At 73.6% G+C, this 54,889-nt stretch carries 55 protein-coding genes (1 of these 55 cut by a window edge); 36 read left to right on the forward strand and 19 right to left on the reverse strand.

Annotated features, from left to right (window positions below; all coding sequences use genetic code 11):
- The first annotated feature begins 153 nt into the window (after window positions 1–153).
- Together ACIRVF_RS28880 and ACIRVF_RS28885 are read left to right on the forward strand one after the other, a co-directional pair.
- Entirely contained in the window at window positions 154–1,791 is a 1,638-nt protein-coding gene (locus ACIRVF_RS28880) for a protein kinase (protein ID WP_402823967.1), read from the forward strand.
- Between the two features lie 60 nt (window positions 1,792–1,851).
- Entirely contained in the window at window positions 1,852–2,226 is a 375-nt protein-coding gene (locus ACIRVF_RS28885; protein ID WP_402823970.1) for a VOC family protein, read from the forward strand.
- A 114-nt stretch (window positions 2,227–2,340) separates the two neighbouring features.
- On the opposite strand, the gene ACIRVF_RS28890 is transcribed toward ACIRVF_RS28885, so the two are convergent.
- From ACIRVF_RS28890 to ACIRVF_RS28905, 4 genes are all read right to left on the reverse strand, one after another.
- A complete protein-coding gene (locus ACIRVF_RS28890; protein ID WP_402823973.1) occupies window positions 2,341–2,859 on the reverse strand; it encodes a potassium channel family protein in 519 nt (172 codons plus the stop codon).
- A 123-nt stretch (window positions 2,860–2,982) separates the two neighbouring features.
- The gene (gene tatA, locus ACIRVF_RS28895; protein WP_380418904.1) at window positions 2,983–3,264 is read right to left on the reverse strand and encodes a Sec-independent protein translocase subunit TatA; all 282 of its coding nucleotides are present in this window, start codon (window positions 3,262–3,264) and stop codon (window positions 2,983–2,985) included.
- Between the two features lie 198 nt (window positions 3,265–3,462).
- Window positions 3,463–4,032, reverse strand: coding sequence for a methyltransferase family protein (locus tag ACIRVF_RS28900; protein ID WP_402823976.1), 570 nt, complete (start codon window positions 4,030–4,032; stop codon window positions 3,463–3,465).
- Window positions 4,033–4,220: 188 nt separating this feature from the next.
- The gene (locus ACIRVF_RS28905) at window positions 4,221–5,783 is read right to left on the reverse strand and encodes an MFS transporter (protein WP_402823978.1); all 1,563 of its coding nucleotides are present in this window, start codon (window positions 5,781–5,783) and stop codon (window positions 4,221–4,223) included.
- Between the two features lie 135 nt (window positions 5,784–5,918).
- Here ACIRVF_RS28905 and ACIRVF_RS28910 point away from each other — a divergent pair, with 135 nt between their 5' ends.
- Window positions 5,919–6,512 carry a TetR/AcrR family transcriptional regulator gene (locus ACIRVF_RS28910; RefSeq protein WP_402823980.1) on the forward strand — a complete coding sequence of 198 codons (594 nt, stop codon included), beginning with the start codon at window positions 5,919–5,921 and terminating at the stop codon, window positions 6,510–6,512.
- Here ACIRVF_RS28910 and ACIRVF_RS28915 read toward each other — a convergent pair.
- Window positions 6,502–6,819, reverse strand: a complete 318-nt coding sequence (locus ACIRVF_RS28915; protein WP_402823983.1) for a cupin — start codon at window positions 6,817–6,819, stop codon at window positions 6,502–6,504. The genes ACIRVF_RS28910 and ACIRVF_RS28915 overlap by 11 nt on opposite strands.
- 150 nt (window positions 6,820–6,969) lie before the next feature.
- On the opposite strand from ACIRVF_RS28915, the gene ACIRVF_RS28920 reads away from it, so the two are divergent.
- On the forward strand, window positions 6,970–7,236 hold the full coding sequence (locus ACIRVF_RS28920) for a hypothetical protein (protein WP_402823986.1): 267 nt from the start codon (window positions 6,970–6,972) through the stop codon (window positions 7,234–7,236).
- 93 nt (window positions 7,237–7,329) lie between these two features.
- Here ACIRVF_RS28920 and ACIRVF_RS28925 read toward each other — a convergent pair whose 3' ends face one another.
- Window positions 7,330–8,487 (reverse strand): acyl-CoA dehydrogenase family protein, encoded by a 1,158-nt coding sequence (locus tag ACIRVF_RS28925; protein ID WP_402823989.1) that lies wholly within the window; start codon window positions 8,485–8,487, stop codon window positions 7,330–7,332.
- A gap of 209 nt (window positions 8,488–8,696) precedes the next feature.
- Here ACIRVF_RS28925 and ACIRVF_RS28930 point away from each other — a divergent pair, with 209 nt between their 5' ends.
- Entirely contained in the window at window positions 8,697–9,848 is a 1,152-nt protein-coding gene (locus tag ACIRVF_RS28930; RefSeq protein WP_402823992.1) for a TetR/AcrR family transcriptional regulator, read from the forward strand.
- Between the two features lie 75 nt (window positions 9,849–9,923).
- On the opposite strand, the gene ACIRVF_RS28935 is transcribed toward ACIRVF_RS28930, so the two are convergent.
- On the reverse strand, window positions 9,924–10,247 hold the full coding sequence (locus tag ACIRVF_RS28935; protein WP_402823995.1) for a hypothetical protein: 324 nt from the start codon (window positions 10,245–10,247) through the stop codon (window positions 9,924–9,926).
- Window positions 10,248–10,496: 249 nt separating this feature from the next.
- Here ACIRVF_RS28935 and ACIRVF_RS28940 point away from each other — a divergent pair, with 249 nt between their 5' ends.
- The 6 genes from ACIRVF_RS28940 to ACIRVF_RS28965 all read left to right on the forward strand — a co-directional run bounded on the left by ACIRVF_RS28940 (window position 10,497) and on the right by ACIRVF_RS28965 (window position 20,553).
- On the forward strand, window positions 10,497–12,419 hold the full coding sequence (locus tag ACIRVF_RS28940; protein ID WP_402823998.1) for an ATP-binding protein: 1,923 nt from the start codon (window positions 10,497–10,499) through the stop codon (window positions 12,417–12,419).
- Window positions 12,420–12,493: 74 nt separating this feature from the next.
- A complete protein-coding gene (locus ACIRVF_RS28945; RefSeq protein ID WP_402824000.1) occupies window positions 12,494–14,851 on the forward strand; it encodes a hypothetical protein in 2,358 nt (785 codons plus the stop codon).
- A 149-nt stretch (window positions 14,852–15,000) separates the two neighbouring features.
- On the forward strand, window positions 15,001–15,654 hold the full coding sequence (locus ACIRVF_RS28950) for a DedA family protein (protein WP_402824003.1): 654 nt from the start codon (window positions 15,001–15,003) through the stop codon (window positions 15,652–15,654).
- Window positions 15,655–15,938: 284 nt separating this feature from the next.
- The gene (locus ACIRVF_RS28955) at window positions 15,939–17,708 is read left to right on the forward strand and encodes a threonine/serine exporter family protein (RefSeq protein WP_402824394.1); all 1,770 of its coding nucleotides are present in this window, start codon (window positions 15,939–15,941) and stop codon (window positions 17,706–17,708) included.
- Between the two features lie 221 nt (window positions 17,709–17,929).
- Window positions 17,930–19,015, forward strand: coding sequence for a hypothetical protein (locus ACIRVF_RS28960; RefSeq protein ID WP_402824006.1), 1,086 nt, complete (start codon window positions 17,930–17,932; stop codon window positions 19,013–19,015).
- A 239-nt stretch (window positions 19,016–19,254) separates the two neighbouring features.
- Window positions 19,255–20,553 carry a C40 family peptidase gene (locus tag ACIRVF_RS28965; RefSeq protein WP_402824008.1) on the forward strand — a complete coding sequence of 433 codons (1,299 nt, stop codon included), beginning with the start codon at window positions 19,255–19,257 and terminating at the stop codon, window positions 20,551–20,553.
- 142 nt (window positions 20,554–20,695) lie between these two features.
- On the opposite strand, the gene ACIRVF_RS28970 is transcribed toward ACIRVF_RS28965, so the two are convergent.
- Complete coding sequence (locus ACIRVF_RS28970) at window positions 20,696–21,223, reverse strand: SMI1/KNR4 family protein (RefSeq protein WP_402824010.1); 528 nt, start codon at window positions 21,221–21,223, stop codon at window positions 20,696–20,698.
- 238 nt (window positions 21,224–21,461) lie between these two features.
- Here ACIRVF_RS28970 and ACIRVF_RS28975 point away from each other — a divergent pair, with 238 nt between their 5' ends.
- Complete coding sequence (locus tag ACIRVF_RS28975) at window positions 21,462–21,998, forward strand: GNAT family N-acetyltransferase (protein ID WP_402824013.1); 537 nt, start codon at window positions 21,462–21,464, stop codon at window positions 21,996–21,998.
- A gap of 40 nt (window positions 21,999–22,038) precedes the next feature.
- Window positions 22,039–23,319, forward strand: coding sequence for a GNAT family N-acetyltransferase (locus ACIRVF_RS28980; RefSeq protein ID WP_402824016.1), 1,281 nt, complete (start codon window positions 22,039–22,041; stop codon window positions 23,317–23,319).
- Window positions 23,320–23,417: 98 nt separating this feature from the next.
- Here the strand turns inward: ACIRVF_RS28980 and ACIRVF_RS28985 are convergent, their stop codons facing one another.
- Together ACIRVF_RS28985 and ACIRVF_RS28990 are read right to left on the reverse strand one after the other, a co-directional pair.
- Window positions 23,418–24,131, reverse strand: a complete 714-nt coding sequence (locus ACIRVF_RS28985) for a TetR family transcriptional regulator (protein WP_402824397.1) — start codon at window positions 24,129–24,131, stop codon at window positions 23,418–23,420.
- 96 nt (window positions 24,132–24,227) lie between these two features.
- Window positions 24,228–24,377 carry a hypothetical protein gene (locus tag ACIRVF_RS28990; protein WP_402824019.1) on the reverse strand — a complete coding sequence of 50 codons (150 nt, stop codon included), beginning with the start codon at window positions 24,375–24,377 and terminating at the stop codon, window positions 24,228–24,230.
- Window positions 24,378–24,409: 32 nt separating this feature from the next.
- Between ACIRVF_RS28990 and ACIRVF_RS28995 the strand changes: the two genes are divergently transcribed.
- Window positions 24,410–25,006: a GNAT family N-acetyltransferase gene (locus ACIRVF_RS28995; protein ID WP_402824022.1), complete on the forward strand. Its 597-nt coding sequence runs from the start codon at window positions 24,410–24,412 to the stop codon at window positions 25,004–25,006.
- A 50-nt stretch (window positions 25,007–25,056) separates the two neighbouring features.
- Here the strand turns inward: ACIRVF_RS28995 and ACIRVF_RS29000 are convergent, their stop codons facing one another.
- Together ACIRVF_RS29000 and ACIRVF_RS29005 are read right to left on the reverse strand one after the other, a co-directional pair.
- The gene (locus tag ACIRVF_RS29000) at window positions 25,057–25,536 is read right to left on the reverse strand and encodes a macro domain-containing protein (protein WP_402824025.1); all 480 of its coding nucleotides are present in this window, start codon (window positions 25,534–25,536) and stop codon (window positions 25,057–25,059) included.
- 9 nt (window positions 25,537–25,545) lie between these two features.
- A complete protein-coding gene (locus ACIRVF_RS29005; protein WP_402824028.1) occupies window positions 25,546–26,856 on the reverse strand; it encodes an MFS transporter in 1,311 nt (436 codons plus the stop codon).
- Between the two features lie 117 nt (window positions 26,857–26,973).
- Here ACIRVF_RS29005 and ACIRVF_RS29010 point away from each other — a divergent pair, with 117 nt between their 5' ends.
- Window positions 26,974–27,984: a LysR family transcriptional regulator gene (locus ACIRVF_RS29010; protein WP_402824031.1), complete on the forward strand. Its 1,011-nt coding sequence runs from the start codon at window positions 26,974–26,976 to the stop codon at window positions 27,982–27,984.
- 44 nt (window positions 27,985–28,028) lie between these two features.
- Here the strand turns inward: ACIRVF_RS29010 and ACIRVF_RS29015 are convergent, their stop codons facing one another.
- On the reverse strand, window positions 28,029–28,634 hold the full coding sequence (locus tag ACIRVF_RS29015; protein ID WP_402824034.1) for a YceI family protein: 606 nt from the start codon (window positions 28,632–28,634) through the stop codon (window positions 28,029–28,031).
- Between the two features lie 201 nt (window positions 28,635–28,835).
- Between ACIRVF_RS29015 and ACIRVF_RS29020 the strand changes: the two genes are divergently transcribed.
- From ACIRVF_RS29020 to ACIRVF_RS29050, 7 genes are all read left to right on the forward strand, one after another.
- A complete protein-coding gene (locus ACIRVF_RS29020) occupies window positions 28,836–31,994 on the forward strand; it encodes a DEAD/DEAH box helicase (protein WP_402824037.1) in 3,159 nt (1,052 codons plus the stop codon).
- Entirely contained in the window at window positions 31,991–32,179 is a 189-nt protein-coding gene (locus ACIRVF_RS29025; protein WP_402824040.1) for a hypothetical protein, read from the forward strand. The genes ACIRVF_RS29020 and ACIRVF_RS29025 overlap by 4 nt, the downstream gene beginning before the upstream one ends.
- Before the next feature lie 33 nt (window positions 32,180–32,212).
- Window positions 32,213–33,103 carry an RNA polymerase sigma-70 factor gene (locus tag ACIRVF_RS29030; RefSeq protein ID WP_402824043.1) on the forward strand — a complete coding sequence of 297 codons (891 nt, stop codon included), beginning with the start codon at window positions 32,213–32,215 and terminating at the stop codon, window positions 33,101–33,103.
- 34 nt (window positions 33,104–33,137) lie between these two features.
- Entirely contained in the window at window positions 33,138–34,232 is a 1,095-nt protein-coding gene (locus tag ACIRVF_RS29035) for a MerR family transcriptional regulator (protein WP_402824046.1), read from the forward strand.
- Window positions 34,233–34,385: 153 nt separating this feature from the next.
- The gene (locus ACIRVF_RS29040) at window positions 34,386–34,793 is read left to right on the forward strand and encodes a helix-turn-helix domain-containing protein (protein ID WP_402824049.1); all 408 of its coding nucleotides are present in this window, start codon (window positions 34,386–34,388) and stop codon (window positions 34,791–34,793) included.
- A 2-nt stretch (window positions 34,794–34,795) separates the two neighbouring features.
- Entirely contained in the window at window positions 34,796–35,362 is a 567-nt protein-coding gene (locus ACIRVF_RS29045; RefSeq protein WP_402824052.1) for a hypothetical protein, read from the forward strand.
- A gap of 121 nt (window positions 35,363–35,483) precedes the next feature.
- Window positions 35,484–35,834 (forward strand): DUF2516 family protein, encoded by a 351-nt coding sequence (locus ACIRVF_RS29050; protein ID WP_046387329.1) that lies wholly within the window; start codon window positions 35,484–35,486, stop codon window positions 35,832–35,834.
- Window positions 35,835–35,908: 74 nt separating this feature from the next.
- Here ACIRVF_RS29050 and ACIRVF_RS29055 read toward each other — a convergent pair whose 3' ends face one another.
- Window positions 35,909–37,420, reverse strand: coding sequence for a SpoIIE family protein phosphatase (locus ACIRVF_RS29055; RefSeq protein WP_402824055.1), 1,512 nt, complete (start codon window positions 37,418–37,420; stop codon window positions 35,909–35,911).
- Between the two features lie 239 nt (window positions 37,421–37,659).
- On the opposite strand from ACIRVF_RS29055, the gene ACIRVF_RS29060 reads away from it, so the two are divergent.
- Window positions 37,660–38,220: an O-acetyl-ADP-ribose deacetylase gene (locus tag ACIRVF_RS29060; protein WP_402824399.1), complete on the forward strand. Its 561-nt coding sequence runs from the start codon at window positions 37,660–37,662 to the stop codon at window positions 38,218–38,220.
- Window positions 38,221–38,442: 222 nt separating this feature from the next.
- On the opposite strand, the gene ACIRVF_RS29065 is transcribed toward ACIRVF_RS29060, so the two are convergent.
- Complete coding sequence (locus ACIRVF_RS29065) at window positions 38,443–39,276, reverse strand: class I SAM-dependent methyltransferase (RefSeq protein ID WP_402824058.1); 834 nt, start codon at window positions 39,274–39,276, stop codon at window positions 38,443–38,445.
- Window positions 39,277–39,505: 229 nt separating this feature from the next.
- Here ACIRVF_RS29065 and mshA point away from each other — a divergent pair, with 229 nt between their 5' ends.
- Together mshA and ACIRVF_RS29075 are read left to right on the forward strand one after the other, a co-directional pair.
- The gene (mshA, locus tag ACIRVF_RS29070) at window positions 39,506–40,870 is read left to right on the forward strand and encodes a D-inositol-3-phosphate glycosyltransferase (protein ID WP_402824402.1); all 1,365 of its coding nucleotides are present in this window, start codon (window positions 39,506–39,508) and stop codon (window positions 40,868–40,870) included.
- A gap of 63 nt (window positions 40,871–40,933) precedes the next feature.
- Window positions 40,934–41,488, forward strand: a complete 555-nt coding sequence (locus tag ACIRVF_RS29075; RefSeq protein WP_402824061.1) for a YbjN domain-containing protein — start codon at window positions 40,934–40,936, stop codon at window positions 41,486–41,488.
- A gap of 15 nt (window positions 41,489–41,503) precedes the next feature.
- Here ACIRVF_RS29075 and ACIRVF_RS29080 read toward each other — a convergent pair whose 3' ends face one another.
- On the reverse strand, window positions 41,504–42,805 hold the full coding sequence (locus ACIRVF_RS29080; protein ID WP_402824064.1) for an MDR family MFS transporter: 1,302 nt from the start codon (window positions 42,803–42,805) through the stop codon (window positions 41,504–41,506).
- 150 nt (window positions 42,806–42,955) lie between these two features.
- Here ACIRVF_RS29080 and ACIRVF_RS29085 point away from each other — a divergent pair, with 150 nt between their 5' ends.
- Both ACIRVF_RS29085 and ACIRVF_RS29090 read left to right on the forward strand, forming a co-directional pair.
- A complete protein-coding gene (locus ACIRVF_RS29085; RefSeq protein WP_396244075.1) occupies window positions 42,956–43,714 on the forward strand; it encodes a phosphoglyceromutase in 759 nt (252 codons plus the stop codon).
- A gap of 282 nt (window positions 43,715–43,996) precedes the next feature.
- Window positions 43,997–44,593 carry a lytic polysaccharide monooxygenase gene (locus ACIRVF_RS29090; protein ID WP_402824067.1) on the forward strand — a complete coding sequence of 199 codons (597 nt, stop codon included), beginning with the start codon at window positions 43,997–43,999 and terminating at the stop codon, window positions 44,591–44,593.
- Between the two features lie 81 nt (window positions 44,594–44,674).
- Here the strand turns inward: ACIRVF_RS29090 and ACIRVF_RS29095 are convergent, their stop codons facing one another.
- Both ACIRVF_RS29095 and phoU read right to left on the reverse strand, forming a co-directional pair.
- Complete coding sequence (locus tag ACIRVF_RS29095) at window positions 44,675–44,854, reverse strand: hypothetical protein (RefSeq protein ID WP_402824070.1); 180 nt, start codon at window positions 44,852–44,854, stop codon at window positions 44,675–44,677.
- A gap of 215 nt (window positions 44,855–45,069) precedes the next feature.
- A complete protein-coding gene (gene phoU / locus ACIRVF_RS29100) occupies window positions 45,070–45,759 on the reverse strand; it encodes a phosphate signaling complex protein PhoU (protein ID WP_402824073.1) in 690 nt (229 codons plus the stop codon).
- A 305-nt stretch (window positions 45,760–46,064) separates the two neighbouring features.
- Here phoU and ACIRVF_RS29105 point away from each other — a divergent pair, with 305 nt between their 5' ends.
- Together ACIRVF_RS29105 and ACIRVF_RS29110 are read left to right on the forward strand one after the other, a co-directional pair.
- Entirely contained in the window at window positions 46,065–47,537 is a 1,473-nt protein-coding gene (locus tag ACIRVF_RS29105) for a sensor histidine kinase (RefSeq protein WP_402824075.1), read from the forward strand.
- Between the two features lie 2 nt (window positions 47,538–47,539).
- The gene (locus ACIRVF_RS29110) at window positions 47,540–48,235 is read left to right on the forward strand and encodes a response regulator transcription factor (protein WP_033347005.1); all 696 of its coding nucleotides are present in this window, start codon (window positions 47,540–47,542) and stop codon (window positions 48,233–48,235) included.
- A 77-nt stretch (window positions 48,236–48,312) separates the two neighbouring features.
- Here the strand turns inward: ACIRVF_RS29110 and ACIRVF_RS29115 are convergent, their stop codons facing one another.
- Entirely contained in the window at window positions 48,313–49,020 is a 708-nt protein-coding gene (locus tag ACIRVF_RS29115) for a DUF461 domain-containing protein (RefSeq protein WP_402824078.1), read from the reverse strand.
- A gap of 427 nt (window positions 49,021–49,447) precedes the next feature.
- Between ACIRVF_RS29115 and ACIRVF_RS29120 the strand changes: the two genes are divergently transcribed.
- From ACIRVF_RS29120 to ACIRVF_RS29150, 7 genes are all read left to right on the forward strand, one after another.
- The gene (locus ACIRVF_RS29120) at window positions 49,448–49,930 is read left to right on the forward strand and encodes a CarD family transcriptional regulator (protein WP_030244332.1); all 483 of its coding nucleotides are present in this window, start codon (window positions 49,448–49,450) and stop codon (window positions 49,928–49,930) included.
- A gap of 259 nt (window positions 49,931–50,189) precedes the next feature.
- Window positions 50,190–50,945: a 2-C-methyl-D-erythritol 4-phosphate cytidylyltransferase gene (ispD, locus tag ACIRVF_RS29125; protein WP_402824405.1), complete on the forward strand. Its 756-nt coding sequence runs from the start codon at window positions 50,190–50,192 to the stop codon at window positions 50,943–50,945.
- Window positions 50,935–51,426, forward strand: a complete 492-nt coding sequence (ispF, locus tag ACIRVF_RS29130) for a 2-C-methyl-D-erythritol 2,4-cyclodiphosphate synthase (RefSeq protein WP_402824081.1) — start codon at window positions 50,935–50,937, stop codon at window positions 51,424–51,426. Before ispD ends, ispF begins: the two co-directional genes overlap by 11 nt.
- Window positions 51,427–51,578: 152 nt before the next feature.
- Entirely contained in the window at window positions 51,579–51,974 is a 396-nt protein-coding gene (locus tag ACIRVF_RS29135) for a PPOX class F420-dependent oxidoreductase (protein ID WP_380412527.1), read from the forward strand.
- A 115-nt stretch (window positions 51,975–52,089) separates the two neighbouring features.
- On the forward strand, window positions 52,090–53,484 hold the full coding sequence (cysS, locus tag ACIRVF_RS29140) for a cysteine--tRNA ligase (protein ID WP_402824085.1): 1,395 nt from the start codon (window positions 52,090–52,092) through the stop codon (window positions 53,482–53,484).
- Window positions 53,485–53,620: 136 nt separating this feature from the next.
- Window positions 53,621–54,613, forward strand: a complete 993-nt coding sequence (gene rlmB, locus ACIRVF_RS29145; protein WP_402824088.1) for a 23S rRNA (guanosine(2251)-2'-O)-methyltransferase RlmB — start codon at window positions 53,621–53,623, stop codon at window positions 54,611–54,613.
- Window positions 54,614–54,787: 174 nt separating this feature from the next.
- Window positions 54,788–54,889, forward strand: the start of a protein-coding gene (locus ACIRVF_RS29150) for a DoxX family membrane protein (RefSeq protein WP_402824091.1). The gene runs 1,575 nt beyond the window's last position; only the first 102 of its 1,677 coding nucleotides appear in the window; its start codon is at window positions 54,788–54,790; the stop codon falls past the right edge of the window.

Raw genomic sequence — 54,889 nt, forward strand, 5'->3', positions numbered from 1 at the left:
ACCACACCCCCCTCCCCCCACACCCACCCACCCCCGGAACCGCCCCCGGCGTCACCCACCCTCCCGAAAGCCCCACCCCCAACAGCAACCCCCCAACAGCAACCCCCCACAGCCCCCAACCGTCCCCCAACCCAAGGCGGCTATCGTGCACGAGTGCACAAGGCATTCCCCGGAACCCCGGGCGCCGCACGTGAGGGGAGTTCCCAGGTGATCGGACGGGCGCTGAACGGGCGTTACGAACTCGTCGAGATGCTCGGCGTCGGCGGCATGGCCACCGTCTGGCGCGGCATCGACCGCGTGTTGGGCCGTCAGGTGGCCGTCAAGGTCCTCAACGGCGGCCTCGCCGACGACCCCCGCTTCGCCGAGCGCTTCAGCCGCGAGGCACAGCACGCCGCCATGCTGGTGCACCCGAGGATCGTCATGGTCTTCGACTCGGGCGTGGACCAGGGCACCCCGTTCATCGTCATGGAACTGGTCCAGGGCCGTTCACTGGCCGCCCTCCTGGTCCAGCAGCCGAACCTGCCGGTGGAGCGCGCGGTCGGCATCGCGGCGGCGGTGTGCGAGGCGCTGGCGGTCGCGCACGGGGCCGGGCTGGTGCACCGGGACATCAAGCCCGGGAACATCATGATCACCGACGACGGCGGCGTGAAGGTGGTGGACTTCGGCATCGCCCGGGCCGGTTCCTCCAGCAATCTGACCCAGACCGCGAGCGTGCTCGGTACGGCCGCCTACCTCTCGCCCGAGCAGGCCACCGCCTCCGCCCTGGACGGCCGCACCGACCTCTACGCCGTCGGCTGCGTGCTGACCGAGATGCTCACCGGCGAGACCCCGTTCACGGCCGAGTCCCCGGTGGCGATCGCCTTCAAGCACGTCAGCGAGCAGCCGCTGCCGCCGTCCGCCCGGCGCCCCGGCCTGCCGCCGGCCCTGGACGCCGTGGTGCTGCGGCTGCTGGCCAAGGACCCGGCCCACCGCCCGGCCGACGCCACCGCGGCGCGGGCCGAGCTGCTCGCCACCGTCCCGGGACTGGCGGTCGGCGATCCGACCGCCGAACTGCTCGCCACCACCTCGGCGGCCACCCAGCTGCTGCCGCCGGTGGCCCCGGTCGACCCGGACCAGCAGCACACCACCCTGCTCCCGCCGCAGGCGCCGCAGCACCCGGTGCCGGCCGCGACCTCCGTGATGGCGCCGGTCCGGGCCGTGCCGCCCGCCGTGCGGCCCAGCGCCGTCGCCCTCCCCACGCCGGCCCGGAACCGCCGCAACAAGCCCCTCGTCCTCGGCGCCCTGGGCATAGCCGGTCTCGCCGGGATCATCGCCCTGGTCGTGACCGCCTTCGACGAGCCGGCCGGCAACGCCGCCGCCACCAAGGCATCCCCGGCCGCCACCACCCCCACCACCCCGCCCGCGGCCCCGACGACGGGCGCCCCCGCCCCGGCCGCCACCTCGGCCGCCGCCGGCTCCCCGACGGCGCCTCCCGCCCCCACCCAGGCCGTCCCGCGCAACCAGCCCGCCGAGGTCCAGCTGCAGTCGTTCCGTCAGGCCGTGGCCCAGGCGCAGATCACCAAGGAGCGCGACCGTCAGGCGGAGCTGCTGCGGATCCTCGACGACACCGCCGCCCGGCTCAACGAGGGCAACCCGGACGACGCCGCCCAGCAGCTCCGGAGCGCCCAGAAGACCATCAAGGACCTGGGGAAGAAGCACGCCATCGACGTCCCCACCTACGCCAACTGGAACGCCCGCCTGTCCGCGCTGTACGCCACCCTCCACACCGCCGCCAACTTCCAGGACGACTGAGGCCGCTTCACCTCTGGCGCCGCGGTCGGCCCGACGCTGACGCCGTACCAGAATGGCGCCATGCTGACGATCGGTTCCCTCGTTCTCGGAGTCTCCGACCTGCCGCGCGCGGTGGCCTTCTGGACGGCCGCCCTCGACTACGTCCCGCGCGGCGGGCTGGTCGGGGCGGACTGGGTGGTCCTGGTGCCCGCCGACGGCGGGCGCGGCGTGCAACTGGCCCTCGGGCTCAGCGAGTCGCCGGTCCAGGAGCGTCCGCGGGTGCACCTCGACCTCTACGCCGTGGACGCCGCTGACCAGGCGGCCCAGGTCGAGCGGCTGCTCGCCCTCGGCGCCGAGCGGGTCGACTGGGACAGCTATCCGGAGGACCCGGACTTCGTGGTGCTCGCCGATCCCGAGGGCAATCGTTTCTGCGTGATCGACACCAGCCACCCCTGAGCCCGACCCGCTGCCCCCCGAGCCCCGAGCCGCTGCCCCCGAGCCCCCTGGGTCCACCCCTCCATCCACAGCCTGTGGACAGTCGCGAGGGAACCGGAACACCCGGAGGGCTCCTCACGACCGCCGGTGCGCCCGGCTCTCGACGTTCGCCCGGAGCGTCCGCGACATCGTCCCGGCCGCCGAGGCGAGGAACACGAAGTTGTAGCCGATCTGCAGGATCACCAGCAGCCGCGGCGCCTGCCCGGCCGGGGTGATGTCCCCGTAGCCGACGGTGGCCAGCGTGACGACGGTGAAGTAGAGCGCGTCGAGCCGGGTGTGCAGTCCGTTGAAGTCGCCGGGCCGGGCGGCGATGACGTAGTAGGCGGCCGCGAAGACCGTCATCGCGAGGAAGATCAGGAAGGCCAGCCAGGCGGCCGGTCGGCGCGCCCGACCGGCCAGCACCGCCATGGTCTTCGCCAGCAGCAGCGCGCTCAGGCCGACCAGCGCGGCCACGAACACCAGCCAGCTGAGCACCGGGTGGTGGTAGCCGAGGGCGCGCAGCGGCAGCGTGAAGTACGCCAGCATCAGCGCGGTGCAGGCGACCAGCAGCGAGACGGGGGCCACCAGGTCGAGGCGCGACGGGTTCCGGGACATGTTCCGACCAGCCTGACCCGACGGATCGTCGGCCGCCCGTCGGCGACCCCCGTACGAGGGGCCGGAACGGCGTCGAGCCCCCGGCGGAAGATCCACCAGGGGCTCGACGGAGGTCCGGACGACTCAGGCGCTCGTCTCGGTGTGCTTGGTCTCGGCAGCCTTGGTCACGTTGGTGGGCGTGACGGCCGGGCGGTCGGCGCCCTGCTGGGGGGCGGCCGTGCTCTGCGCGGTGCCGGCGTCCGCCGGGGTGTCCTCCTCGCGCATCGCCTTGGTCTCCGCCTTCAGGATGCGCATCGACTTGCCCAGGCCGCGCGCCATCTCCGGCAGCTTCTTCGATCCGAACAGCAGGACTACGACCGCCAGCACCACCAAGATGTGCCAGGGCTCAAGACCGTTCCGCAGCATCCCTGGCCACCGGTCCCTTCTTGTCTAGAGTCACGGGTGGGCGCGAGCGCCCATGCTCGCCAGTATGCCTGGACCTGACGGCGAACGGATACACCGGCCGGGAAACGCTGGCCGAAAAGCAGGTGCCGTCCGAACGGATCGTGAGCGGTCCGGCCCCGACGGGAGGCCCGAGCGCACCCTCCGTCACGGCCGTTCCGATCAGTAGACGAACGGCACCAGGCGCTTGGACTCCTTCCGGTACTCCGCGTACGCCGGGCCGAAGGACGCCAGCAGCAGCCGCTCCTCGGCGGCGATCCGCCAGCCGTACGCGCCGAGCAGCAGCGCGGCGACCACCAGGGCCGCGGCCCAGCCGCCGGAGCCGAGCGCGTAGCCGATCCAGACCAGCAGGCTGCCGGTGTAGCCGGGGTGGCGGATCAGCCGGTACGGGCCGGAGCGGACCACCTCCTGGGTGTCCACGGTGCGCAGGGTGCGGGTGTAGTAGCGGCCCAGGGTCCGCATGCCCCAGGCCCGCAGGGCCAGTCCGGCGACCACCACCGCGACCCCGAACCAGCGGGCCCAGGTCGGCGGTTCGCCGATCGAGGCACGGTCGAACAGCACCACGGCCAGCACGGACGCCACGTAGCAGGAGAGCAGCAGCCGGGTCGAGCCGCGGTCGCGGTCGTCCGCGTGCCAGGTGCCGGCCGCGCTGTCCTCGCGGCGGCGCAGCAACAGCTCGTAGGCGATCCAGCAGAGGATCCCGAGCAGGGAGAGGAGGGACGGCAGGGACATCGACTGGCTCCTGACGGTCGTGATTGCCCCTCCACGCTCCTCCGCCCGGGCCGCCGCGACACGCACCCGGGGGTGGACGCTCCGCCGTCCACCCCCGGGTGGACGGCGGAGAGCCCCCTCCCGGATGGGCGGGGGCTCTCGATGACTCGCGTGGATCGGGGCCGTGGACGGGACCGCTCCTGTGGATGTCAGGCGGCGACGGTCTCCTGCTCCGGGGCCGCGGCCGGGGCCGGGGCGGCGGCGGGGAGGTGGCGCAGGAGGCGGTGGGCCAGCAGGGCGGCGCCGAGGGCGAGGACCAGGCCGACCACGGCGGCGGCGTGCAGGCCGTCGGTGAAGGCGCCGCGGGCGGTCTCCAGCAGGTCCGGGCCGAGCCGGCCGGGCAGGTGGGCGGCGACGGAGACCGCGCCGCCGAGGGTGTCCCGGGCGGTGCCGGCGGCCGCGCCGTCGACGCCTCCCGGGAGGGCGCCGTCCAGCTGGTGGCGGTAGACCGCGGCGCCCGCCGCGCCCAGCAGGGCGATGCCCAGGGAGCTGCCGAGTTCGACGGCGGTCTCGGAGGTGGCGGACGCGGCGCCGGCCTGCTCGGCCGGGGCGGCGGTGACGACCATCTCGGCGGTCATCGTCATGGTGCCGACGGTGCCCGCGGCCAGCACGCCCGCCGCGGTGAGGATGAGCGCCAGCGGTGAGTGGGGGCCCACCTGGGTCATCATCGCGAAGCCGGCCGCGCCGACCACGAAGCCGCCACCCATCAGGGCCGCCGGGCGGACCTTGCCGGCCAGCGCCGAGCTGATCCCGACCGCGGCGCCGACACCGAGGCTCGGTACCAGTGACCAGAGCGAGGCGGTGAACGGGCTCATGCCCTTGACCAGCTGCAGGTACTGCGAGGTGAAGAGGGCGAAGCCCATCATCGCGAACATCGCGAGGGTGTTGACGCTGATCGCCCCGCTGAAGGTGCGGATCCGGAACAGGCTCAGGTCGATCAGCGGGTTCGCCGCGGTGCGCTGGCGCCGCACGAAGGCGCCGGCCAGCAAAAGTCCGGCCGCGGCGGCGAGGGCGGGCAGCGGGCGCCAGCCGTCCACGGCGAGCGTCTTGACCCCGTAGACCAGTGGCAGGACCGCGGCGAGCGAGAGTGCGGCGCCGGGCAGGTCGAAGCGGCCGGTAGGGGCGGCGGCGCGGTACTCGGGGAGCAGGACGGGCGCGGTCAGCAGCACCAGGACCATCACCGGCACGGCCACCAGGAAGGCCGAGCCCCACCAGTAGTGGTCGAGCAGCAGCCCGCCCGCGACCGGGCCGAGGGTGGCCCCGGCGGTGAGCATGCCGCCCCAGGCGCCGAGCGCGATCTGGCGCTGCTTGGCGTCGTGGAAGGTGTTGCGGATCAGCGCGAGGGTCGAGGGCATCACGGTGGCCCCGGCGGCGCCGAGCAGGGCGCGGGCGGCGATCAGCTGTTCGGCGCTGCCGGACCAGGCGGCCAGCAGGGAAGCGCCGGCGAAGCCCGCGGCGCCGACCATCAGCAGTCGGCGGCGGCCGATCCGGTCGCCGAGCGCGCCCATCGTGATGAGCAGTCCGGCCAGCAGGAACGAGTACATGTCCATGATCCACAGCTGCTGGGTGCCGCTGGGGGCCAGCTCGGTGGAGATGTAGGGGACGGCGAAGAACAGCACGCCCATGTCCATGGACAGGACGAGCGTCGGGAGCAGGAGGACGGCCAGGCCGATCCATTCGCGACGGCCTGCGCGGCCGGTGGTTGCGGTCATGGAGAAGACGGTACGGATGTGTCAGACGCTTGTCTAGTACAAACGTGTAAAACGATCGTGCAATACGACCGTTCAAGACCGACGTGCAAGACGCACGTGCAAGACATCTGTGCAGCACCTCCGTAGGATCGGAGCATGGGAAACCGCGAAGACCTGATGGCCGGCGCCAAGCGCTGCCTGTACGAGAAGGGCTACGGACGCACCACGGCCCGCGACATCGCGACCGCCTCGGGCGTCAGCCTGGCCGCGATCGGCTACCACTTCGGCTCGAAGGACGCGCTGCTCAACGCCGCGATGATCGAGGCGATCGGCGAGATGGGCGAGGCCCTGGCAGTGGTGGTGTACGGCGCCAACCAGGTGTCGGACGATCCGGAGATGCGCTTCGCGGCCGTCTGGAACGGCCTCCGGGACGTCTTCGTCGAGCACCGCGGGCTCTGGGCGGCCCAGTTCGAAGCCCTTGCCCAGGCCGGGCACAACCCGGAGCTGGCGCAGGCCTTCGAGGAGGCGCAGAAGGAGGGCCGGCTCGGCCTCGCCGCGGTGTTCCAGGGACTGACCGAGGTGCCGGACACCGAGGAGGAGCTCGCCCGCGGCACCTTCTACCAGATCCTGCTGGCCGGCTACGTCGCCCAGTGGCTGGCCGCGCCCGAACTGGCCCCGAACGGGTACGAGTTCCTGCGCGGGCTCCGGCTGGTCAGCGGCAGCGTGCTGGGAGCCGGCACTACGCGGTGACCGCCGTCAGCAGCACCACCGAGTCGACGTGGGCCAGCAGCCCGTGCCGCTCCTGCGGGACGGGCTCCAGCTCGCCGACGGACAGTTCCAGCCGGCGCCCGGCGATGGTCAGCGAGACCCGGCCGCGCAGCACCTGGACGCTCCCGGCGGTGGGCGGGGTGTGCTCGTCCAGCGCGGTGCCTGCGGTCAGCGCGATCACGGTCTGCCGCAGCATCCCGTCGTGCAGCACCAGGTGGGCGCTGCGCCCGTGCGGACTCTCGGCCGCGCGGGCGGCGTGCTCCACGGCGAGCCGTTCGAGATCGGGCATCGCGCCGCCTCCTCCTTCGGGCCGGGTGCTCAAGCCGGGCGCCCGGGCCGTGTGCCCAGGCTGGCGGACGCACCGGCGACGCGCACCCGGAGAGCCCCGGAGCGGGCCACCCGAGGTGCGGTCCCCGCCGATTGCCCGCATCGTGGAGGCATGGCGACCAACAAGAGGATCTTCAACGGGTTCCAGGTCAACCGCTCGCTGCTGGTCGGCGGCGTGGCACTGACCGGCATCGGCTCGGTGCTCGGCGCGGCCGGGGCGGCGCTGGTGTGCGCGGCGCTGTTCACGGCGGGCCGCAGCTGGGTGCGCGGCCTGGAGACCGCGCCGGCCACGTTCGCCCAGCGGGCGCTGCGCGAGGCGAAGGTGGCGTCCGCGGCCGGCTGGGAGGCCTGGCGGGCCGAGCACGGCTCGCCCAACTGAGCCGACCGGGCGCGCCCCCGCGGATGCTGGCGTGGGCCGCCGCGCCGGTGCCCCCGCAGCGGCCCGCCGCGGGCCGCCGCGGCGGCTACGTGCTCACAGCCCCAGTGACTTGGCGATGATGCTGCGCATGACCTCGCTGGTGCCGCCGTAGATCCGGAACACCCGGTTGTCGGTGTAGAGCCGGGCAATCGGGTACTCCAGGATGTAGCCGTAACCGCCGTGCAGCTGCAGGCACTTGTCGATGACGGTGGAAGCCGACTCGGTGCAGAACAGCTTCGCGGCGGCCGCGTCCGCGACGGTCAGCTCACCGTCCTGGTAGAGCTCCAGTGCGCGGTCCACCATCGACTGCTGCGCCAGCACCTGGGCCTGGCAGTCGGCCAGGGTGAACTTGGTGTTCTGGAACTCGGCCACGGCCTTGCCGAACACCTTGCGGTCCTTGACGTACTGCACCGCGAACCGCACCGCCGCCGCGGCCGCCGCGTACGCGCCGACGGCGATCGCCAGCCGCTCCTGCACCAGGTTGTGGGTCAGGTAGGAGAAGGCCCGGCCCTCCTCGCCGAGCAGGTTCTCCACCGGCACCTTGACGTCGCTGAACGCCAACTCCGCGGTGTCCGAGGTGCGCAGGCCGATCTTCTGCAGCTTGCGGCCGACCGAGTAGCCCGGCGAGGTGGTGTCCACGCACAGGATCGACAGCCCGGCCCGGCGGTTCTCCGGGTCGTACGGCGCGGTGCGGCAGACCACCAGGACCAGGTCGGCCAGCACGCCGCCGGTGATGAAGGTCTTGGCGCCGTTCAGGACGTAGTGGGTGCCGTCCTCGGAGAGCCGGGCGGTGGTGGAGATGCCCGCGAGGTCGGAGCCGGCGCCCGGCTCGGTCATCGCGATCGCGGTCATGATGTCGCCGGAGACGAAGCCGGGCAGCCAGCGCCGCTTCTGCTCCTCGTTGGCGTACTCCAGCAGGTACGGCAGCACCAGCCCGGTGTGCACCCCGGAGGAGCCGAAGCTCACGCCCGCCCGGGCGGTCTCCTCGGCGATCACCGCCTGGTACTTGAAACCGCTCTCGCCCGCGCCGCCGTACTCCTCCGGCACCTCGATGCCGTAGACGCCGAGTTCACCGAGCTGGCGGTAGAAGTCGCGGGGCGGGTGGCCCTCGGCCTCCCAGCTCTCGTAGACCGGGACGACCTCGTTGGTGATGAAGTCCCGGATGGTCTCCCGGAAGGCCTCGTGGTCCTCGTTGAACACGGTGCGGCGCACGGCGGCGCTCCCTTCGACGGTGCCGGCCGGCGGGCCGGCGGAGGCGGAACGTGCCAGGTGGTGGCCCGACAAGTTAATCCCCGGTAGCCTCGACTGTCCAGCATTGCGACCCCCGGGAACCGGCGTGGAGGAGCTGCTCCGCGCGGCGGTCAAGTGAATCCTTGCTAGCCTGCGGGCGGGACCGGGGACGAACACGAGGGAGGCCCGCCATGGTGGTCCGACGGCCGCCCGGCCGACGCGCCCAGATCCTCGCCGTGGCCGCCGACCGCTTCCACCGCAGCGGCTACCACCAGGTCTCGATGACCGAGGTCGCCGCCGGGGTGGGCATCACCGCACCCGCCCTCTACCGGCACTTCCGCGGCAAGCCCGAACTGCTGGACCGTGCCGTCCGGTTGGGCCTGGACGCACTCGCCGACGGCCTGCGCGCGGCCGGCACCACCGCCGAACTCGGCGCCGCGCTGGCCGCGGTGGCGGTCGGCCACCGCCCGCTCGGGACGCTGGTGCAGCGCGACGCCCGGCTGCTGCCGCCCGCCCGCCGGGCCGAGCTGCGCCGCGAACTCCGTACGGACGTCGCCCTGATGGCCGCGGTGCTGCGCGCCGAACGCCCCGAACTCGTGCCCGGGGACGCCGAGTTGCTCTGCTGGTCGGCGCTCTCCTGCTGTGCCGGTCTGTCCTACCAGTCGGCCGCGCCGCAACCGCGCCGGGCGGAGGCGCTGTTGCGCGAACTGGTCGCGGCCGTCCTCGCGGTGCCCCTGGACGGCACGGCCGTCGGGCCGGAGCCCGTACCGGTGCCACCGTCGAGGCCGCAGGCGCGTCGGGAGGAACTGCTCGCGGCGGCCGTCCGACTGTTCCACCAGCGCGGCTTCGACAACGTCAGCACCGACCAACTCGGCGCCGCCGTCGGCATCTCCGGCCCCAGCGTGTACCGGCACTTCGACAGCAAGGCCCACCTGCTCGCCGCCTCCCTGGTGCGCAGCCGGGAGCGGCTCTGGCACCAGGTGGACGGCGCGATCGCGAGCGCCGCCGGGCCGCGGGCGGCGCTGGCGGCCGGGCTCGACGCCTACGTCGACTTCGCGCTGCGCAACGGCGACTACCTGGGCGCGATGCTCAGCGAGACCGAGCGGCTGGCCCCGCCGGACCGCCGGGCCGCGGTGGACTTCCGGCGCGACTTCCTGCGCACCTGGGTCGACCTGCTGCGGCAGGTGCGCCCGGAGGAGGACGCGGTGGCCGCCCGGATCCGGGTGCACGCGCTGTTCTCGCTGGTCAACGACGGCGTGCGGAACCGTCCGCACAGCGCCAGGCCGGACCTCGGCGACTGTCTGAGGCGGCTGGGCCGGGCGGTGCTGGCGCTGCCGGAGTAACGCGCGGGCCGGGCGCCCGCCCCCGTCGACGCGGAGGCGGGGCACCCGGCCCGGAACGGGAGTGCCGCCGGAGCCCTAGCGGAGGACGTGCCGGTAGAGGGCCCGGGCGTCGAAGTTCCCGTTGCCCTGAAGGGCGCCGATGGTGCCGCCGTTGCCCGTCACGGCGAGGCCGTTGTTCTGGTTGCTCGCCCCCGAACCGATGGCGGTCTGCTGGGTGTTGACCACGTTTCCGGTGACCGGGCCGATGACGTTGCCGGAACCGGCGTTGCTCACGACGCTCCCGTTGGAGTGGTCGTTCGCGCCGGCGCCGTTGGCGGCGTGCGCGGTGGCGGCGCCGACGCCGACGAGGAGGAAGGCCCCGAGGGCGGTGACGGCGGCGGCTGCGCGAATACGGGACACGCTGGTCTCCCTGGACTGGAAGTGCGAATGTGGCGCGACCGGAGTGGCCGCTCCGGAGCGCCGGTGCCTGACGTCGCGCGCTCAGCATTCACCAGCGCCGTGGACGACCTCCACCAAACGGGTGGCATTTCCCTCGATCGTGGGGGATCGGCCCATTCGGCGTTGACCAGAATCCGTCATTCCGGCAGGGCCGGCTGATGCACAGAAAGAAATGGTCGGCAGATTGTCGCACTGGCACACTGGGGACCCATGTCTGAAGGTGCCACGACCGAGCCCACCCCCGCCGAGGACCTGCGCACCACCGAGGTCGACCTCGGCGGCCTGGTGAACGTCCTCGCCACCCACCTCTACTCGACCCCCCTGGTCGCCCTGCGCGAACTCGTCCAGAACGCCCACGACTCGCACACCCGCCGGCTCCTGGAGGACCCGGACGGCGAGCACCGGCCGCTGATCCGGGTGCGCGCCGACGCCGCGCGGCGGACCGTCGCCATCGAGGACACCGGGGCCGGCCTCACCGAACCGGAGATCCACTCCTACCTCGCCACCGTCGGCACCGGCTACACCCGGATGCTGCGCGAACTCACCGGCAACCAGGAGCTGATCGGCGCCTTCGGCCTGGGCTTCCTCTCCGCCTTCTCGGTCGCCGACGAGGTGACCGTCACCACCACCTCGCACCGCGAACCGCGGCTCGGCCACCGCTACCGCAGCCGCGGCGGCGAGCACTACCAGGTCGAGCCGGTGCCCGCCCGTCCGCAGCCCGGCACCGTGGTCGAGCTGGCGCTCAAGGCCGAGCACGCCCACCTCGCCGACGAGCAGGCGCTGCGCGAAGTCCTCGGCCGGTACTGCGTACTGCTGCCCATCCCGGTCTTCGTCGGCGAGGACGAGCAGCCGGTCAACGCCGTCCAGGTGCCCTGGCGCCAGGAAGTGGCGGGGGACCGGTACGCCGCCCGGATGCGCTTCGCCACCGCCTTCGGCCGCCGTTTCGAACCGCTCGCCGCCTTCCCCGTGCTGCCCGTCCAGGGGGAAGGGGCCGTCGAGGGCGCCACCGACGCCGTCGGCCTGCTCTGGGTCCAGGACGGCGGCACCTACGGCAGCAGCGACAACCGCGATCTCGCCGTCTACCTGCGCGGCATGCTGCTCGCCGAGGACGCCCGCGACCTACTGCCCAGCTGGGCCGGGTTCATCGGCGGGGTGATCGAGTCCAACCGGCTCACCCCCACCGCCAGCCGCGAGGACCTCCAGCGCGACGAGCACTACCGCGCGCTCCAGCGGGCCCTCACCGACGCCGTCGTGGACGGCCTCTACGAGACGGCCCGGCTGCGGCCCGCCGCCTGGCGCCGGATCCTCACCCGGCACGGCCAGGACCTGCTCGGCGCCGCGCTCTGCGACGAGCGGCTGTTCACCCTGCTCGCCGACGACGTACCGGTGCCCACCTCGCAGGGCGACCTCACCGCGGGCGGGCTGCGGGCGGCCGGCGGCGGAGCCGTGCACGTCGCGCTGGGCAGTGGGGGCGGTTTCGAGGAGATGCTGTACCGGGCGATGCGGGTGCCGATCGCCCGCGGCGACCGCTACGCCGTCCTGCCGTTCCTGCGCCGCTACGCCCAGCTGCGCGGCTGCCGGCTGGTCGAGCTGGGCAGCGAGCAGGGCAACCGCGAACTCTTCCGCGACCCGGAGCGCCCGCTGCCGCCCGAGGAGTCGGCCTGGCTGTCCGGCGCCCTCGCCGACCCGGGCGAGCAGCTCGTCCCCGCCCGCTTCGACCCGCCCGGCCTGCCGCTGGTCCTGGTGCCGGACCGCGAGGCCGAACTGAAGGCCCGGATCGAGGACGACCAGGCCGACGCCCGGATCCCGTCCGCCGCCCTGCGGCTGGCCCGGGCGTTCACCGCCCGCACCGACGGCGAGGTCAGGGCCCGGCTCTACCTCAACCTGGCCTGTCCGGCCGTCCAGGACCTGCTCGCCGCCTACCGCGCCGGGCACACCGGCAGCGCCACCGCGGCCGGGCTGCTCCGCTCGCTCAAGGTGATCATGGCGGCGGCCTCGACCGGCCCCGCCGAGGGCGACCTCGGCGCCGCACTGGCCGGCGTCGGCACCGCCGTGTCCGCCCTGACCGCCGCCGTCCCGGCCGGCCTGCCGGACGTCCCGGACAGCCCCGGCGACCTCCGGAAACAGGCGTGACGGTCCGCCCGGCGGACGCCACTGTCAGTGGCTCGCGGTAGACAACTCATCAGCACGACGCAGGGGGAACGGACATGACCACCGACATCTGGGCCTGGGTGCGCGACACCCACCAGCAGCTGCACGCGGCCGGCCACCGCCGGCTGGCCGACGCCATCTACGAGCTGCCCGAGCACGCCACCGAGGGGCGCAACGAGCAGCTCGACGCGGTCTACCCGGAGGCCGTCGCCTCCGCCCGGGCCCTCGGCCTTCCCTGGGTCGAGGTCTACCTGCGGCACTGGCGGATGCAGAACCTGCTGAACAAGCGCCAGCAGGGCGAGTCCGTTCTGCCCGAGGTGGTCGACCTGCTGGACTTCGCCCACCGGGAGGAGACGGCCGGCTGCCCGCAGTCCGTCTGCGTGGTGCAGGACTTCGCGATCTGCCACGCCCGGGTCGACGGCCCCGGGTACGTGCGGGAGCGCCTCGACGTGGTCGGCGAGACGCTGGACCGGATCGAGCCCGGCCGAGCCTGCTTCGACTGCCTCTCCCGCGAGTACTCCGACGCCCTGGAGGACGACGGCCGTCCCGCCGAGGCCCTCGCCCATCTGGACACCGCCGCCGCCCGGATGCGGACGGCGGGCCAGCGGGTCTCGCTCCGCTTCCACCGGGCCCGGGCCGGCACCCTGCACCTGCTGGGCCGGCACGAGGAGGTGCTCGCCCTGCTGGACACCGCCGACCAGGAGGCCAGGGCCCGGGGCGAGGAACTCGACGAGAGCGACCGGCGCTCGGGCGCCCTGCAGCGGGCCCGCGCGCTCGCCTCGCTCGGGCGCACCGAGGAGGCACTCGCCCTGCTGCCCGAGCGGGCCGAGGCCGAGCGGCACGCCGACCTGCGCCAGAGCTGGACGGAGACGGTCGAGCTGCTGGTCGCGGCCGGCGCCTGGGAGAACGACGCCGAGCTGGGCGCGGTGCTGGCCGGCTGGGTCGGCTACCTGGACGGCACCGGCTCGCACCGCCCGTGCGTGGACCTGCTGCTGGCGGCCGGTCGGCTGGCGCTCGCCCGCGGAGCCCGTACGGTGGCGCTCACGCTCGCGGCCACCGGGGAGCGTAAGCTCACCCAGTTGCGTCGCACCGCGGGCGTGGCCGAGCAGGTCACAGCCCTGCGCGCGGCCGCCGAGGCACTGCCGGTGCCCGAGCTGCCCGTCCCGCCGGGCGAACTGACGGCACACCTGGCCGAAGCCGGGGTGCCCTTCGAGACCGGCGCCGACCTGCTCTCCGTCGCCCTGGACCGGTACCGGGGTGAGCAGGCCGGCGCCACCGAACTGGCCGTGCTGCTGGCCGACGTGCTCGGCGGCCTCGGCCACGCCCGGGCCGCCGCCGACCTGCTCTGGCAGCGGCTGGACGCCGACCCGGACAGCAAGGAGCTGACCGGCACGCTCGGCCAGGCCCTGATCGAGGCCCGGGACGCCGAGGGCGTGCGCCGCCTCGCCGACCGGCTGGCCGCGACCAGCCCGGCCGACGGGCGCTGGATACGCGCCCGCTGGGCCGCTGCCGAGGAGCGCTGGGCCGAGGTGCTGGAGCACTGCGAGGCGATCCTGGCGCTGGAGGCGGGCCGGATCAACCCCCGGCGGCTGGCCGCGGCCGCCGCCACCGAGCTGGGCGACCACGCCACCGCGCAGCGGCTCTACCAGGAACTGCTGGAGCACGCCCTGCCCGCCGAGGAGGCGGGGGAGGACGAGCTCCACCGCACGGTCCAGGAGCGCGACCTCTGGCACCTGATCACCGCGGCCAGCGCCAACCGGGACTGGGCCGTGGTCCGCTCCACCGGCGCGCGGATCGGCATCGAGTTCGACGAGCCCGAGGGCCCGGTGGACGAGGAGTGGCAGCTGATCAGCGTCCGCGCCACCCGCGCCAACGGCACCAGGGCCGACCTGCCCGCCGTCCGGACGGGCCCGGCCACCGCCCGGATCCTGCCGGTGCTGGGCGCGGACGTGGCGCTCAACCACGGCGACGTGGTGGTCTTCGCCCCGGCCCTGCTGGAGCACCCGCCGGCCGAGGACGCCACCGAGGAGGAGCGGGAGAGCTGGCGGCCCACCTTCGCGCTGCTGACCCTGCTCGACCCGGCCGGCTACACCACCTACTGGATCGACGGCGTCCGGCCCGGGGACGAGGCCTGGGCCGGGTTCCGGGACGAGCTGCGGGCGGCCGGCTACGCGGTCTGGGTGTACAGCGGGGAGCAGTACCGGCTCCCGGACCCGGAGCGGGAGGACGGCGACCTGCCCGGCGTCTACGCCGCCCTCGGCCTCCCGCCGACCGCCTCGGCCGAGCGCGCCGACTCGCTGCTGCACGAGCTCACGGCCGGCTGGGAGCACCCGGTGACCTGGCTCGACCTGGCCCAGGCGGCGGGGGCGGACCTGCGGCGGCACACGGAGATCATCGAGCGCTACGAAATCTGAGCCGGAGGGCCTTCGGTTCCCCGGCTCGGCCCGGGCTCGATCGACCGGGCTCTCGCAGGGGGCTGGGGAACCATTCGGCATCCGGGCGAGTCTTTGTCAATGCTTTACCTTTGCATTGCCAAGACCCGACTCCCGGGAGTGCCTGCACCGTGACCAGCCTCGCCCTCGGCCCGTCCTGGCTCGAACCGGCCACCCTGATCTCCAGCTTCGGCCTGATCGGCATCCTGGCCGTGGTCTTCGCCGAGTCGGGCCTGCTGATCGGTTTCTTCCTCCCGGGCGACTCCCTGTTGTTCACCACCGGTCTGCTGGTGGCCGACGGCACCTACCTGCACCAGCCGCTCTGGCTGGTCTGCGCGCTGATCGTCTCGGCCGCCGTCGCCGGTGACCAGGTCGGCTACCTGTTCGGGCGGAAGGTCGGGCCGAGTCTTTTCCGCCGCCCCGACTCCAGGGTGTTCAAGCAGGAGAACGTCGAGAAGGCCGCCGCCTTCTTCGACCGGCACGGCCCCAAGGCGATCGTGCTGGCCCGTTTCGTGCCGATCGTGCGCACCTTCACCCCGGTCGTCGCCGGGGTGAGCAGGATGAACTACCGCGGCTTCGTGCTGTTCAACGTGGTCGGCGGGGTGGTGTGGGGTGCCGGGGTCACCGTGCTCGGCCACTTCCTCGGACAGATCCCCTTCGTCCGGGACAACGTCGAGGCCATCCTGGTCGGCATCGTGCTGGTCTCGGTGATCCCGGTGGCGGTCGAACTGCTGCGGGCCCGCCGCTCCGGAGCGGAGCCCGCCGCCCGCCACCGCGCCGGGTAGGCGCTCGGGCCCGCCGCCGCGGGACGTCGCGTACATGTGCGTCCAGCTGTTCGATCAGGCAAGGTATAACCCGAGATCGAACGGTGGCCGGCGGCGGCCACCAGGGGTGGCGAGGAGCGGAAGTGCCTAAGCGGGGCCGACCGGGTGCGGGCAAGCGGGCGAGGGGAGGCCGGACGGTTCGCCAGCTGGGGCAGACCCCGCCCCGGCCGGTGCACCCCGCCGAGGCGCCGCCCACCGAGGGCCTGCTCGGCCACCCCGCTCCGCCCGTCGAGCCCACCATCGAGGTGCCGCTGGCCCCGCCCGTCCCGGAGACCAGGGGCCTGTTGGCCCCCGAGCCGGAGCCCGCGCCGCACGCCGAGCCGGCGCCCGAGCCGGAGCCCGGGCACCGGGCCGAACCGCAGCCCGGGTCGACACCGGAGCCGCCGCTGGAGCCGCACCCCGAGCTGACCATAGACCTGCGCCCGCGCGACGCGGCCCCCGAGCGCCCGGCCCCCGAGCGCCCGGCCCCCGAGCGCCCGGCCCGTCGTCGTTCGGTCGCCGAGGACACCCTCACTCCCGAGGAGTGGCGCGCGGCCGGCTACACCCCGCCCACCGGGATCCCGATCCCCGAGCTGACCGCCGGCGCCCCCGGCGAGGTGCCCTGGCCGGACCGGATGCGCACCCTGCTGCGCACCCCGATGTCCGAGCGCCCCGCCTTCGAGCGCACCGCCCGCGAGATGCACCCCTCCGCGGGCACCGCCCGCAACGTCCCGCGCATCCTCGACCTGACGCTGCGCATCGGCGAACTGCTGCTGGCCAGCGGCGAGGCCGCCGAGGACGTCGAGGCGGCGATGCTCGGCATCGCGCACGCCTACCGGCTGGACCGCTGCGAGCCGCAGGTGACCTTCACCCTGATCGGCATCTCGTACCAGCCCTCGCTGGTCGAGCCGCCGGTGACCGCCGACCGCGTGGTGCGCCGCCGTACCTCCGACTACACCCGGCTGAACGCGGTCTACGGACTGGTGGCCGACATCACCGCGGAGAAGGTGACGGTCAACGACGCCTACCGCCGCCTGGCCCTGATCCGCCGCAACCGGCACCCGTACCCGGCCTGGCTGCTGGCCCTGACCACCGGTCTGCTGGCCGGCGCGGCGACCTTCCTGGTCGGCGGACAGCTCGACGACAAGGCCTGGCTGGTCTTCGGCAGCGCCTTCGTCGCGGCCGTCCTCGGCGACCGGCTGGCCTCCGCGCTGGCCCGGCGCCGGCTGCCGGAGTTCTACCAGTTCGTGGCGGCCGCGATGCCAGCCGCCGCCTCGGGCATCGTCCTGTCCTTCAACGACTGGGGTCTGCGCGGCTCGGTGGTGATCACCGGTGGTCTGTTCGCCCTGCTGCCCGGACGCGCCCTGGTGGCCGCCGTCCAGGACGGCCTGACCGGCTTCTACATCACCGCCGCGGCCCGGTTGCTGGAAGTGGTCTACCTGGTCGCGGGCATCGTGATCGGTGTGATCATGATCCTCTACCTGGGCGTCGGCTTCGAGGCGAGGCTCAAACCGGACGAGAGCCTGGTGGGCATCAGCTACCCGCCGGTCCAGATGGTCGCCGCGATGGTGCTGACCCTGGCCTTCGCGATGCTGCTGCAGACCGACCGCCGCACCCTCGCGCTGGTCACCCTCAACAGCGGCATCGGCTGGGCCAGCTACGGCGCGCTGGTGTACAACGCGCACGTCAACCCGATCGCCGCGACCGGGGTGGCGGCGGGACTGGTCGGTCTGTTCGGCCAGCTGATGGCGCGCTACCGCAACGGCTCGGCGCTGCCGTACGTGACCGCCGCGATCGGTCCGCTGATGCCGGGTTCGGCGCTCTACCTCGGGATGCTCGCCTTCGCCCAGGGCCACTCCAGCACCGGTCTGGTGTCGGTCTTCCGAGCGGCGGCGATCGCGATGGCGCTGGCGATCGGGGTGAATCTCGGTGGCGAGATCGCCCGGCTGTTCCTGAAACTGCCGGTGGGCGCCGAGCTGCCCTCGCTCTATCCGGCGGTGCCGCGCCGGGCGGCCAAGCGCACCAGGGGATTCTGACCGGGAGTCGGGCCCGGCCCCGGTGACGAGAACGCCGGGATCCGGGTTGGGCCGGTACCGGCGCGGTGGGCCGGCATGCGGGCCGGGACCGGACCGACGGGTCGGCATTCGGGCCTGGACCGGGCCGACGGGTCGGCATGCGGGCCGGGACCGGACCGGTATCGGCTTCCGGGCCATGTCGCGGCAGGCAGGACGCAGCACCAGGAACGAAGGTAAGACCCATGTCGACACTGCTGGACAACTACCGCGAGCACATCGTCAACGCGCAAAAGCAACCGCTGTTCCTGCTGCTGATCGGCTTCATCACCTCCTTCGTCTTCATCCGGTTCAGCGTGCGGATGATCCGCGCCCAGGTGCGCTGGTGGCCCGGCAACGTCACCCCCGGCGGCCTGCACATCCACCACATGGTGTTCGGCCTGGGCTTCCTGCTGGTCGGCGGCATGGGGGTGTTCGCCTCCTACGGCACGCCCCCGTGGATCGACTGGTTCGGGCTGGTCTTCGGCATCGGCTGCGGCCTGGTGCTGGACGAGTTCGCGCTGATCCTGCACCTGGACGACGTGTACTGGAGCGAACAGGGCCGCAAGTCGGTGGACGCGGTGATCTTCGGCATCCTGTTCACGGCCCTGCTGCTGATCGGGTACGTGCCGTTCGGCGCGCTGCCCGGCGAGGACACCCGCTGGGGCCTGATCACCGTGATCTCGGTGAACGCGCTGGCCTCGGTGATCACCCTGCTCAAGGGCAAGGTGTGGACCGGCCTGCTCGGGATCATGGTCCCCGGCCTGTCCTGGATCGGTGCGATCCGGTTGGCCCGCCCGAGCAGCCCGTGGGCCCGTTGGCGGTACACCACGCGCTCCCGCCGCCGGGCGCGTGCGCTCCGGCGCGAACGCCTTCTGCACCGCCGTGCGGACCGCGCCCGCACCTGGCTCTTCGACCTGATCGCCGGCGCACCCGACAAGGTGCCCGCCAACCACCCGGCCGCCCACCGGGTCGCCGAGCGGATGGCCGCCCGGGCCTCCGCCCACCTCGACGCGCACGCCGCCCGGGCGCTGGCCCGGCGGCAGGCGCGACTGGCCGACCGCCGCTCCGCGGCCGTGGCCGGGGCGGCGGGGCACCAGCCGGTGGCGCACCCGCAGCCGGGGGAAGGGGCGGCCGGGAGCGTCCCGAGCCGCTCGGCAGGGGCGCAGCAGCGCCGCCGCATCGTGCGCGCCGGGCGCAACCGGACGTACGGGATCGGCCCGGCCGGGGCGGAGCGCCGGCCCGAGCGGCACTCCCACCTGCGGACGAGGACCCCTCGGATCCATCGGTAGTTCGCACACCCTCTGCGGTCGACCGTAGTTGCGGCTGGTCCGACCATCTGATGGTCACCCGGCCGGCGGAGCGCGTTCGAGGCCTGAACGGCACGGGAGTTGAGATCATGAGCGACCAGTGACCGTTCTGTCACGTGATGGGACGATTCGTCGGTCCTTCCGCCGCCCGGCCGCCAGCCCGCGCGCCGCTCGGCAGCCGTCGGCGCCGTCCCCTCCGGACCCGTGAGAAGGGATGTCTCGTGGCGCGCAGGATCCTGCCGACCCTCCTGTTGTCCCTCACCGCCCTGCTCGGGCTGCTCCCCGCCGCCCAGGCTGCCCCGGCGGACCCCGGCCCCCCGTCGGAGCAGGGCCCGGCGGGCCGGGACCCCGTGGGCCGGGACCCGGTGGCCCAGGGCCCGTACCCGTCGGCCGGGGAGATCGACCGCTCCCGCGCCGAGGCCGACGCGAAGGCCGCCTCCGTCGCCGCACTGGAGACCGCGCTCACCGCCGCCCGGGCCGAACTCGACCGGGCCGGCCGCAGCGCCGAACAGGCCGTCGAGGCCTACAACGGCGCCCAGCTCGCCCTCACCCGGGCCCGCGCCGAGGAGACCGCCGCCAACCGGCGCGCGGCCGCCGCCGAGGCCGAGCGCTCCGGGGCCGCCGAGGACGCCGCCCGGCTCGCCGCCGAAACGTACCGCCAGGGCGCGGGCGCCGAACTGTCCGCGCTCAACGCCCTGCTCGGCGCCCACGGCCCGCGCGAGGCGGGCGACCGCGCCGCCGCGGTCGGCGTGGCCAGCGAGCGCACCCGGCAGATCCTGGACGCCGCCACCTCCACGGCCGCCGCCGCCCGCAGCGCCTCCGCCGCCGCCCGCACCGCCACCGAGGCGGCCGAGCGGGCCGCCGCCGAGGTCGGCGCGGCGAGGACCAGGGCGCAGCAGCGGCTCGCGGCCCAGCAGGGCGAGGTCGCGGCCGCCCACCGGCGCCGGGAGCAGTTGCTCGCCGAGCTGGCCGCCGCCCGGAACACCACCGTCGCGCTGGAGCGCGAGCGTCGCGAGGCGCTGGAGGCGATCGCCGCCCGGGAGGCGGAGGCGGCCGCCCGCGCCGCCGCCGAGCAGGCCGCCCGGGATGCCGAAGCGGCAGCGGCAGCCGCCGCCAGGGTGCAGCCGGTGCCGCCCGCCGCCGGCTCCTGGTCGGCCGAGGGCGCGTCCGCCGCCGTGGCCTTCGCCAAGTCCAAGATCGGGCTGCCCTACATCTGGGGCGGCGAGGGGCCCGAGGGCTACGACTGCTCCGGGCTGACCATGATGGCCTGGCGTGAGGGCGGCAAGCAGCTCAACCACTTCGCGGCCGACCAGTACGCCCAGTCCACCCCCGTCAGCTACCGCCAACTGCGCCCCGGCGACCTGGTCTTCTGGACCGACACCGGCCGCTCCGCCGACATCCACCACGTCGGCCTCTACATCGGCGACGACCAGATGATCGAGGCCCCGCGGGTCGGCATGCCGGTCAAGCAGGCCAGCCTCTGGATCATGGGTACCCCGGACTACTACGCCAGGCCCTGATATGTCGGTGCTTTTTGTAGGTTCTCTCGCCACTTTTCGGTTTCTCACCGACTTTTCGTCTCCGTTGCGTGTGACGAAAAGTCAGTGGGACGGCGAGCGGGGCGTTCTGTCGCTTCCTGCACCGGCCGAGTACGTGTCGAGGTCAGCGGCACAGCTCCATGACGGTGTCGTCGAAGTCGGGGAACTCCTGGGTTGCCCGGCCGATGATGGCGGTAGCCGACTGCTGCCGACCGGGAGCGAATCGGCTCGCGACGGCCTCCATTGGCAGGTTGGGACGTGGAGCCCGGTCGGGCTCATGCGTGGTGGCCGCTTCCCAGGGGCCGAAGCCGTCGGCGAGCAGCCACAGGAAGTCGCCCAGGTCGCTCGCCAGTACGCCGGTCTCGCCTTCGGAGCCGAGGAAAACGACGGGCTGGTCTGCGAGTGGCCGGCCTGGGCGGATCAGCCAGAACGCTGCGTATCCACCCGTGCCGTCCTGGCCGAACACCCGAAAGTCGTCACCGTTCAACTCAGTGTTGCCGGTCCAGGCCCGGAACCAGTCGGTGGTGTCCTCGGCGGACAGGAAATCCGGGAAGGGCTCGAAGTCGATCCCTTTGCCGTCGTCGTAGTCGAACGGGACCGCCAGTGCGGCGGCGAGGGCCACAGGGAACCGTCGATCACTGGTATGAGTCACGCGGCGAGGCTAGCGACTACCACTGTCATCAGCGTCGGCGCGCGCCGGACGAAGGAGATGCGCCACCACGAGACCGGCCGCCTGCGAGTCCCGCCCACCCCCTCGCGAGGGAACGCAAGGCCCCGCCTGCGGGCGCAGGCTCACCCAGCCCTGGCCGGGAGGTTCCCCGAGGGCACGAACGCGCCGGTGTCGGTGGTCCGCGCTAGCGTGGCGGCCCGATCACTTCTGAGGAGGCGCCGTGCACCTGCGGAACGTCGAACCGGGCGACGCCGAGGCGTACGTCCGGATGCGCTGCGACGAGGGGATGATGGCCGAGCTGGGCGGCCCGCTGCCGCGGGAGGCGGTGGAGGCGCGGCTGCGCAAGGACCTCGCCCTGGTGGCGGCGGACAGCGCCTGGATCAAGGTGATCGTGCCGGACGGCGAGGCCGGGCCCGGCGGGGCGGCCGGTCTGGTCACGCTCTGGCAGGACGAGGAGGACGGCGTGACCGTCTCCGAGATCGGCTGGATGGTGCTGCCCGAGTTCCAGGGCCGGGGCTTCGCCAAGGCGGCGGTGCGGGAGGTGCTGGACGCGGCCGCGGCGGACGGCCGGTGGGGCGAGGTGCACGCCAATCCGGGGGTGACCAACGGCCCGTCCAACGGGATCTGCCGTTCGCTCGGCTTCCGGCTGCTCGGCGAGCGGGACGTCGACTTCGCGGACCGGATCCTGCGCACCAACCACTGGGTCGTGACGCCCGGGCGGCACGAAGGATCGCGGGCCGGTTCGGGTACCGAATAATTCGGATGCCGCCCCGGGGCGTGCGCCGTACGGTGGCGCGATGGGCAAGAACATCGATGACGCGGCCGTCGACACCGTGAACGGGGTCCAGGTCAGGGCCGTCTCCGTGGACGAGGTGGAGGAGTGGAACCGGGCGCTCAACTTCGGCTTCCTGCGCCCGCACGCGGGCGTCGCGCCGGACCTGCGCCGTCGGCAGTGGCAGCCGGGCCGGATGGTGGCCGGCTTCGACGGCGACCGCCAGATCGCCACCTTCCGCAGCTTCGACGTCGAACTGACCGTCCCCGGCGGGGCCGTGGTCCAGGCCGACGCGATCACCAACGTCACGGTCAGCTCCACCCACCGCCGCCGGGGCGTGCTCAGCACGATGATGCGCCGTGACCTCGCCTCCGCCGCCGAGCGCGGCTGCGCGGTCGCCATCCTGGCCGCCGCCGAGTACAACATCTACGGCCGCTTCGGCTTCGGTCCCGCCACCTGGGGCTGCGGTTGGCGCATCGACCTGGGGCGCACCCGCGGTCTGCGCGAGGGTCTGCCCGGGGTGCCCGGCGGCCGGATCGACTTCGTGACCCTGACCGAGCAGCGCGAGCTGGGCGCCGAGTTGTACGACCGCTGGCGGCTCACCCAGCCGGGCGCGATCGCCCGTGACGAGATCTGGTGGGAGCGCAACACCAATGTGATCCAGGTGCCGGGCGACAGCTTCAAGGAGCCGTTCGCCGCCGTCCACCGGAACGCCGACGGTGAGGTCACCGGCCTGGTGGTCTACCGGATCGAGAACAAGTGGGACGGCGCGCTCCCCGACAGCACGCTCACCGTGGACGACTTCATCGCCCTCGACCTGCCGACCGCCGTCGAGCTGTGGCGCCTGGTGCTGTCCGTGGACTGGGTGCGCAAGGTCGTCGTCGGGGGCGTCTCCCCGGACGACCCGCTGCCGCTGCTGCTCCAGGACCCGCGCGCGGCCGTCCCGGACGCGGCGAACGGCGACCTCATGTGGCTGCGGCTGCTGGACGTCGAGGCCGCCTTCGGCGCCCGGACGTACGGTGCCGCGGGCCGGGTGGTGCTGGAGGTCGAGGACCGGCTCGGCTACGCCTCCGGCCGCTTCGCGATCGAGGTCGCCGAGGACGGCACCGGGCGCTGCAGCCGTACCACCGACGACGCCGATCTCGCCCTGGACGCAGCCGGGTTGGGCTCGCTCTACCTGGGTTCCGAGACGGCTCCGAGGCTGGCCGCGGCGGGACTGCTCACCGAGCTGCGCCCGGGCGCGGCGGCCGCCGCCGACCTGCTGCTGCGCACCCCGCTGCGGGCCTGGACGCCGACCGAGTTCTGAGCGGCCGGGAGCGACGCCGGAGGCCGTCCCACGGATCGCGGGCCGGCCTCCGCCGATCACCAATCACCTCGCGGCCTACAACTGCCGGGAGCAGCGGCCTACTTGACCGCAGTCTTCCCGATCGTCGGAAGGATGAAGTCCTGGATCAGCCCCTTGGCGTCCCGCACGATGGGTCGGAACACCCGGTAGCGCGACAGGTTGATCAACCGGGCGGCCATCGGCGTCGAGCGCCGGACGAACTCCCTGGTCCGCTCGGTGTCCTCGGTCCGGTCGAAGACCCAGTAGAGCACCACGACCATCAGGTTCAGCCAGAGCACGTCGGGCAGCAGCTCGACCAGTTCGGCGTCCAGCTTCGGCGCCAGGTCGGAGCCCTGGAGGACGTCGCGGAACAGTTCGACGGCCGTCGCCCGGGCGGGGTGGGACTCGTTGGAGAACGGGCTCAGCGAACTGGTCGGGTCGGCCGCCGTGCGGAAGAACTGGGCGGCGAACTCGTGGTACGGCGCGGCCGTGTCGAGCCAGGAGGTGAGCGCGATCTGCAGCCGCTCGGAGAAGTCCCGGGTGTGGGCCATGCGGCGCCTGGCGTCGGCCGCGTGGTCGTGGGTCATCCGGTCGTAGAACCCCTGGATCAGGAATTCCTTCGCGGAGAAGTAGTAGTAGGCGTTGCCGACCGACACGCCCGCCTCGGTGGCGATGGCGCGCATCGTGGTCTTCTCGTAGCCCCGTTCCTGGAACAGCCGCATGGCCGTCTCCAGGATCAGCGCCCGGGTCGCCTCGCTCTTGTCGGTCTTGGGCTGGGCCCGGGCGCCGGGCATGGGCCCGCTGTCCGTGCCGGGTGCGGCCGAGGCGTCGGCCGCACCCTTCTCGCCGTCCGTTCGGTTCGTCGCTGCCAGGTCGTCCACGGGCAGAGCCTAGCCGGAGACGACGTTCCACCCGGTGTCGGTGCTGTCGGTGCTCGTGGCACCGGATGCCCCCTCCGCATCCGGTACCACGCCCACCGCCCCCCCGATTTCGAACGCGTTCAAAAGCTTGGCAGAACTGTAGACGTTGCGGTTGAACATGTTCAACTCCATCTCTGTGGGAGGCTCGTCACATGACCGGATCAGGGCGGATCACCATTCGGCACGGCGAAGAGCGGGACGCCGTGCGCATCGCGGACCTGCACACCGAGAGCTGGTGCAGCAGTTACCGCGGGATCGTCCCCGACGAAGCGCTCGGGGACGGACTGGCCGTCCAGCGGCGCGAGTTGTGGCAACTGCGCCTGACGGTGGACTACGGGACGCCGGAGAACACGCCCGTGTTGCTGATCGCCGAACGGGCCGGAGAGCCGGCCGGGTTCGTGTACCTGGTGCCGCAGCCCGACGGCGGGGTGCTGGTGGACAACCTGCACGTCCGCCCGGGCCTCACCGGCGGTGGGATCGGCCGGGAGCTGCTGGCGGCAGCCCGCGCCGAGGTCGCCGCGCGGCACCCCGGTGCCGAGCTGTACCTGGAGGTGCTGAGCGCCAACACCCGCGCGATCGCCTTCTACGAGCGCGAGGGCGGTGTGCGGATCAGGGCGCAGGAAGGCGTGTTCCCGGGCGGGTACCGGCTGCCCGAGTACGTGTACGCCTGGCCGGCCGGGCCCGGGTCAGCGCCGGGCGCGGCCGCGGTCGACTCGACTCGTCCGGATCAACCGGTCCGGCAGGATTGACCGACCCGACCGACCCGACCGACCCGACGGACCCGACCGGTTCGGCCGGCTCAGTCGACGTCGTAGACGGTCACCGGCACGCCGCGCGCCGTCAGTCGCTCCGCCACCAGCGGTTCGACCTTCGGCCAGCGCCCGCCCGCCAGTCCGCAGCCGATCCGCGGCATGTGGACGGAGGCGCCGAGTTCGAGCGCGTGCTCGGCGAGGGTGGCCAGCCCGGTGTCGATGGCCTCGTACCGCACCGGCACTCCGGTGGAGCGGCCGGTCCGGATGCCGCGCTGGCCGACCAGGTTGGCCACCCAGACGTAGGGCTCGACCTGCACCATTTGCAGGGCGCCGAGACCGAAGTCGTTCTTCGCCCGCTCCCGGTGCCAGCGTCGGAACGCGGCCTCGGGCTCGGGCCAGCGTCTGGAGAGAGCGAGCACGAAGCCCTTTCCCCAGCCGCCCAGATCGTTGCAGACGTGCGCGATCACCTTCACGCCCTTGCCACGGGGCGTGGTGGCATCGCCTCGGACGTAGGTGATTTCCGCCATGCCTAGAAGTTAGACGGAGGCACTGACAACCCGCTCGGCATTTTCCCGCGCCCCGGCCGCCCCGGCCGCGTTGCCCGCCCCGGCCGCGTTGCCCGCCCCGACCGCGTCACGCGCCGGGCGCAGGTGGCGCCGCCCGGCCAGGGCGATCAGCAGGGCGAGCGCGGCGGCGCCGGCGGGCAGGGCGTAGCCGGTGCCGGGCGCGGCGTGCTCGGCGACCGTTCCGGCGATCGCCGCCCCGGCCGAGATGCCGACCACGATGCCGGACACCGCCACCGCCATCCCCTCGTTGAACTGCCGCTGCGGCAGCAGCTCCTGGACCAGCGTCATGCCGGTCACCATGGTCGGCGCGGTGGCCGTGCCGGCCGCGAACAGCACCGCGCCGAGCACCGCGAGCCCGGCCCCGCCGAGTCCGGCGGCGAGCGGCAGCAGCAGGACCCCGGCCATCGCGGCGGCCCCTACGAGGAAGCGCACCCCCGGCGCCCGACGCGGCGTCAGCAGCCCGAACAACAGCCCGGCCACGCAGGATCCGGCCGCGACCAGGCCCAGCAGCCCGCCGGCCGCCGCCTTGTGGCCGAGCGAGTCGGCGTAGGCGACGGTGGTGATCTCGGTCGCGCCGAAGACCATGCCGGTGGCGAGGAAGGTCAGCACCAGTACCCGCAGCCCGGGCACCCGCAGCGGGGAGCCGTGCCGCCGGCCGTCCGGCACCCGGACGGGCAGCGGTGGTTCGGTGCGCCGCTGGGCGGCGAACAGCAGGGCGCCGGTGGTGCCGAGGACGCCGGAGGCGAGCAGCCCGGTCTCCGGGGCGAGCGTGGTGCAGAGCAGCATCGCGAGCACCGGCCCGGCCATGAAGCAGAGTTCGTCCAGCGCCTGTTCGAAGGAGTTGGCCAGGTGCCGGGCGGCCTGGTCGTCCCGGTGGAGGTGCGCCCAGCGGGCCCGGGCCATGCCGCCGAGGTTCGGCGCGGCCGCGCAGGCGGCCCAGCAGGCGTACAGCGTCCAGTCCGGTGCTCCGAGCCGGACGCAGAGCAGCAGGGCGAGGAGGGGCAGGGCGTTGTACAGCGCGGCCGGTACCGCGACGCGCGACTGCCCGTACCGGTCCACCAGGCGCCCGAGCAGCGGCATTCCGATCGCGCCGGTGACCAGCCCGGCCGCCGAGACCGTCCCGGCCAGCGCGTAGGAGCCGCGCCGTTCCGCGAGCAGCACCACCAGGGAGACGCCGTTCATCGACAGTGCGAGCCGGCCGAGCAGCCCGGCCAGGGTGAAGGCGGTGGCGCCGGGCGCCGCGAGCCGGCGGTAGGAGGCGAGGAGGGCGCGCGGGGGCAATCGGGCTCCTGGGACGCAGGGCGGAAGGGGGATGTGCCAAGCCTCCGCGCGCCGCAGGGCGGGCGTCCAACACCTGTTTCGCCACACTCACAACAGCTTGTTGTTAATCTCTCGTCCATGCCCCGTGACCTGCACCCCCGTCTGCTCCGCGGCTTCGTCGCGACCGCCGAGACCCTGCACTTCGGCCGGGCCGCCGAGCGGCTGTACGTCGCCCAGCAGGCGCTCAGCCGGGACGTCCGCACGCTGGAGGGGCTGCTCGGCGACGCACTGTTCACCCGGACCACCCGCAGTGTCGAACTCACCCCGGCCGGGCGGAGGTTGCTGCCCAGGGCGCGCGGGCTGCTCGCGCTCCACGACGAGATCCTCGCCGAGGCCGGAGCGGGCGCGAGGGCCGCCCGGCCGCTGCTGCTCGACCTCAACAGCGACGTCACCGGCCCGGACCTCACCGCCGACCGGGTGCTCCAACGGGCCCGTGCCGCCTGGCCGGAGGGAGAGCTGCTGGCCCGCTTCCACGGCGGTCTGGCCGCGGCCGCCGCCGAGCTGCTGGCGCACCGGCTGGACGCCTCGTTCGGCCGCTTCGCCGGTCTGCCCGTCCCGGTGCGCGGCCAACTCGACCAGCTGCCGGTGCGGTTGGAGCGGATCTCGGTGATGATGGCGGACAGCCACCCGCTGGCCGACCGCCCGGTGCTGCGGCCGGCCGAACTGGCCGGTCACCCCGTCGACATCTGCGCGGGCAACCCGGCGACCACCGAGTGGGCCGACCTCGGCGCCCGGCTGCTGCGCGAGCACGGCCTGGCCGCGGCCGAGCCGTACGTCCCGCCGGTGGGCCTGGACGAGACCGCCCGCTACCTGGCCCGGCACGGCGACCCGATGCTGACCACGGTCGGCGGGCCGAAGATCCCGGGATCGGTGAACGTGCCGCTGGTGGAGCCGGTGCCGCTGTGCCTGGTGAGCCTGGTGCACCGGCCCGGCGAGCGCCATCCGGGGCTGACTGCGCTGGCCGCCGCGGCGCGCGAACTCGGCGCGGCCGAGGGCTGGTTGATCCGCCCGGCGGGCAGCTGGCTGCCCGCGGCGGACGCGGAACTGGTTGCCGCCGCGCAAGGCACCGCCCCTGCCTCGGGGGGATAGGCAGGGGCGGTGGGTTCGGTGGACGCGGCCGGCGGACGGCCGGGTCAGGCCGCCTTGACGGCGGAGATGTCGAAGCTGAGCTTGACCTTCTCGCCGATCAGCACGCCGCCGGTCTCCAGGGCCGCGTTGTAGGTCAGGCCGAAGTCCGTGCGGTCCACGACCGCCTTGCCCTCGAAGCCGACCCGCTCGGCGCCGTAGGCGTCGGTGGCGCTGCCGGTGTACTCCAGGTCCAGGACGACCGGGCGGGTGGTGTCCTTGATGGTGAGCTCACCGGTCATCCGGTAGGAGTCCTCGCCGACCGCCTCGGTGGAGGTGCTGCGGAAGCGGATCTCCGGGTAGGTCTCGGCGGCGAAGAAGTCGCCGGTGCGCAGGTGCTCGTCGCGCTGGGCCTGGTTGGTGTCGATGCTGGCGACCTTGATCACCAGGTCGGCCGAGGAGTTGCCGGGCGTGGCGCCGTCCAGGTGCAGCTTGCCGTCGTACTCGGTGAAGCGGCCCTTGACGTTGGTGACCATCGCGTGGCGGACCGAGAAGCCGATCTCGCTGTGCATGGCGTCGACGGTCCAGTCGCCGGTCAGGTGCGACAGGTCGGGGCCGGCCGAGGGCCGGACGGCGGTGGCGGTGGTGGTCTTGGTGCGGTTGAACAGGCCCATGGCTCCTCCTCGGGTTCGAAGCCAGTTGTTTAGGCTTCAACTTCTCGGCTCCAGCGTACGACGCTTTCGTTCAAGTTTCAACCACATCTCCCCGGCACTTCTCCTGGACCGCCCGAACGGCCCCGCGCCCGGCCCGACGGTCACTGTCGGACCACCCGGCTAGGCTGCGAGGAACAGTCCGACCAGCCCCGGAAGGCCCCCATGTTCGTCCTGCACGCGCTCTGGCGGTCGGACGGACGGCTGGCCCTGTGGGCCGAGGACGCCCGCGCACACGGCTCCGCCGAACCCCACCCGGACCGGCCCGCCCCGCGCGCCCACCCCTTCGCCTGCCCGGCCGGGAGCCTGGCCGCCGTTCTCGGCGGCATCGGCCCCGGCCTCGGCTGGCTCGCCGGACGGGCCCCCGAACGCTGGGCCACCCTGCTGCTGCCCACCGTGGGTGCCCTGCCCGCCCCCTCACCCGATCTGCCGGTCACCCCGCCGCGCGGCGGCGCCGTCCTCACCCCCTGGCGGGTGCCCGCACTCCTCTTCGACGCCGGGGCCGCCGCCCAACTGCTCGGCGAGGTCCACGACCCGCACTGGGCCGTCACCGACACCGACCTGCCGGGCACCGGCCGGGTCGAGGTGGTCTACGGCCCCTCCCTGCGCTGGCTCACCGGGGTGCACGACCTCGCCTGGCGCACGGTCGGCCGGGGCCGGGTGCTGCCGCTGCCCGTCCTGGCCGACGGCCGCCCCCGGGCCCGCTGGCGGCCCGACCCCACCCCGACCGGGCGCCGGGAGGCCGCCGCACTCGCGGCGGGCTGCCCGCCCGTCCTGCTCGGCGAACGGCCCGCCGGCGCGCCGACCGGCGAGGCGCTGCTCGAAGCCGCCCTGGGCGCACTGGTGGACGCCGAGGCCCGCGCCGCCCTGGCCGACACGCCCTTCCCGGACACCGGCGGCACGGCCGCCGACCGCTGGCTGCACGCCCTCACCACCCCCACCGGCGAGGTCGACGCCCCACCCGGTGACATCGCCGAGCTGCGCCGCCGGATCACCGACTGGTACGCCACCGCCGAGCCCGCCGACCCCGCGCTGCGGCTCTGCCTCCGCCTGGTCGAACCGCTCGGCCCCGACGACGACGACCCCGAGGGCCGCCCCTCCGACGACGCCTGGCAGCTGGAGTTCCTGCTCCAGGCCGTCGACGAGCCCTCCCTGCTGGTCCGCGCCGCCGACCTCCACGAGGGCGGCGCGGCGTACGCCGCCCTCGCCCGCAGAACCACCCGGCGCCCGCAGGCCCCGGCGGACGGGCCCGCCGACCCGGCCGAGGTCCTGGCCGCCGAACTCGCCCGCGCCGCCCACCGCTGGCCCGCCCTGGACGGGCTTCGCCACCGCTCCCGCCCGTCCGCCCTGCCGCTCGACCGGACCGGCGCCCTCGACTTCCTGCGCACCGCCGCGCCCGCCCTGGCCGCGGCCGGTTTCGGCGTGCTGCTGCCCGCCTGGTGGCGCCGCCGCCCCCGGCTCGGGCTCGCCCTGCGCGCCACCACCCCGCCCGCACCCGGCACCCTGTCCGTCACCAGCCAGGTCGACCGGGACGCCGTGGTCGCCTTCCGCTGGCAGGCCGCGATCGGCCCGGACGGCATCCCGCTCACCGAACAGGAACTCGCCGAACTCGCCGCCGCCAAACAGGGACTGGTGCGCGTCCGGGGCACCTGGCTGGAGGCCGACCCCGCCCAGATCGCCGCCGCCCTCGCCTTCCTCACCCAACAGCGCGACGGCCTGCTGGCCGCCGCCGACCTGCTGCGACTCGCCCTCGACCCCGAGGCGACGGTCGCCGGGCTGCCGGTCACCGGGGTCCGGGTCGACGGCGCGCTCGGCGAGCTGCTCGCCGGCGGCGCCGGTAACGCACCCGTGGAGACGGCGCTCCCACCGGACTTCCGCGCCGAACTGCGCCCCTACCAGCGGCGCGGACTCGCCTGGCTCAGGACCATGTCCGGACTCGGCCTCGGCGCCGTCCTGGCCGACGACATGGGCCTCGGCAAGACCGTCCAGACCCTCGCCCTGCTCGCCGCCGAGAAGCACGACGGCGCGACCGGACCCACCCTCCTCGTCTGCCCGATGTCCCTGGTCTGCAACTGGCAACGCGAGACCGAGCGCTTCGCCCCCGCCCTGCGCCGCCACGTCCACCACGGCACCGGGCGCCTCGGCGCCGGGCAACTCGCCGACGCCGTCAGGGGCGTGGACCTGGTCATCACGACCTACGGACTGGTCCAGCGCGACCTCGCCGCACTGCGCGCCATCCGCTGGCGCCGGGTGGTCGCCGACGAGGCGCAGCACATCAAGAACAGCGGCACCGCCCAGTCCCGGGCGATCCGCGCGCTGCCCGTCACCCGGCACCGGATCGCCCTCACCGGTACCCCGGTGGAGAACCGGCTCGCCGAACTCCACGCCGTCCTGGACTTCGCCAACCCCGGCCTGCTCGGCCCGGCCGAGCGCTTCAAGGAGCGCTACGCGATCCCGGTCGAAGTCCACCGCAACCCCGAGCGGACCGCCGAACTTCGGCGCCGCACCGCCCCGTTCGTGCTGCGCCGGCTCAAGTCGGACCCGGCGGTGGCGGCCGAGCTGCCCGCCAAGCAGGAGATGACCGTCTGGTGCAACCTCACCGCCGAACAGGCCGGCCTCTACCAGGCGGTGGTCGCCGACCTGCTCCAGCGGGTCGAGGGCATCCGGGGCGTGGAGCGGCGCGGCACGGTGCTGGCGGCGATCGGCAAGCTCAAGCAGGTCTGCAACCACCCCGCCCAACTGCTGCACGACGGCTCGCCGTTGGGCGAGCGCTCGGGCAAGGTCGCCCGGCTCGCCGAACTGCTGGAGGAGGCGCTGGCCGAGGGTGACCGCACCCTGGTCTTCACCCAGTACGCCGAGTTCGGCACGATGCTCCGCCCGTACCTGGAGCGCCGGCTCGGCGAAGAGGTGCTGTACCTCCACGGCGGCGTCCCGCGCGCCCGCCGCGAGGAGCTCGTCCAGCGCTTCCAGTCCCCGGACGGGCCGCGGGTGTTCCTGCTCTCGCTGCGGGCCGGCGGGACCGGCCTCAACCTGACCGCCGCCAACCAGGTGATCCACCTGGACCGTTGGTGGAACCCGGCGGTCGAGGAGCAGGCCACCGACCGCGCCTTCCGGATCGGCCAGCGCCGCGACGTCCAGGTCCGCCGCCTGGTCTGCGTCGGCACCGTCGAGGAGCGGATCGACGAACTCCTCACCGCCAAACGCTCGTTGGCCGAAACCGTGGTGGGCGAGGGGGAGCACTGGCTCACCGACCTGCCGGTCGAGGCACTGCGCGAACTGGTCGCCCTCACCCGCGAGGACGCCGTGGCCGAGGAGGACGCGTGACCGAACGACCGAGGCCCGAGACGGTCAACGTCGCCGCCTACTGGCGCGGCGACTTCACCCTGAAGACCCCCGACGAGGAACCGGCCGAACCCTCACTGAACCGCCTCGGCCGCTCCGGCATCACCGTCCACGGCCGCGACCTCGCCGCCCTCCTGGCCCCCGCCTACGACACCTTCCGTTCCTAGAACAGCCCCCTGCCGTGCGGTAGCGTCCCGACCGTGACCGACACCGCCGACACCTCCGACACCCGGCTCGCCGACTTCGAACAACACCGTCGGACGGTCTTCGGCATCGCCTACCGGATGCTCGGCAGCGTCGCCGACGCCGAGGACCTCGTCCAGGACACCTGGCTGCGCTGGAGCCAGGTCACCGGCCCGGTCGCCAGCCCCGGCGGCTACCTGGCCCGTACGGTCACCAACCTCGCCCTCAACCGCCTCGACTCCGCCGCCCACCGCCGCGAGTCCTACGTCGGCCCCTGGCTGCCCGAACCCCTGGTCACCGAGCCGGACGCGACCGACGGCGTGGAGCGCGCCGAAACCGTCTCGCTGGCACTGCTGGTGGTGCTGGAGAGCCTCTCCCCGCTGGAACGGGCGGTGTTCGTCCTCAAGGAGGCCTTCGGCTTCTCCTACCAGGAGATCGCCGAGGTGCTGGACCGCACCGAGGCCGCCTGCCGTCAGGTCGGCAGCCGGGCCAGGGCGCATGTGCGCGCCCGCCGGCCCCGCTTCGACGCCCCGCCCGAGCTGCGCCGCCGGGCCACCGACGAGTTCCTGGCGGCCTGCGTCGGCGGCGACCTCAACCGGGTGCTCGCCCTGCTCGCGCCCGACGTCACCACCTGGAGCGACGGCGGCGGCGTGATCACCGCCGCGGTGCGGCCGGTCACCGGCGCAGACAACGTCGCCCGCTTCCTGCTCGGCCTGCTCCGCAAGCTGGGCGAGGGCGTGGGCGCCCGTCCGGTCCTGGTCAACGGCCAACCCGGCCTGCTGATCACCGTCGACGGCGCTCTCGACTCCGTCTCCGTGCTCGAATTCACCGAGGGACCGGACGGCACCCCGCTGGTCTCCGAGATCCGGGCCGTCCGCAACCCGCACAAGCTCGCCCACCTGGCTTGACCCTCGACCAGGTCGAGCCCCGAGAGTCACCGGCATGGAGAGCGAGCTGCACAGCATCGGCGAACTGGCCCGTGCCAGCGGCCTGGGCGTCGGCACCCTGCGCTACTACGACGGCGCCGAGGTGCTCACCCCCGCCCGGGTCGACCCGCGGACCGGCTACCGCTGGTACCGGCCCGGCCAACTCGCCGACGCCCGCCTACTGGCCCGGCTGCGCCGGGTCGGCCTGCCGCTGACGGCGATCCGCACCGTCCTCGCCGCCGCCCCCGGCAGCGGCGAGGCCCAGCGCGTCCTCGACGCCCACCTGCGCCGGCTGGAGGACGGCCTGTCCGACGCCCGCCGCGAACTCTCCCTGATCCGCACGATGATCGAACAGAGGGAGCACCCGATGACCACGACCCCCGCCGACCTGCGCCTCACCGTCCGCGCCGACGGCCTGGCCGCCGCCCTGGACGCGGTCCGCTTCGCGGTCTGCGAAGACCCGGAACTGCCCTCCCTCGCCGGGGTGCTGTTCGAACCGGACGGCCCGGTGCTGCGCCTGGTCGCCACCGACCGCTACCGGATGGCCCTCGCCGAGCTGCCCGCCCTCGGTGCGCCCCAGCAGCCGACCGCCGGCACGACCGTCCCGACCGCCCTGGTCGACGCCCTGCGCGCACTCCTGCCCGCCGACCCGACCGAGGTCACCCTCACCCTGGGTGCCGGCACCTTCCGCGCCGGGACTCCCGACCACCGCATCGAGGGCACGGCGGTAGACCTCGACTACCCCGACCACCGCACCCTGACCCGGCTCGACCCCCAGCACCGGATCACCCTGCCCGCCGCCGAACTGCGCGCCGCCGTCGAGTCCGGCGCCACCCGCACCCTTCCCTCCGGCCCTCTGGGCACCGACTGCCAGGTCACCGTGCTGACCCTCACCGAGGACGGCCGCCTCGCCGTCGCCGACGACCTCAACCCCGAGGACTACCAGGTGGCCGTCAACCGCGACTTCCTCCTCGACGCCCTGCGCGCCGGCCACCCCGGACAACTCCTGCTCGAACTCGGCGGCCCGATCACCCCGCTCGCCATCCGCACCCCCGGCCGAACGGGCACCTTCTCCGTCCTGATGCCCATCCGCCTCCCCGAAGCAGCGTGACGACCACCGCACGGGCCTCGTCGTCGTCCCCGTGCCGTCCCGGTGGTCTCTGCGACTCGCCCGAGCAGGTCACCCGGTCCGGCCCGCCGCGCCGGGTTTGCACTCGCTAGCACCCTGCTTGCAATTGCAAGCAGGGTGTTGCAGGCTGTCCGCATGGCCTCACTCAACGTCGGCTCGCTGGGCGAGTACATCCGGGAGCAGCGTCGCAACGCGCAGTACTCGCTGCGGCAGCTGGCGGAGGCCGCAGGTGTGTCCAACCCGTACCTCAGCCAGATCGAGCGCGGGCTGCGCAAGCCGAGCGCGGAGATCCTGCAGCAGATCGCCAAGGCGCTGCGGATCTCGGCGGAGACGCTGTACGTCCAGGCCGGGATCCTGGAGGAGCGGCGGGGTGAGGGCCTGGAGCTGCGGGCCTCGATCCTGGCCGATCCGCTGATCAACGAGCAGCAGAAGCAGGCGCTGCTCGCGGTCTACGACGCCTTCCTCAAGGAGAACGCCGCCTCGGCCGCCATCCCCATGACCGACGGCGAGGCCACCCAGAACACCCCCCGGGAGGACCGGTAACCATGCCGATCACCGACGACATCAAGAAGACCCTCACCGACCCCACCCCGCTCTACGCCCTGGCCGGCGCGGGGGACCTCGCGTACGAGAAGCTGCGCGAGGTCCCGGGCCGGGTCGAGGCGCTGGCAGCGGACCGCCAGGGCGCACAGGAGAAGGCGACCGCCAGGCTGCAGGAGGCGCAGGAGCTGCTGGCCGGGGCGCCGGCCAAGGTCACCGAGGCCGTCACCGCCCTCCCCACGGACCTCAAGGTCCTGCAGGAGCGGGCCCAGGGCTTCGCCCTGCAGCAGGTGGCCCGTGCGCTGGAGCTGGCCGTCCGGGCCAAGGAGACGTACGACGAGCTGGCCGAGCGCGGCAAGGTCGTGGTGGACAAGGCCCGCCCCCAGCAAGTCCCGGCCACCGAGGCCGTGGCCCCCACCGGCGGGCCCGTCCGGGCCGGGCTGCTGGACGACGCCGGGCTGCTGGACGACGCCGAGCTGGTGGACGACGCCGAGCTGGTGGACGACGCCGAGGCCCCCGCGCCGAAGAAGTCCGCCAAGGCCCGGAAGGGCGGCGTCAACGGCTCCGAGTGACTGGTCCCGCCGGACCGGGGCACATCCGGTGACGGCGGGACGTTCACACCGTGCGAGCGGCCGCCGTGCCAGGATGGGCGGCGGCCGGGGCGCAGCAAGCCGAGAGACGTAGGAGACCGCGATGACCGGAGTGTTCCAGATCCTGGCCTTTTCCTACCTGAACCCCTTCTGGTGGATGGCCGTCGCGATCCTGGGCTACAAGTTCTTCGCGCTGGTCGACGCGGCCACCCGCCGGGAGGACGCCTACCGGGCGGCCGACAAGAAGACCAAGGGCTTCTGGCTGGCCGTCCTCGGGATCAGCTTCGGCTGGGACCTGCTGTTCGGGGCGAACTTCCTCGGCAGCATCGGCACCCTGGCCGGCCTGGTCGCCTCGATCGTCTACGTGGTGGACGTCCGCCCCGCGATCCGGGCCCTGACCGGCGGCAGCGGCCGGGGCGGCCGGAGCAACACCGGCCCGTACGGCCCCTGGTAGGGCACCCGGACGGACGAAGGCCGCGGCCCGGGCGGGAGTTCACCCGCCGGGCCGCGGCCTTTCTGCTCCCCGGCTCAGCCGAGGAGCAGTTGTACGGGGTTGCGCTCCAGCAGCAGCACCGCGACGTCGTCGGTCAGCGCGCCACCGTTCAGCTCCTCGACCTCGGCGATCGCGCTGTCGACCAGCCGTCCCCGGGTGAGCCCGGCGGACTGGTGGTCGGCGATCAGGTCGGCCAGCCCGTCCTGTCCGAGGCGGCGCGACCCGGCGCCGACCCGGCCCTCGATCAGCCCGTCGGTGTAGAGCAACAGCCGCCAGCCGGGCTGGAGTTCGACCTCGTGGGCGGGCCAGGCGGCCTGGCCGTCGTGGCACGGCAGCAGGCCGAGCGCGGGCCCCGCGAACTCGGAGGGCAGGGTGACCGGGGCGTGGTCGCGCCCGAGGAGCAGCGGCGCCGGGTGCCCGGCGAGGTACAGCCGGGCGCGCTCGGCGGTGCCGCGCGGGCCGAGGTCGGTGTCGGTGCCGGGTTCGATGACGACCATGCAGAGCGTCGCGAAGATCTCGTCGCTGCGCCGTTCGTGCTCCAGCACGTGCTGGAGGGTGGTGAGCAGGGTTTCGCCGGTGAGGCCGGCGAAGACCAGGGTGCGCCACGCTATCCGGAGTGCGACGCCGAGCGCGGCCTCGTCCGGGCCGTGGCCGCAGACGTCGCCGATCACGACGTGGACGGTGCCGTCGTCGGTGCGCACGGCGTCGTAGAAGTCGCCGCCGAGCAGGGCGCGGCGGCGGCCGGGGCGGTAGCGGCGGGTGAAGGAGAGCCCGGCGCCGTCCAGCAGCGGGGTGGGCAGCAGGTGGCGCTGCAGTCGGGCGTTCTCCTGGCCGCGCAACTCGGCCTCGACCAGGCGGCGCTGGGACTCGTCGGCGCGCTTGCGTTCGACGGCGTAGCGCAGTGCGCGGGCCAGCAGCGGTCCGTCCGTCTCGTGCTTGAGCAGGAAGTCCTGGGCGCCGGCGGCGACGGCGGCGGCGCCGAGTTCGGCCCCGGCGGCGTCGGTGAGCACCACCACGGGGATGTGCGGGGCGCGGCGGAGCAGTTCGTGCAGGCCTTCCAGGCCGTCCGAGGGGTCGGAGGGGTGCGGCAGGTCGGCCGGGGAGGCCAGGTCGAGCAGCACGCAGCCGAACTCGTTGCCGCGGGAGCGCCCTCGCCGGGTGGCGGGGGAGGCCTGGGCGAGCAGTTGGGTGGCCTGTTCGAGGCCGCGGGCCCAGTGGATCTCGATCGAGGTGCCGCTGTCGGCGACTGCCGCCTTGATCAGCTGGGCGTCCGAGGCGTCGTCCTCGATGACCAGCAGTCGCAGCGGCGCGCTGCCGTCGGCGGGGCCGTCACCGGCTGCCGGAAGGCTTCCCGCCTCGGCGAGGTGCGCGGGGTGGCGGGTGCCGTGCGCGGTCCGGACCGGCTGTGAGCGGGGGTGGGGTATCGGGGCAGTGGCCGTGGCCGGGCCGGTCGTCGGGCGGTTGCGGGCATGGCCGACGGGGGCGCCGTCATGGGCGCCCGGCAGGTCCGCGGCACCAGGTGCCCGCCCGTCTCCCGTTGCGGGCATCGGTGGTTCCTCCCTTTCCCCGACTGCGTAACGGCCGGCGTCCGTCCGCAGTGCCCGCCTGGCACCGTGCGTCGGGGAACTTCTCGCGACCATAACGTGATCTCCGGGGATTTCTCTGGCCGACCGGCGCCGTTGTGGTTATTGCCACGCCGGTGGCGGTGCGGTGATCGGATTCGGACGACGGCTCGGATCCAGGCCCGGCGGCTGCCGGGCGGGTCCGGGGAAGGGGCTGGGAGATGGTGACGCGGATCACCCTCGTCGAGGGTGACATCACGGAACAGCGGGTGGACGCGGTGGTGAACGCCGCCAATTCGTCCCTGCTGGGCGGGGGCGGGGTGGACGGCGCGATCCACCGCAGGGGCGGGCCGGAGATCCTGGCGGAGTGCCGCCGGCTGCGGGCCTCGCACTGGGGCAAGGGGCTGCCCGTCGGGCGGGCGGTGGCGACGACGGCCGGGCGGCTGCCGGCCCGGTGGGTGGTGCACACCGTGGGGCCGGTCTACCTGGCGGAGGAGTACGAGGAGCGGGCTGGGCTGCTGGCCTCCTGCTATCGGGAGTCGCTGCGTGCGGCGGCCGAGTTGGGCGCGCGCACGGTGGCCTTCCCGGCCGTGTCGGCCGGGATCTTCGGCTGGCCGCCGGCGGACGCGGCCCGGATCGCGCTGGGCACCGTCGCCGGGGTGCTGGACGGCGGTGACGCGCGCGCGGGCGCGGAGCTGGCGGAGGCGCGGTTCGTGCTGTTCGGGGCGGAGATGTACCGGGTGTTCGAACGGGCCCGGGAGGAGCTGCTCGGGCCGGAGGGCTGAGGACGGACTGCTGCGGGGTGCTGCGGGGTGCTGCCGGTGCTGCCCGTGGCTGGGCACGGCGGCACCGAGCGGCGTGTGGTGTCGCCGCTCGGCGGCTTCCATCGTGGCGTGACGAGGCGTCAACACGCCAGAGATATTCGATAACTCGTTCGAGTGAATGCATCGTGTCGCACCAGCGCGCGGGTGGACGACCGCCCCGGCGCGCCCCCGGAGGCGGGCCCGCTACGGCGCGAGCGCCGTCCAGGGCAGTGTGACCTCGCCCTGTCGCCACCGCCCCCGCGCGTCCACCAGCGGCCAGCTGCCCGCCAGCGCCGTGCACGCCGCCACCCAGCGCTGCCGCGCCCCGAACGCCCCGTACGGCGCGGCCGCCGCCCAGGCCCGGTCGAAGTCGGTCAGGAAGGCGTGCACCGGCCGCCCCGGCACGTTGTGGTGGATCAGCGCCTTCGGCAGCCGTTCGGCCAAATCGGAGGGCTGGCCGAGACCGCCCAGCCGGGCCGCGAAGGTCACCGTCCGGGGCCCCTCGGGCCCGAGCGCGACCCAGACGTGCCGCCGCCCGATCTCGTCGCAGGTGCCCTCGACCAGCAGCCCGTCCGGGGCGAGCCGGGAGCACAGCCGCTCCCACACCCCGGCCACCGCCGACTCGTCGTACTGCCGCAGCACGTTGGCCGCCCGGATCAGCTGGGCCGGCCCGCCGCCGTCCAGCGGCACCTCGAAGCCACCGCGCCGGAAGGTGAGCAGCGGCGGCTCGGCGTACGGCAGGGCGGCCGCGACCCGCTCCGGCTCGATCTCGATCCCGACCACCCGGACGTCCGGCCGCACCGTGCGCAGCCGTCCGGCCAGCTCCACGGCCGTCCACGGCGCCGCGCCGTAGCCCAGGTCGACCGCGACCGGCGGCCGTTCGGCGGCGCGCAGCGCCCGGCCCAGGGTGTGGGCGATCCAGCGGTCCATCCGGCGCAGCCGGTTGGTGTTGGTGGTGCCCCGGGTGACCGTCCCCACCGGCCGTCCGGTCCGTCCGCGGGCGGGCGCGGCGGTCGCGGGGTCGAAGGAGGCAGCCATGCCCAGAAGGGTAGTCGGCGGCTGCGGACCCGGCCGGACCGCGCTCCGACCTGGGCGGATGCCCGGCCGGCCGGCCGATCGCCCGGACCGGGAATGCCGGGCCACCGCCGAGTGGTTGGCACACTGGTGGTGATGTGTGCCCGGGACGGGGCAGCGCACACCGGACATGTGGTGGCGTTCACGCGGACCCGCCGAGACGGGCCGCACACGAGGAGGCTTCAGCCAGGTGATCCAGCACCCCGTCCGTTCGGTACGCCGTGCCCAGTCCGCCGCCCCCGCGCGCGGCCGGCTCCAGGCGCTCGTCCCGGGCCGCCGCCGCCCGCGCCGAATAGCCATGCTCAGCGTGCACACCTCGCCGCTGCACCAGCCCGGCACCGGGGACGCGGGCGGGATGAACGTCTACATCGTCGAGCTGGCCAAGCGCCTGGCCGAACTCAACATCGAGGTCGAGGTGTTCACCCGGGCGATCTGCTCGGACGACGCGCCGACGGTCGAGCTGGCGCCGGGCGTACTGGTCCGGCACGTCACCGCCGGGCCGTACGAGGGCCTGGTCAAGGAGGACCTGCCGGCCCAGCTGTGCGCCTTCACCCACGGGGTGCTGCGGACCGAGGCGGGCCACCGCCCCGGCCACTACGACCTGGTGCACTCGCACTACTGGCTCTCCGGACAGGTCGGCTGGCTGGCCGCCCAGCGTTGGGGGGTGCCGCTGGTGCACACCATGCACACCATGGCGAAGGTCAAGAACGCCGCGCTGGCCGAGGGCGACACGCCCGAGCCCGCGGCCCGGGTGATCGGCGAGACCCAGGTGGTCGAGGCGGCGGACCGGCTGATCGCCAACACCACCGAGGAGGCCGCCGAGCTGGCACTGCACTACGCCGCCCGGCCGGACCAGCTGGCCGTCGTCCACCCCGGCGTGAACCTGGACGTCTTCCGTCCCGGCGGCCCCGGGTCCTCGGCCGAGGCCCGGGACCGCCTCGGCCTGCCGCAGGACGCCGCGGTGCTGCTGTTCGCCGGGCGGATCCAGCCGTTGAAGGCGCCGGACGTGCTGCTGCGGGCGGTCGCCGCTCTGCTGGAGCGCCGTCCGGAGCTGCGCGAGCGCCTGGTGGTGCCGGTGGTCGGCGGGCCGTCCGGCACCGGGCTGGCCCGGCCGGAGAGCCTGCACAAGCTCGCCGCCCAGCTGGGCATCGGCGACGTGGTGCGCTTCCACCCGCCGGTCGGCCAGACCCGGCTGGCGGACTGGTACCGCGCGGCGACGGCCCTGGTGATGCCCTCGTACAGCGAGTCCTTCGGGCTGGTGGCGCTGGAGGCCCAGGCCTGCGGCACCCCGGTGGTGGCGGCCTCGGTCGGCGGCCTGCCGGTCGCGGTGCGGGACGGCGAGTCCGGCACCCTGGTGCACGGCCACGACCCGCTGGACTGGTCGCACGCGCTGGAGCCGTACGTCACCGACCCGGCCCTGGTGGCCCGTCGCGGTGCGGCGGCGGCCCGGCACGCGGCCGCCTTCGGCTGGGACACGGCCGCGGCGACCACCGCCGAGGTGTACGCCGGCAGCCTGGCCCGTCCGGCCGGCCGACTGGCCGGGGCACTGCGCCGCTGATCCCCGCGGCCGGTGGGAGACGCCGGCTGCGCTCACCGGGTACTGCCGAGTAACGTCACCCCCATGGCAATCCGCACCAAGGACGAGGCCCTGACCCTGCTGCGCACCGCCCTGGACGACGCCGGGGTGGCCTGGGAGCCGGCCGCCGCCGACCCGTACACGCTGGTGGCGACCCTCCCGGGCACCCGCAAGCTGAACACCGCCTGCGCCCTGCGGGTCGGCGACCACACCCTGTCGGTGAACGCCTTCGTGATCCGCCGCCCGGACGAGAACCACGAGGCCGTCTACCGCTGGCTGCTGGAGCGCAACACCCGCCTCTACGGCGTCGCGTACGCGATCGACGCGCTCGGCGACGTCTACCTGGCCGGCCGTCTGCCGCTGGAGGCGCTCACCCCGGACGCCGTCGACCGACTGCTCGGGACGGTCCTGGAGAACGCCGACGAGCCCTTCAACACCCTGCTGGAGCTGGGCTTCGCCTCGGCGATCCGGCGCGAGTGGGAGTGGCGTACCAAGCGCGGGGAGTCCACCCGCAACCTGGCCGCCTTCGCCCACCTGTCCGCGCCGGCCGCCGACGGACCGGCCCCGGCCGCTCCGGACGGGCTCCCGGCCGCCGACTGACCCGGCCGGGCGCGCTCAGGCGCCCGACGGGGCCCTTTCGGCTTCCTGCGCAGGTGCTGCCACCTCGATCACCGCCGCCGGACGGCGCCCCGTCGCACCCGTGCGACGGGCCAGCACCACGTAGCCGAGCGCGGCGGCCGTCCCGATCACGCCGCAGACCGACCACAGCACCGCCGGCCCGGAGTACTGCAGCAGCAGCCCGCCGCCCGCCGGGCCGAGCAGCGAGGCGAGCGACCAGGACAGCGAGTAGACGCCCTGGTAGCGGCCTCGCCCGTGGGTCGGCGCCAGCTCGCTGACCAGGCCCATCATCACCGGGGTGTGGAGGATCTCGCCGACCGTCCAGACCGCCACCGACAGCGCGAACAGCCAGGCCGAGGACCCGGCCAGCGCGGCCAGCCCGAAGCCCCAGCCGGTGAGCAGGCAGCTGGCGATCAGCATCGCGGTCCGCGAGCGGCCCTCCAGCCACCGGGTCAGCGGGATCTGCAGCACCACGATCAGCAGCCCGTTCAGGCCGATGACCAGCCCGTACCCGGTGGACGTGACACCGGAGGCGCCCATGTCCACGGCCAGGGTGGTGCTGCCCTGCTGGAAGACCAGGGCGACCAGCAGGGTCAGCCCGACCAGCGCCATGAAGGGGCCGTCCCGGAGCACGGTGACCAGGCTGGTCCCCTCCTCGGTCCCCTCCGCGTCCTGGCCGGGCGCGGCCTGCGGCCTGGTCTCCGGGATCCGGACGAAGATCACCACCGCGCAGACCAGGGTGGTGAGGGCGTCCAGCAGGAAGAGCGTGAGGTAGCCGTGGGTGGCGATCAGACCGGCCGCGGCGGCGGAGAGCCCGAAGCCGATGTTGATCGCCCAGTAGTTCAGCGAGTACGCCCGGACCCGGTCCTCGGCCGGGACGAGGTCGGCGATGATCGCCGAGGTGGGCGGCCGGGTGGCGTTGTTGCACAGGCCGACCAGGAAGGCCACCACGGCGATCGCCAGCCGGCCGTCCACGAAGCCGAGCACGGCGGTGGACGCCGCGGTGCCGAGCTGGGCGGCGACCAGCGTCGGGCGGCGCCCGATCCGGTCGGTCAGCACCCCGGCGCCGACCGCCGAGACCGCCGAACCGGCGCCGAACAGCGAGGCCACCAGGCCCGCGTAGGACGCCGAGTACCCCCGCTCGGCGGTCAGGTAGAGGGCCAGGAAGGTGACGACGAAGGACCCGAGCCGGTTCACCAGGGTGCTCACCCAGAGCCACCAGAACTGCGGCGGCAACCCGCCCACGGTCTCGCGCACCAGTTTTCGGATCCGGGGGTTGGCGGCCGGGGCGACGAGCATGTGGGGGCTCCCGAGGGCAGGCGTCCGCTGAGCGGCGCGGGCAGGCCCGGTCAGCCGACGTGGGTAAGAGGCAGATAGCCGCCGCACAGGTTACCCAGCCGTCCAAGGTCCCCACCAGGGGTTTTCCGGCCCTCCACTAAGCTGGGGGCCATGGCTGACACGACGTACCGACTCATCCTGCTCCGCCACGGCGAGAGCCAGTGGAACCAGAAGAACCTGTTCACCGGTTGGGTCGACGTCGACCTCAACGAGAAGGGCGAGAAGGAGGCCGCCCGCGGTGGCGAGCTCCTGGCCGCCGAGGGCCTGTTCCCCGACGTGGTGCACACCTCGCTGCTGCGCCGCGCCATCCGCACCTCGCAGATCGCCCTGGACAAGGCCGACCGCCACTGGATCCCGGTCAGCCGCAGCTGGCGCCTGAACGAGCGGCACTACGGCGCGCTGCAGGGCAAGGACAAGGCCCAGACCCTGGCCGAGTTCGGCGAGGAGCAGTTCCAGCTGTGGCGCCGCTCCTACGACACCCCGCCGCCGGTGCTGGCCGACGACGCCGAGTACTCGCAGGCCGGTGACGCCCGCTACGCGGAGATCCCGAGCGAGCTGCGTCCGCGCACCGAGTGCCTGAAGGACGTCGTCGAGCGGATGCTCCCGTACTGGTACGACGCCATCGTCCCGGACCTCGCCGCCGGCAAGACCGTCCTGGTCACCGCCCACGGCAACAGCCTGCGCGCGCTGGTCAAGCACCTCGACGGCATCTCCGACGCGGACATCGCCGGCCTGAACATCCCGACCGGCATCCCGCTCGTCTACGAGCTCGACGCCGACTTCAAGCCGGTCGCCAAGGGCGGCCGCTACCTCGACGCCGACGCCGCCGCCGCGGCCATCGAGGCGGTCAAGAACCAGGGCAAGAAGTAACCCCCGAGGTCTCAGGGCCCCGCACCCGGTTCGCCGGGGGCGGGGCCTTCGGCGTTCAACCCGACTGCAGGGAGGAGGAGTTGGGGTCCTGCGGGTGGGCGGGCCCAGGCGGAGTCCAGAATGGTTCAGACCATTGACGGGTGGTGGCGCCGGCTCCTACCGTGAGGGCACCGGGCCGACGCAGGCATGCCAAGGGATCCCCCGTGCCCCGGGCCGCCGCACCCCCACGCGCGCGCGTCTGTGCCCCGGCGCACTCTCCATCCACCCCCACGGAGGAGCACCATGCGCACACGTCATCTGGTCGGCGCGGCCGTCGCCGCGCTCGCGATCCCGCTCACCCTGGCCGTCCCGGCCCAGTCCCACGGCTACATCACCACGCCGCCCAGTCGGGCCGCGCTCTGCGACGCGGACGCGAGCGCCGTCCCGTGGGACTGCGGCGACATCCAGTGGGAGCCACAGAGCGTCGAGGGCCCGAAGGGCTTCCCCTCCGGCGGGCCGTCCGACGGCACCATCTGCGCCGGCGGCAACTCCCGTTTCGCCGAGCTGGACGACCCGCACGGTGGAGCCTGGCCGACCACCTCGGTGACGGCGGGCCAGCAGCTCACCTTCACCTGGAGGTTCACCGCGAGGCACGCGACCACCGACTTCAGGTACTACCTGACCAAGCCGGGTTACGACGCCTCCCAGCCGATCACCCGGGCCAACCTCGACCTGACGCCCTTCCTGGTCGTCCCGTACGGCGGGGCACAGGTGCCCAGCACGCTCAGCCACACCGCGACCGTCCCCGGCGGGCGAACCGGGCACCAGGTGGTCGTCGCGGTCTGGACGATCGCCGACACCGGGAACGCCTTCTACTCCTGCACCGACGTGCGGTTCTGATCCGCCGACCGCACGGGCGGCCCGGGGGTGCACAGCCGTGCACCCCCGGGCCGCCCGGTGGTTCGGTGGCGGTGGGCTTCCTCAGTGACCGCCGCAGCAGCCGCCGTCCATGCCGCCGCACTGGCAGGGCGCGCCGGACTGGCAGCCGCAGCCGCAGCCCGGGCCGCAGCCGCAGCCGGCCGCGAGGACGGGCAACAGCTTCGGGGCGGGCGGCTCGACGGTGTCGTGGGCGGTTGCCGGTCGGGTCGGGTTGGCCTTCATCGAGCTGTTCCCTCCTAGTGACGGGCACACCGCAGTGCCCCACCCTTGAGTGAAGCCGCCGTTCGGCGGGAGCGTCAACGGGCGCGCAGGGGTGGAACGTACGGAGAACCGTGCGTCCGCACCACCCTCGCCACAGGTTTACTCACTCCCGGGGATGAGCGACGGTCACTCCACCCCGGCCGTCGCCCCACCCCGGCCGCCGCTCCGCCCGGCCGTCACTCCGCCGCGGAGGCCTCCGCCGCCTCGGTGGCGGCCACGAACTCGGCCACGTGCTCGCCCGTCACCAGGTACACCACGCGCTTGGCGACCGACACCGCGTGGTCCGCGAAACGCTCGTAGTAGCGCCCGACCAGGGTGATGTCGACGGCGGTCTCGATGCCGTGGTGCCACCGCTCGTCGATCAGGTGCGACAGCAACTCGCGGTGCAGGGCGTCGATCCGGTCGTCGTCCTGCTCCATCTCCAGGGCCTTGTCGACGTCCTTGGTGGCGATCACCAGGCCCGCCTTGGCCACCAGGCGCTGGGCGAGCTGGCCCATCTCCAGGACGGTGGACTGCAGGTCGGCGGGCACGGCCGACTCGGGGTAGCGCATCCGCGCCACCTTGGCGACGTGCCGGGCGAGGTCGCCGCAGCGCTCCAGGTCGGCGCTCATCCGCAGCGAGGTGACCACGATCCGCAGGTCGGTGGCGACGGGCTGCTGGCGGGCGAGCAGGTCGATGGCCCGGTTCTCCAGCTCGTGGTGGAGGTCGTTGATCTTCTCGTCGGCGGCGATCACGCCCTCCGCCAGCGCCAGGTCCGCGTCGAGGAGAGCGGTGGTGGCCCGGCCCAGGGCGGAGCCGACCAGCCGGGCCATCTCGATCAGGCTGTCGCCGATCGCATCGAGTTCCTCGTGGTACGCGTCGCGCATGTTCTCTCCTCAGTAGCTGTGTCGGTGGCGGTGCCGACCGGTCAGCCCGTCCGACCGTCGTTCCGGCGTTCGGGCGACCGCTGCTGGTGGCGCGAATGGTACGCGCACACCGAGACCTTGGCCGCTGTTCGGCGCACCGGTCTCTCCCACACGGGCTGCATGGCCAACTCTGTGCCGTCCGGGCGACGGTGCACGGCCGCCGGGGTGAATCAGCAGCCACGTGGAGGTGAATTCTCGGCAACGCGTGGTCGATGCCTTGATCCAGGCCTTGGGGAGTGGTGTGGCCGTGCGCTTACGCTGGCCACATGGACGTGAACGTGGCCGCTGCCGCTGCCTGCGCCATAGCCGGGCTCGGCGTCGGCCTCACCGCCTCCATCGCCTTCCGCTGGAGCGAGCGCGAGCAGGCCAGGGGCAGGCACACCAGTGGCAAGCAGTACGGCCGGTACCAGGCGCTCGGCGCCGGCACCGGCACCCCGGAGCCCCCGCTGCCGCCGGGGGTCGACACCGTACTCTCCGTGCTCCGCTCCTGCGCGATCGTGCTGGGCGAGGGTGACGAGGTGGTCAAGGCCAGCTCCGCGGCGTACGCGATGGGCCTGGTGCGCGGCGGTGCCGTCGCCGTGGACCAGATGCTCGCCCTGGCCCGCGCCACCCGCCGGGACGGCGAGATCCGGCAGGTGGAACTGGAGGTGCCCCGCCCCGGTGCGGCCCGCGCGGCCGAGCCGCTCGCGGTCTCCGTCCGGGTCGCCCCGCTGGGCTCCCGGCTGGTGCTGGTGCTGGTCGAGGACCAGACCGAGCGCCGCCGGGTGGAGGCCGTCCGCCGGGACTTCGTGGCCAACGTCAGCCACGAGCTCAAGACCCCGGTCGGCGCCCTGTCGCTGCTCTCCGAGGCGGTCGCCGACGCGGCCGACGACCCGGAGGCGGTGCAGCGCTTCGCCGGCCGGATGCAGGTCGAGGCGACCCGCCTGGCCAGCCTGGTGCAGGAGATCATCGACCTCTCCCGGGTCCAGGACGACCGGCTGATGGTCGACCCGGAGCCGGTCGCGGTGGACGAGCTGATCGCCGAGGCGATCGACCGCTGCCGCCAGCAGGCCGCCGCCAAGCAGATCCTGATCGCGGCCGGTGGCATCGCCGGGCTCTACCTGCACGGCAACCGCGGCCAGCTCGCCGCCGCGCTCGGCAACCTGGTGGAGAACGCCGTCAACTACAGCCCGCCCCGCACCCGGGTGGCCATCGCGACCCGCCGGATCTCCAGCGCCGCGGCCCTCGGCGAGGCGGACGGCGAGCTGATCGAGATCTCGGTCACCGACCAGGGCATCGGCATCTCCGAGAAGGACCGCGAGCGGGTCTTCGAACGCTTCTACCGGGTCGACCCGGCCCGCTCCCGGCAGACCGGCGGCACCGGCCTCGGCCTGTCCATCGTCAAGCACGTCGCCGCCTCGCACGGCGGCACCGTCTCGGTGTGGAGCGTCGAGGGGCAGGGCTCGACCTTCACCGTCCGCCTGCCGGCCGGCCGGGCGCCCGCCGACGAGGACCTCGGCGCGGACGACCTCGGCGGCGACGACGGCTCCGACGACCTCGACGACTTCGACGGGGGCGCCCCCGCCGACCACCGGACCCACGACCACGAACCCCGCGAGCCCGGCGCTGACCCCGACGGCCCCGCCGCGGCACCCCGAACCCTCACCACGGACCGCACCGACCGTACGGCCCGTTCGCTCCCCGCAGGGGAGCGGCACGTACCCCTGACAAAGACAACCCAGCTTGCCCCGGAGGCCTGATCGTGACCCGAGTACTGGTGGTCGAGGACGAGGAGTCGTTCAGCGACGCCCTCTCGTACATGCTCCGCAAGGAGGGTTTCGAGGTGGCCGTCGCCGCGACCGGCCCCGACGCCCTGGAGCAGTTCGAACGCAACGGCGCCGACCTCGTCCTGCTCGACCTGATGCTGCCGGGCCTGCCGGGCACCGAGGTCTGCCGTCAGCTCCGGGTGCGCTCCAACGTCCCGGTGATCATGGTGACCGCCAAGGACAGCGAGATCGACAAGGTCGTCGGGCTGGAGATAGGCGCTGACGACTACGTCACCAAGCCCTACTCCACCCGCGAGCTGGTCGCCCGGATCCGCGCGGTGCTGCGCCGCCGCGGCGAGGACGGCGGCGCGGGCGAGAACGGCGGCGGCCCGGGCGCCCTGGAGGCGGGCCCGGTCCGGATGGACGTGGACCGGCACGTGGTGACGGTGGACGGCGCCAAGGTCGAGCTGCCGCTCAAGGAGTTCGACCTGCTGGAGATGCTGCTGCGCAACGCGGGCCGGGTGCTCACCCGCATGCAGCTGATCGACCGGGTCTGGGGCGCGGACTACGTCGGCGACACCAAGACCCTGGACGTCCACGTGAAGCGCCTGCGGGCGAAGATCGAGCCCGACCCGGGCGCGCCGCGCTACCTGGTCACCGTCCGCGGCCTGGGCTACAAGTTCGAGCCGTAGACCGCGGTTCCGGGCAGTCATGCGGAGGCCCCCGCCGGCAGCAGCCGGCGGGGGCCTCCGCGTTGCCGTGACTCGCGTCAGTGGGCGGCCGGGGTGGTCGCCGTCGCGGTGGCACCGGCGACCGGGGCACCCGGGACGGTGGCACCCGCGGTCGGGGTGGCCGGGGCCGACGGGGTGACCGGGGCGGTGGCGCCGGCGGACGGGGTGGCCGGAGCGGTCGCGGCCGGGGTGGTGGCCTTGGTGGGCACGGCGGCCGGGGTCGGGGTCGGGGCCGGGGTCGGGCCGAAGCCCTTGTAGATGCCCGAGTCCGGGCTCACCGCGGCCTGGGCGTCGACCTTCTGGCCGTCCTTGAAGGCGAAGGTGGTGGTGGCGAAGCCGCCGATGTGGACGGAGACCGAGTTGATCAAGGCGGAGGGGTTGCCCTGTCCGCCGAGGATCACGGAGCCGCCGGCCGGCACGACGATGCTGGACAGCGGGGCGCCCGCGGCGTCCGAGAAGGTGGCGGCGGCGTTGCCGACGGTGATCGACTGGAGCTCCGCCGGGGTGCCGGCCGTGTTGGAGATGTTCACGACCACGTTGGCGGCGCCCGTGTAGTCACCCGAGGTGCCGACCCCGGTGACGAGCACGATGTTGTTCAGTCGAATGTTCGTCCCCAGGGTCGCCGCGGCGTTGTCCGGCTTGATCTGCAGGGTGTCCGGCGTGGTGCTGGCCGCGCAGGAGGACAGCGAGGCGATGGCGATGGCGGCGATGGCGGCGATGCTGCCGCGTCGAAGGCTGCGGCTCACGGCGGCGGCTACTCCTAGGTCACGTGTCGACAGGTCAGGTCTCAGATTATCGACCTCACTTATGCGCTCCTCACGGGGTGGTCCCCGTGTCGCACTCCCGGGGCCCCGCGGGGGCCTTCCGGGCGTACTGCCGGCATGGACCGGTCATTCGAAGGACAAGCTTCGACCAAGATCGAATAACGATCGTGTCACGGCCGGAAATGCGGCGAAAGCTCAAGATCCAATCATGGTTGCCGGGGTGTTGCGCAAGGGTTTCGGCAGACCCCGGAACCGCCCCCGACCTGCGGGAAGCCCCTCTCGAACATCGGTCGCAGCACGTCATGGGGGTGGTTGTCAAGCCCCGAGACCGGCCCTGACCTGCGAAAACGCCCTTCGGGTGCGCCGCAAGGCGTGTTATTCTGGAAAGCCACGGAAGGGGTCCTGTCACATGACGTTCAAGGTTGGCGACACGGTGGTCTACCCCCATCACGGGGCTGCGCTGATCGAGGCCATCGAAATTCGCCAGATCAAAGGTGTGGACAAGACCTACCTGGTGCTCAAGGTGCAGCAGGGAGACCTGACGCTCCGCGTGCCCGCCGAGAACGCGGAGTTCGTCGGCGTGCGCGATGTGGTCGGCCAGGAGGGTCTGGACCGGGTCTTCGAGGTGCTCCGGGCACCGTACACCGAAGAGCCGACCAACTGGTCCCGTCGCTACAAGGCGAACCTGGAGAAGCTCGCCTCGGGCGACGTCATCAAGGTCGCCGAGGTCGTGCGCGACCTCTGGCGTCGCGAGCGCGAGCGCGGCCTCTCGGCCGGCGAGAAGCGGATGCTCGCGAAGGCGCGCCAGATCCTCGTCAGCGAACTCGCGCTGGCGGAGAACACCAACGAGGACAAGGCGGAGACGCTGCTCGACGAGGTCCTCGCCTCGTAGTGCAGTCGGGCTGCCGCCCATCGCCCACAGCGCCCGGTGCCGGCGCGCCGCTCCCAGGACGGATCGTCCAGGAGTGGTGCAGTGGCACTCCGGGCGCTGAGGCGTGTCCGGACGACGCCCCCCGCCCGAGCCGGTCCAGGCCTGCAAGACCGTTTCTGCGCAGGTGTGCGGCGGGCAGTGGACCAGTGGTTCTTCGGAAGGGGCCCCCGCGCCCGCCGGGCACGCCAAGGCCATACCCACTTCGCCGAAGGAGTGAAACCTGAACGCCTCAGGAGCAGTCGCAGCAGCAGTGGTGCCCGCCGCGGGACGCGGTGAGCGACTGGGGCCGGGCGCCCCCAAGGCCCTGCGGGAACTGGGTGGCGTGCCGCTCCTGGTGCACGCCGTACGGGCCCTCGCCCGCAGCCGGGCGGTCGGCCTGGTCGTGGTCGCCGCGCCCGCCGACGGGGTGGCCGAGGTGGTCGCCCTGCTGGACAGCCACGGGCTGGACGACAAGGACATCCGGGTGGTGGCCGGCGGCGCGACCCGCCAGGAGTCGGTCCGGCTGGGCCTGGCCGCGATCCCCGAGGAGGTCGGGATCGTCCTGGTGCACGACGCGGCCCGTCCGCTCGTCCCGGTCGAAGTGGTGGACGCCGTCGCGGCCGCCGTCCGGGCCGGGGCCGCGGCGGTGGTGCCGGCGGTGCCACTGGCCGACACCGTGAAGCGGGTCGAGCCCAACCCGGGCCACCCCGAGCCGGTGGTCGACACGCCCGAGCGGGCCACCCTGCGCGCGGTGCAGACCCCGCAGGGCTTCGACCGGGCCACCCTGGTCGAGGTGCACGCCAAGGCGCTGGCCGAGGAGGCCGCCGGCGGCACCGACGCCCCGCCCGTCACCGACGACGCCGGACTGGTCGAGCGCTACGGCGGCACCGTCGTCGTGGTGCCCGGCCACGAGGAGGCGTTCAAGGTCACCCGTCCGCTGGACCTCGTGCTCGCCGAGGCCGTACTCGCCCGCCGGAGGGCCGCCGATGCCTACTGAGCCCCTGATTCCCCGGGTGGGGATCGGCACCGACGTGCACGCCTTCGAGGCCGGCCGCCCGCTGTGGGTGGCCGGGCTGGAGTGGCCGGACTCCGAGTTCGGGCTCGCCGGGCACTCGGACGCCGACGTCGCCGCCCACGCCTCCTGCGACGCCCTGTTCTCGGCCGCCGGGATCGGCGACCTGGGCGCCCACTTCGGCACCGACCGCCCGGAGTGGGCCGGTGCCTCCGGGGTGAAGCTGCTCGGCGAGGCGGCCCGGCTGGTGCGCGAGGCGGGCTTCGAGATCGGCAACATCGCGGTCCAGGTGATCGGCGTCCGGCCGAAGATCGGCAAGCGGCGGGCCGAGGCGCAGGCCGCGCTGTCCGAGGCGGCCGGGGCGCCGGTCTCGGTCTCCGGCACCACCACCGACGGCCTGGGGCTGACCGGCCGGGCCGAGGGGCTGGCCGCGATCGCCACCGCGCTGGTGTACGAACGGCGTTGAGCCGGCCGCCGGTCGGCCGGCCGGAAATACCCCGTTGTCGACGGGTGTTCACCGGATGTCGCACGGGTCCGGATCGGTAGTGTTTCGATCCGGGCCCGTGCGGAGCTCGCCCTCGGGTCCGTACCGTCGCCGACCAGAAGAGGAAGTATCCGATGAGTGCTCAACTCTCCGACCGCGCCAAGGCGTTGATCGACGGCAAGAGCTTCGCAGTGATCTCCACGATCCAGCCCGACGGCAGCCCCCAGTCCTCGGTGGTCTGGGTCAAGCGGGACGGCGACGACATCCTGTTCTCCACCGTCCAGGGCCGCCGCAAGCACCTCAACCTGGTGAAGGACCCGCGCGTCTCGATCCTGATCAACCCGGCGGAGAGCCCGTACGAGTACCTGGAGGCCCGCGGTTCGGTGACGATGACCACCGAGGGCGGCCGGGAGCTGATCAACGAGCTGGCCGCCAAGTACCGTGGCGAGGACGAGTACACCTGGGACGGCCCGGAGGACGTCCGGGTGGTCGTCCGGCTCTCGCCGCGCAAGGTGGTCGGCAGCATCTGACCGGCGCGGAGGCCGCCGTTTCCCCGGGATCGCACCCCGCCGAATCCCGGGGAACTCCCTGTCGTTCCCCGGTAATGTCGCGGGGCACCCCCCGCTGCCCACTACGCTTGACGCTGTGAGCATTCGTCTGTACGACACCAGCACCCGCCAGGTACGCGACTTCGTCCCGCTTGTACCGGGTTGTGTCTCGATCTACCTGTGCGGCGCTACCGTTCAGTCGGCGCCACACATCGGGCACATCCGGTCCGGCCTCAACTTCGACATCATGCAGCGGTGGTTCGCCTACCGCGGCTACCAGGTGACCTTCGTCCGCAACGTCACCGACATCGACGACAAGATCATCGCCAAGGAGCGCGAGCTCGGCACCCCGTGGTGGCAGATCGGGTACGAGAACGAGCGCGCCTTCAACGACGGTTACGGCGCGCTCGGCTGCCTGCCGCCGACCGTCGAGCCGCGGGCCACCGGACACGTGCCCGAGATGATCGAGATGATGCAGGGGCTCATCGAGAAGGGCCACGCCTACGCGGTCGACGGCAACGTCTACTTCGACGTGAAGTCGTACCCCGACTACCTCGCGCTCTCCAACCAGAAGCTGGACGATCTGCGCCAGCCCGAGGGCGAGGGCGAGACCGGCAAGCGCGACCAGCGCGACTTCGCGATGTGGAAGTCGGCCAAGCCGGGTGAGCCGAGCTGGGAGACCCCGTGGGGCCGTGGCCGTCCTGGCTGGCACCTGGAGTGCTCGGCGATGGCCCACAAGTACCTGGGCCCGGCCTTCGACATCCACGGCGGCGGGCTGGACCTGATCTTCCCGCACCACGAGAACGAGATCGCCCAGTCCAAGGCCTACGGCGACGACTTCGCCGCCTTCTGGGTGCACAATGCCTGGGTCACCCTGGCCGGCGAGAAGATGAGCAAGTCGCTCGGCAACTCGGTGCTGGTCTCCGCGATGGTCCAGCGCTGGCGGCCGATCGTGCTCCGCTACTACCTGGGCGCCGCGCACTACCGCTCGATGATCGAGTACAGCGAGGAGGCGCTGCGCGAGGCCGAGGCCGGGTTCGGCCGGATCGAGGGCTTCGTCCAGCGGGCCGTCGAGCGCTGCGGGACGGTCGACGCGGCACCCGAGGTGCCGCCCGCCTTCGCCGAGGCGATGGACGACGACTTCGGCGTCCCGCAGGCGCTGGCCGTCGTGCACACCGCCGTCCGCCAGGGCAACAGCGCCCTGAACGCGGACGACAAGGAGAGCGTGGTGGCGCGACTGGCCGAGGTCCGTGCGATGCTCGGTGTACTGGGCCTCGACCCGCTCGACCCGCAGTGGACCGGGGCGGAGCGCGGTGAGGACCTCCACGGTGTGGTCGATTCGCTGGTCCGCCTGGTCCTGGACCAGCGGCAGGCGGCGCGCCAGCGCAAGGACTTCGCCACCGCGGACGCCATCCGCGACCAGCTCGGCCTGGCCGGGCTGGTGATCGAGGACACCCCGTCCGGCCCGCGCTGGACGATCAACAGCCAGTAACCCCATCTGACGATCGGGGTGATGGGTGGGCCGTACCGGACCGGTGCGGCCCTCCCGCATGACGTAGCGCATGCCGTCGGCCGCCGCCGCACCGAGCGGGGCGGCCGGGCATGCCGGACAGACAGGAAGTACAGCCATGGCCGGCAACAGCCAGCGCAGGAACCGCCGCAACCCCGGATCGAAGAAGGGCGCGTCTGTCGGTACCGGCGGGCACAGCCGGAGGGCGCTGGAGGGCAAGGGCCCGACTCCGCCCGGTGAGGCGCGCAAGGGCCACCCCAAGCAGAGGGCCGCCAACGCCGCGCTCAAGCGCGAGCGGGACGCCAAGGCCCGGGCCGGCATGCGCCGGGCCGGCGCCGGCGGCCGCGGCGGCCGCGGTGGCGCGGGCAGCGCCGAGCTGGTCTTCGGCCGCAACTCGGTGGTCGAGGCGCTGCAGGGCGACGTCCCCGCCAACGCGCTGTACGTCCAGCAGTTCATCGACACCGACGACCGCGTCCGCGACGCCTTCCAGGCCGCCAACGAGCGCGGCATCCCGCTGATGGAGGCCCCGCGCCCGCAGCTGGACCAGATGACCGGCGGGATGAACCACCAGGGCCTGGTGCTGCAGGTCCCGCCGTACGAGTACGCCCACCCCGAGGACCTGCTGGCCGAGGCCGCCGACGCCGGCCAGGACGCCCTGATCATCGCGCTGGACGGGGTCACCGACTCGCGCAACCTGGGCGCCGTGGTCCGCTCCGCCGCCGCCTTCGGCGCGCACGGCGTGGTCATCCCCGAGCGCCGCGCGGCCGGCATGACCGCCGGTGCCTGGAAGACCTCGTCCGGCGCCGCGGCCCGGCTGCCCGTCGCCCGCGCCACCAACATGACCCGCACCCTGGAGGCCTACCAGAAGGCCGGCCTGATGGTGGTCGGCCTGGCCGCCGACGGCGAGGCCGAGCTGGGCGACCTGGACCTGCTGACCGGCCCCGTGGTGATCGTCGCGGGCAGCGAGGGCAAGGGCCTGTCCCGGCTGGTCTCGGAGACCTGCGACATGCGGGTGCGGATCCCGATGAGCGGCCTGACCGAGTCGCTGAACGCCGGTGTCGCGGCGGGCATCGTGCTGTACGAGGCCGCGCGGCTGCGCGCCAAGCGCTGAGCACGGCGGGCGCCCCGCCCGCAGGGGATCTTCCGAATTCCCCGTGATCCGAGTGAAAAGCGATCGGGCCCGACCGGGTCCGATCGCTTTTCTCATGATCACTTCAAGTATGCGCCGGACATCCACCCGGGAGAGTGTCCTAAGCGGCCGTCACCCGGTTAGACGGGCGTGGACGTGGACACCAGAACACCTCGGCGCCCCCTGTTCGGCGGCGGCAGCACCGGGATAGACGCGGGCCCAGGGCTCGACACCGTCAAGGTGCCGTCGGACCCCGCG

This window comes from Kitasatospora sp. NPDC101157, assembly GCF_044768255.1.
GTDB lineage: Bacteria > Actinomycetota > Actinomycetes > Streptomycetales > Streptomycetaceae > Kitasatospora.

What these genes read in the sequence shown, in the direction of transcription:
- ACIRVF_RS28885 (WP_402823970.1), top strand. Translation starts at nt 1,852, where the DNA reads ATGCTGACGATCGGTTCCCTCGTTCTCGGAGTCTCCGACCTGCCGCGC.
- ACIRVF_RS28890 (WP_402823973.1), bottom strand. Translation starts at nt 2,859, where the DNA reads ATGTCCCGGAACCCGTCGCGCCTCGACCTGGTGGCCCCCGTCTCGCTG.
- tatA (WP_380418904.1), bottom strand. Translation starts at nt 3,264, where the DNA reads ATGCTGCGGAACGGTCTTGAGCCCTGGCACATCTTGGTGGTGCTGGCG.
- ACIRVF_RS28900 (WP_402823976.1), bottom strand. Translation starts at nt 4,032, where the DNA reads ATGTCCCTGCCGTCCCTCCTCTCCCTGCTCGGGATCCTCTGCTGGATC.
- ACIRVF_RS28905 (WP_402823978.1), bottom strand. Translation starts at nt 5,783, where the DNA reads ATGACCGCAACCACCGGCCGCGCAGGCCGTCGCGAATGGATCGGCCTG.
- ACIRVF_RS28910 (WP_402823980.1), top strand. Translation starts at nt 5,919, where the DNA reads ATGGGAAACCGCGAAGACCTGATGGCCGGCGCCAAGCGCTGCCTGTAC.
- ACIRVF_RS28915 (WP_402823983.1), bottom strand. Translation starts at nt 6,819, where the DNA reads ATGCCCGATCTCGAACGGCTCGCCGTGGAGCACGCCGCCCGCGCGGCC.
- ACIRVF_RS28920 (WP_402823986.1), top strand. Translation starts at nt 6,970, where the DNA reads ATGGCGACCAACAAGAGGATCTTCAACGGGTTCCAGGTCAACCGCTCG.
- ACIRVF_RS28930 (WP_402823992.1), top strand. Translation starts at nt 8,697, where the DNA reads ATGGTGGTCCGACGGCCGCCCGGCCGACGCGCCCAGATCCTCGCCGTG.
- ACIRVF_RS28940 (WP_402823998.1), top strand. Translation starts at nt 10,497, where the DNA reads ATGTCTGAAGGTGCCACGACCGAGCCCACCCCCGCCGAGGACCTGCGC.
- ACIRVF_RS28945 (WP_402824000.1), top strand. Translation starts at nt 12,494, where the DNA reads ATGACCACCGACATCTGGGCCTGGGTGCGCGACACCCACCAGCAGCTG.
- ACIRVF_RS28960 (WP_402824006.1), top strand. Translation starts at nt 17,930, where the DNA reads ATGTCGACACTGCTGGACAACTACCGCGAGCACATCGTCAACGCGCAA.
- ACIRVF_RS28980 (WP_402824016.1), top strand. Translation starts at nt 22,039, where the DNA reads ATGGGCAAGAACATCGATGACGCGGCCGTCGACACCGTGAACGGGGTC.
- ACIRVF_RS28985 (WP_402824397.1), bottom strand. Translation starts at nt 24,131, where the DNA reads ATGCCCGGCGCCCGGGCCCAGCCCAAGACCGACAAGAGCGAGGCGACC.
- ACIRVF_RS28990 (WP_402824019.1), bottom strand. Translation starts at nt 24,377, where the DNA reads ATGTTCAACCGCAACGTCTACAGTTCTGCCAAGCTTTTGAACGCGTTC.
- ACIRVF_RS28995 (WP_402824022.1), top strand. Translation starts at nt 24,410, where the DNA reads ATGACCGGATCAGGGCGGATCACCATTCGGCACGGCGAAGAGCGGGAC.
- ACIRVF_RS29000 (WP_402824025.1), bottom strand. Translation starts at nt 25,536, where the DNA reads ATGGCGGAAATCACCTACGTCCGAGGCGATGCCACCACGCCCCGTGGC.
- ACIRVF_RS29010 (WP_402824031.1), top strand. Translation starts at nt 26,974, where the DNA reads ATGCCCCGTGACCTGCACCCCCGTCTGCTCCGCGGCTTCGTCGCGACC.
- ACIRVF_RS29015 (WP_402824034.1), bottom strand. Translation starts at nt 28,634, where the DNA reads ATGGGCCTGTTCAACCGCACCAAGACCACCACCGCCACCGCCGTCCGG.
- ACIRVF_RS29020 (WP_402824037.1), top strand. Translation starts at nt 28,836, where the DNA reads ATGTTCGTCCTGCACGCGCTCTGGCGGTCGGACGGACGGCTGGCCCTG.
- ACIRVF_RS29035 (WP_402824046.1), top strand. Translation starts at nt 33,138, where the DNA reads ATGGAGAGCGAGCTGCACAGCATCGGCGAACTGGCCCGTGCCAGCGGC.
- ACIRVF_RS29040 (WP_402824049.1), top strand. Translation starts at nt 34,386, where the DNA reads ATGGCCTCACTCAACGTCGGCTCGCTGGGCGAGTACATCCGGGAGCAG.
- ACIRVF_RS29045 (WP_402824052.1), top strand. Translation starts at nt 34,796, where the DNA reads ATGCCGATCACCGACGACATCAAGAAGACCCTCACCGACCCCACCCCG.
- ACIRVF_RS29050 (WP_046387329.1), top strand. Translation starts at nt 35,484, where the DNA reads ATGACCGGAGTGTTCCAGATCCTGGCCTTTTCCTACCTGAACCCCTTC.
- ACIRVF_RS29055 (WP_402824055.1), bottom strand. Translation starts at nt 37,420, where the DNA reads ATGCCCGCAACGGGAGACGGGCGGGCACCTGGTGCCGCGGACCTGCCG.
- ACIRVF_RS29065 (WP_402824058.1), bottom strand. Translation starts at nt 39,276, where the DNA reads ATGGCTGCCTCCTTCGACCCCGCGACCGCCGCGCCCGCCCGCGGACGG.
- ACIRVF_RS29075 (WP_402824061.1), top strand. Translation starts at nt 40,934, where the DNA reads ATGGCAATCCGCACCAAGGACGAGGCCCTGACCCTGCTGCGCACCGCC.
- ACIRVF_RS29080 (WP_402824064.1), bottom strand. Translation starts at nt 42,805, where the DNA reads ATGCTCGTCGCCCCGGCCGCCAACCCCCGGATCCGAAAACTGGTGCGC.
- ACIRVF_RS29085 (WP_396244075.1), top strand. Translation starts at nt 42,956, where the DNA reads ATGGCTGACACGACGTACCGACTCATCCTGCTCCGCCACGGCGAGAGC.
- ACIRVF_RS29090 (WP_402824067.1), top strand. Translation starts at nt 43,997, where the DNA reads ATGCGCACACGTCATCTGGTCGGCGCGGCCGTCGCCGCGCTCGCGATC.
- ACIRVF_RS29095 (WP_402824070.1), bottom strand. Translation starts at nt 44,854, where the DNA reads ATGAAGGCCAACCCGACCCGACCGGCAACCGCCCACGACACCGTCGAG.
- phoU (WP_402824073.1), bottom strand. Translation starts at nt 45,759, where the DNA reads ATGCGCGACGCGTACCACGAGGAACTCGATGCGATCGGCGACAGCCTG.
- ACIRVF_RS29105 (WP_402824075.1), top strand. Translation starts at nt 46,065, where the DNA reads ATGGACGTGAACGTGGCCGCTGCCGCTGCCTGCGCCATAGCCGGGCTC.
- ACIRVF_RS29120 (WP_030244332.1), top strand. Translation starts at nt 49,448, where the DNA reads ATGACGTTCAAGGTTGGCGACACGGTGGTCTACCCCCATCACGGGGCT.
- ispF (WP_402824081.1), top strand. Translation starts at nt 50,935, where the DNA reads ATGCCTACTGAGCCCCTGATTCCCCGGGTGGGGATCGGCACCGACGTG.
- ACIRVF_RS29135 (WP_380412527.1), top strand. Translation starts at nt 51,579, where the DNA reads ATGAGTGCTCAACTCTCCGACCGCGCCAAGGCGTTGATCGACGGCAAG.
- rlmB (WP_402824088.1), top strand. Translation starts at nt 53,621, where the DNA reads ATGGCCGGCAACAGCCAGCGCAGGAACCGCCGCAACCCCGGATCGAAG.